At 53.2% G+C, this 56,986-nt stretch carries 62 protein-coding genes, 1 rRNA gene and 1 other annotated feature (2 of these 64 only partly in view); of the genes, 61 read left to right on the top strand and 2 right to left on the bottom strand.

The genetic code is table 11. The features are described from left to right. From rrf to pssA, 8 genes are all read left to right on the top strand, one after another. A 5S ribosomal RNA gene (gene rrf / locus EHV15_RS03845) occupies nt 1–92 on the top strand (it extends 25 nt beyond the left edge of the window). Between the two features lie 637 nt (nt 93–729). Then, the gene (locus EHV15_RS03840) at nt 730–1,188 is read left to right on the top strand and encodes a CtsR family transcriptional regulator (protein WP_128630072.1); all 459 of its coding nucleotides are present in this window, start codon (nt 730–732) and stop codon (nt 1,186–1,188) included. 93 nt (nt 1,189–1,281) lie between these two features. Continuing rightward, complete coding sequence (mcsA, locus tag EHV15_RS03835) at nt 1,282–1,806, top strand: protein-arginine kinase activator protein McsA (RefSeq protein WP_128630071.1); 525 nt, start codon at nt 1,282–1,284, stop codon at nt 1,804–1,806. A gap of 12 nt (nt 1,807–1,818) precedes the next feature. Further along, on the top strand, nt 1,819–2,877 hold the full coding sequence (gene mcsB / locus EHV15_RS03830; RefSeq protein ID WP_128630070.1) for a protein-arginine kinase McsB: 1,059 nt from the start codon (nt 1,819–1,821) through the stop codon (nt 2,875–2,877). Between the two features lie 32 nt (nt 2,878–2,909). Continuing rightward, a complete protein-coding gene (gene clpC / locus EHV15_RS03825; protein WP_128630069.1) occupies nt 2,910–5,354 on the top strand; it encodes an ATP-dependent protease ATP-binding subunit ClpC in 2,445 nt (814 codons plus the stop codon). 248 nt (nt 5,355–5,602) lie between these two features. Beyond that, entirely contained in the window at nt 5,603–6,970 is a 1,368-nt protein-coding gene (radA, locus tag EHV15_RS03820; protein WP_128630068.1) for a DNA repair protein RadA, read from the top strand. A gap of 13 nt (nt 6,971–6,983) precedes the next feature. Beyond that, on the top strand, nt 6,984–8,060 hold the full coding sequence (gene disA, locus EHV15_RS03815; protein WP_128635160.1) for a DNA integrity scanning diadenylate cyclase DisA: 1,077 nt from the start codon (nt 6,984–6,986) through the stop codon (nt 8,058–8,060). Between the two features lie 51 nt (nt 8,061–8,111). Then, complete coding sequence (pssA, locus tag EHV15_RS03810) at nt 8,112–8,840, top strand: CDP-diacylglycerol--serine O-phosphatidyltransferase (RefSeq protein ID WP_128630067.1); 729 nt, start codon at nt 8,112–8,114, stop codon at nt 8,838–8,840. Nucleotides 8,841–8,955: 115 nt separating this feature from the next. Here pssA and EHV15_RS03805 read toward each other — a convergent pair whose 3' ends face one another. Next, nucleotides 8,956–9,351 carry a nucleoside triphosphate pyrophosphohydrolase family protein gene (locus EHV15_RS03805; protein ID WP_128630066.1) on the bottom strand — a complete coding sequence of 132 codons (396 nt, stop codon included), beginning with the start codon at nt 9,349–9,351 and terminating at the stop codon, nt 8,956–8,958. Between the two features lie 206 nt (nt 9,352–9,557). On the opposite strand from EHV15_RS03805, the gene EHV15_RS03800 reads away from it, so the two are divergent. The 32 genes from EHV15_RS03800 (at nt 9,558) to EHV15_RS03650 (ending at nt 45,048) form a co-directional block, all read left to right on the top strand. Next, on the top strand, nt 9,558–10,646 hold the full coding sequence (locus EHV15_RS03800) for a PIN/TRAM domain-containing protein (RefSeq protein ID WP_128630065.1): 1,089 nt from the start codon (nt 9,558–9,560) through the stop codon (nt 10,644–10,646). Between the two features lie 73 nt (nt 10,647–10,719). After that, nucleotides 10,720–11,418, top strand: a complete 699-nt coding sequence (gene ispD, locus EHV15_RS03795) for a 2-C-methyl-D-erythritol 4-phosphate cytidylyltransferase (protein ID WP_128630064.1) — start codon at nt 10,720–10,722, stop codon at nt 11,416–11,418. A 624-nt stretch (nt 11,419–12,042) separates the two neighbouring features. Next, nucleotides 12,043–12,531 (top strand): 2-C-methyl-D-erythritol 2,4-cyclodiphosphate synthase, encoded by a 489-nt coding sequence (gene ispF, locus EHV15_RS03790; protein ID WP_128630063.1) that lies wholly within the window; start codon nt 12,043–12,045, stop codon nt 12,529–12,531. Nucleotides 12,532–12,653: 122 nt separating this feature from the next. Further along, nucleotides 12,654–14,117 (top strand): glutamate--tRNA ligase, encoded by a 1,464-nt coding sequence (gene gltX, locus EHV15_RS03785; RefSeq protein ID WP_178075754.1) that lies wholly within the window; start codon nt 12,654–12,656, stop codon nt 14,115–14,117. A gap of 387 nt (nt 14,118–14,504) precedes the next feature. Beyond that, nucleotides 14,505–14,630 carry a hypothetical protein gene (locus EHV15_RS37845; protein WP_281281595.1) on the top strand — a complete coding sequence of 42 codons (126 nt, stop codon included), beginning with the start codon at nt 14,505–14,507 and terminating at the stop codon, nt 14,628–14,630. A gap of 380 nt (nt 14,631–15,010) precedes the next feature. Then, nucleotides 15,011–15,670 carry a serine O-acetyltransferase gene (cysE, locus tag EHV15_RS03780; protein ID WP_128630061.1) on the top strand — a complete coding sequence of 220 codons (660 nt, stop codon included), beginning with the start codon at nt 15,011–15,013 and terminating at the stop codon, nt 15,668–15,670. A gap of 115 nt (nt 15,671–15,785) precedes the next feature. Next, entirely contained in the window at nt 15,786–17,195 is a 1,410-nt protein-coding gene (gene cysS, locus EHV15_RS03775) for a cysteine--tRNA ligase (protein WP_128630060.1), read from the top strand. Nucleotides 17,196–17,428: 233 nt separating this feature from the next. Further along, nucleotides 17,429–17,842 (top strand): Mini-ribonuclease 3, encoded by a 414-nt coding sequence (locus tag EHV15_RS03770; RefSeq protein ID WP_128635159.1) that lies wholly within the window; start codon nt 17,429–17,431, stop codon nt 17,840–17,842. A 57-nt stretch (nt 17,843–17,899) separates the two neighbouring features. Further along, nucleotides 17,900–18,652 carry a 23S rRNA (guanosine(2251)-2'-O)-methyltransferase RlmB gene (gene rlmB / locus EHV15_RS03765; protein WP_128630059.1) on the top strand — a complete coding sequence of 251 codons (753 nt, stop codon included), beginning with the start codon at nt 17,900–17,902 and terminating at the stop codon, nt 18,650–18,652. A 5-nt stretch (nt 18,653–18,657) separates the two neighbouring features. Next, nucleotides 18,658–19,179, top strand: coding sequence for an NYN domain-containing protein (locus tag EHV15_RS03760; protein WP_128630058.1), 522 nt, complete (start codon nt 18,658–18,660; stop codon nt 19,177–19,179). Nucleotides 19,180–19,337: 158 nt separating this feature from the next. Further along, complete coding sequence (gene sigH, locus EHV15_RS03755) at nt 19,338–19,991, top strand: RNA polymerase sporulation sigma factor SigH (protein WP_397334190.1); 654 nt, start codon at nt 19,338–19,340, stop codon at nt 19,989–19,991. A 392-nt stretch (nt 19,992–20,383) separates the two neighbouring features. Beyond that, nucleotides 20,384–20,533: a 50S ribosomal protein L33 gene (gene rpmG, locus EHV15_RS03750; RefSeq protein ID WP_128630056.1), complete on the top strand. Its 150-nt coding sequence runs from the start codon at nt 20,384–20,386 to the stop codon at nt 20,531–20,533. Nucleotides 20,534–20,554: 21 nt separating this feature from the next. Then, the gene (gene secE / locus EHV15_RS03745) at nt 20,555–20,746 is read left to right on the top strand and encodes a preprotein translocase subunit SecE (protein ID WP_036619486.1); all 192 of its coding nucleotides are present in this window, start codon (nt 20,555–20,557) and stop codon (nt 20,744–20,746) included. 23 nt (nt 20,747–20,769) lie between these two features. Then, nucleotides 20,770–21,303: a transcription termination/antitermination protein NusG gene (gene nusG / locus EHV15_RS03740; RefSeq protein ID WP_036619487.1), complete on the top strand. Its 534-nt coding sequence runs from the start codon at nt 20,770–20,772 to the stop codon at nt 21,301–21,303. Nucleotides 21,304–21,412: 109 nt separating this feature from the next. Next, entirely contained in the window at nt 21,413–21,838 is a 426-nt protein-coding gene (rplK, locus tag EHV15_RS03735; protein WP_016310704.1) for a 50S ribosomal protein L11, read from the top strand. A gap of 150 nt (nt 21,839–21,988) precedes the next feature. Next, nucleotides 21,989–22,681 (top strand): 50S ribosomal protein L1, encoded by a 693-nt coding sequence (gene rplA / locus EHV15_RS03730; RefSeq protein ID WP_128630055.1) that lies wholly within the window; start codon nt 21,989–21,991, stop codon nt 22,679–22,681. Between the two features lie 82 nt (nt 22,682–22,763). After that, nucleotides 22,764–22,914: a sequence feature (ribosomal protein L10 leader region), on the top strand. A gap of 35 nt (nt 22,915–22,949) precedes the next feature. After that, nucleotides 22,950–23,459, top strand: a complete 510-nt coding sequence (rplJ, locus tag EHV15_RS03725; protein WP_036619489.1) for a 50S ribosomal protein L10 — start codon at nt 22,950–22,952, stop codon at nt 23,457–23,459. A 68-nt stretch (nt 23,460–23,527) separates the two neighbouring features. After that, the gene (rplL, locus tag EHV15_RS03720; RefSeq protein ID WP_128630054.1) at nt 23,528–23,893 is read left to right on the top strand and encodes a 50S ribosomal protein L7/L12; all 366 of its coding nucleotides are present in this window, start codon (nt 23,528–23,530) and stop codon (nt 23,891–23,893) included. Between the two features lie 524 nt (nt 23,894–24,417). Next, nucleotides 24,418–25,017: a class I SAM-dependent methyltransferase gene (locus EHV15_RS03715; protein ID WP_128630053.1), complete on the top strand. Its 600-nt coding sequence runs from the start codon at nt 24,418–24,420 to the stop codon at nt 25,015–25,017. Nucleotides 25,018–25,379: 362 nt separating this feature from the next. Beyond that, entirely contained in the window at nt 25,380–28,925 is a 3,546-nt protein-coding gene (gene rpoB / locus EHV15_RS03710; protein WP_128630052.1) for a DNA-directed RNA polymerase subunit beta, read from the top strand. 45 nt (nt 28,926–28,970) lie between these two features. After that, complete coding sequence (gene rpoC, locus EHV15_RS03705) at nt 28,971–32,585, top strand: DNA-directed RNA polymerase subunit beta' (protein WP_128630051.1); 3,615 nt, start codon at nt 28,971–28,973, stop codon at nt 32,583–32,585. 182 nt (nt 32,586–32,767) lie between these two features. Next, nucleotides 32,768–33,019 (top strand): ribosomal L7Ae/L30e/S12e/Gadd45 family protein, encoded by a 252-nt coding sequence (locus EHV15_RS03700; RefSeq protein ID WP_128630050.1) that lies wholly within the window; start codon nt 32,768–32,770, stop codon nt 33,017–33,019. Between the two features lie 142 nt (nt 33,020–33,161). After that, nucleotides 33,162–33,584: a 30S ribosomal protein S12 gene (gene rpsL / locus EHV15_RS03695; protein ID WP_036619497.1), complete on the top strand. Its 423-nt coding sequence runs from the start codon at nt 33,162–33,164 to the stop codon at nt 33,582–33,584. A 227-nt stretch (nt 33,585–33,811) separates the two neighbouring features. After that, nucleotides 33,812–34,282, top strand: coding sequence for a 30S ribosomal protein S7 (gene rpsG, locus EHV15_RS03690; protein WP_128630049.1), 471 nt, complete (start codon nt 33,812–33,814; stop codon nt 34,280–34,282). 47 nt (nt 34,283–34,329) lie between these two features. Beyond that, nucleotides 34,330–36,408 carry an elongation factor G gene (gene fusA, locus EHV15_RS03685; protein WP_128630048.1) on the top strand — a complete coding sequence of 693 codons (2,079 nt, stop codon included), beginning with the start codon at nt 34,330–34,332 and terminating at the stop codon, nt 36,406–36,408. An 83-nt stretch (nt 36,409–36,491) separates the two neighbouring features. Further along, nucleotides 36,492–37,682, top strand: coding sequence for an elongation factor Tu (gene tuf, locus EHV15_RS03680; RefSeq protein ID WP_128630047.1), 1,191 nt, complete (start codon nt 36,492–36,494; stop codon nt 37,680–37,682). Nucleotides 37,683–37,864: 182 nt separating this feature from the next. After that, nucleotides 37,865–39,184, top strand: a complete 1,320-nt coding sequence (locus EHV15_RS03675) for an ABC transporter substrate-binding protein (protein WP_246061294.1) — start codon at nt 37,865–37,867, stop codon at nt 39,182–39,184. Between the two features lie 35 nt (nt 39,185–39,219). Continuing rightward, nucleotides 39,220–40,101 carry a carbohydrate ABC transporter permease gene (locus EHV15_RS03670; RefSeq protein WP_246061292.1) on the top strand — a complete coding sequence of 294 codons (882 nt, stop codon included), beginning with the start codon at nt 39,220–39,222 and terminating at the stop codon, nt 40,099–40,101. Beyond that, nucleotides 40,101–40,955: a carbohydrate ABC transporter permease gene (locus EHV15_RS03665; RefSeq protein WP_128630046.1), complete on the top strand. Its 855-nt coding sequence runs from the start codon at nt 40,101–40,103 to the stop codon at nt 40,953–40,955. Before EHV15_RS03670 ends, EHV15_RS03665 begins: the two co-directional genes overlap by 1 nt. Before the next feature lie 45 nt (nt 40,956–41,000). Continuing rightward, nucleotides 41,001–42,521 (top strand): DUF4127 family protein, encoded by a 1,521-nt coding sequence (locus tag EHV15_RS03660; RefSeq protein ID WP_128630045.1) that lies wholly within the window; start codon nt 41,001–41,003, stop codon nt 42,519–42,521. Nucleotides 42,522–42,559: 38 nt separating this feature from the next. Further along, entirely contained in the window at nt 42,560–43,438 is an 879-nt protein-coding gene (locus EHV15_RS03655; protein ID WP_246061290.1) for a MurR/RpiR family transcriptional regulator, read from the top strand. 20 nt (nt 43,439–43,458) lie between these two features. Continuing rightward, nucleotides 43,459–45,048 (top strand): FAD-dependent oxidoreductase, encoded by a 1,590-nt coding sequence (locus tag EHV15_RS03650; RefSeq protein ID WP_128630044.1) that lies wholly within the window; start codon nt 43,459–43,461, stop codon nt 45,046–45,048. Between the two features lie 707 nt (nt 45,049–45,755). Here EHV15_RS03650 and EHV15_RS03645 read toward each other — a convergent pair. After that, a complete protein-coding gene (locus tag EHV15_RS03645) occupies nt 45,756–46,658 on the bottom strand; it encodes a transposase (protein ID WP_128630043.1) in 903 nt (300 codons plus the stop codon). A gap of 1,146 nt (nt 46,659–47,804) precedes the next feature. Between EHV15_RS03645 and rpsJ the strand changes: the two genes are divergently transcribed. The 21 genes from rpsJ to rplO all read left to right on the top strand — a co-directional run. Beyond that, nucleotides 47,805–48,113: a 30S ribosomal protein S10 gene (gene rpsJ / locus EHV15_RS03635; RefSeq protein WP_006676490.1), complete on the top strand. Its 309-nt coding sequence runs from the start codon at nt 47,805–47,807 to the stop codon at nt 48,111–48,113. Between the two features lie 47 nt (nt 48,114–48,160). Beyond that, nucleotides 48,161–48,784: a 50S ribosomal protein L3 gene (gene rplC, locus EHV15_RS03630; protein ID WP_036619511.1), complete on the top strand. Its 624-nt coding sequence runs from the start codon at nt 48,161–48,163 to the stop codon at nt 48,782–48,784. A gap of 27 nt (nt 48,785–48,811) precedes the next feature. Further along, on the top strand, nt 48,812–49,435 hold the full coding sequence (gene rplD / locus EHV15_RS03625; RefSeq protein WP_128630042.1) for a 50S ribosomal protein L4: 624 nt from the start codon (nt 48,812–48,814) through the stop codon (nt 49,433–49,435). Continuing rightward, nucleotides 49,435–49,725, top strand: coding sequence for a 50S ribosomal protein L23 (gene rplW / locus EHV15_RS03620; RefSeq protein ID WP_128630041.1), 291 nt, complete (start codon nt 49,435–49,437; stop codon nt 49,723–49,725). Before rplD ends, rplW begins: the two co-directional genes overlap by 1 nt. A 28-nt stretch (nt 49,726–49,753) precedes the next feature. Continuing rightward, on the top strand, nt 49,754–50,584 hold the full coding sequence (rplB, locus tag EHV15_RS03615; protein WP_068783687.1) for a 50S ribosomal protein L2: 831 nt from the start codon (nt 49,754–49,756) through the stop codon (nt 50,582–50,584). A 77-nt stretch (nt 50,585–50,661) separates the two neighbouring features. Next, nucleotides 50,662–50,940, top strand: coding sequence for a 30S ribosomal protein S19 (rpsS, locus tag EHV15_RS03610; RefSeq protein ID WP_128630040.1), 279 nt, complete (start codon nt 50,662–50,664; stop codon nt 50,938–50,940). A 38-nt stretch (nt 50,941–50,978) separates the two neighbouring features. Beyond that, the gene (gene rplV, locus EHV15_RS03605; protein ID WP_009226643.1) at nt 50,979–51,311 is read left to right on the top strand and encodes a 50S ribosomal protein L22; all 333 of its coding nucleotides are present in this window, start codon (nt 50,979–50,981) and stop codon (nt 51,309–51,311) included. 13 nt (nt 51,312–51,324) lie between these two features. After that, complete coding sequence (gene rpsC / locus EHV15_RS03600; RefSeq protein ID WP_036619517.1) at nt 51,325–51,993, top strand: 30S ribosomal protein S3; 669 nt, start codon at nt 51,325–51,327, stop codon at nt 51,991–51,993. Nucleotides 51,994–51,995: 2 nt separating this feature from the next. After that, entirely contained in the window at nt 51,996–52,430 is a 435-nt protein-coding gene (rplP, locus tag EHV15_RS03595; RefSeq protein WP_059040326.1) for a 50S ribosomal protein L16, read from the top strand. After that, nucleotides 52,420–52,620 carry a 50S ribosomal protein L29 gene (gene rpmC, locus EHV15_RS03590; protein WP_018759704.1) on the top strand — a complete coding sequence of 67 codons (201 nt, stop codon included), beginning with the start codon at nt 52,420–52,422 and terminating at the stop codon, nt 52,618–52,620. Before rplP ends, rpmC begins: the two co-directional genes overlap by 11 nt. Before the next feature lie 50 nt (nt 52,621–52,670). After that, entirely contained in the window at nt 52,671–52,934 is a 264-nt protein-coding gene (rpsQ, locus tag EHV15_RS03585; protein WP_009226647.1) for a 30S ribosomal protein S17, read from the top strand. Between the two features lie 37 nt (nt 52,935–52,971). Then, nucleotides 52,972–53,340, top strand: coding sequence for a 50S ribosomal protein L14 (gene rplN, locus EHV15_RS03580; protein ID WP_036619525.1), 369 nt, complete (start codon nt 52,972–52,974; stop codon nt 53,338–53,340). A 52-nt stretch (nt 53,341–53,392) separates the two neighbouring features. Further along, nucleotides 53,393–53,746, top strand: coding sequence for a 50S ribosomal protein L24 (gene rplX / locus EHV15_RS03575; protein WP_082207655.1), 354 nt, complete (start codon nt 53,393–53,395; stop codon nt 53,744–53,746). Between the two features lie 32 nt (nt 53,747–53,778). Continuing rightward, nucleotides 53,779–54,321, top strand: coding sequence for a 50S ribosomal protein L5 (gene rplE / locus EHV15_RS03570; RefSeq protein WP_128630039.1), 543 nt, complete (start codon nt 53,779–53,781; stop codon nt 54,319–54,321). Between the two features lie 45 nt (nt 54,322–54,366). Further along, nucleotides 54,367–54,552, top strand: a complete 186-nt coding sequence (locus EHV15_RS03565; protein ID WP_010348808.1) for a type Z 30S ribosomal protein S14 — start codon at nt 54,367–54,369, stop codon at nt 54,550–54,552. 31 nt (nt 54,553–54,583) lie between these two features. After that, nucleotides 54,584–54,982 carry a 30S ribosomal protein S8 gene (gene rpsH, locus EHV15_RS03560; RefSeq protein ID WP_128630038.1) on the top strand — a complete coding sequence of 133 codons (399 nt, stop codon included), beginning with the start codon at nt 54,584–54,586 and terminating at the stop codon, nt 54,980–54,982. 31 nt (nt 54,983–55,013) lie between these two features. Further along, complete coding sequence (rplF, locus tag EHV15_RS03555; protein WP_128630037.1) at nt 55,014–55,556, top strand: 50S ribosomal protein L6; 543 nt, start codon at nt 55,014–55,016, stop codon at nt 55,554–55,556. 83 nt (nt 55,557–55,639) lie between these two features. After that, nucleotides 55,640–56,008: a 50S ribosomal protein L18 gene (rplR, locus tag EHV15_RS03550; RefSeq protein ID WP_128630036.1), complete on the top strand. Its 369-nt coding sequence runs from the start codon at nt 55,640–55,642 to the stop codon at nt 56,006–56,008. Between the two features lie 27 nt (nt 56,009–56,035). Then, nucleotides 56,036–56,533, top strand: coding sequence for a 30S ribosomal protein S5 (gene rpsE, locus EHV15_RS03545; protein WP_128630035.1), 498 nt, complete (start codon nt 56,036–56,038; stop codon nt 56,531–56,533). A gap of 12 nt (nt 56,534–56,545) precedes the next feature. Next, the gene (gene rpmD / locus EHV15_RS03540) at nt 56,546–56,731 is read left to right on the top strand and encodes a 50S ribosomal protein L30 (RefSeq protein ID WP_036619536.1); all 186 of its coding nucleotides are present in this window, start codon (nt 56,546–56,548) and stop codon (nt 56,729–56,731) included. Between the two features lie 53 nt (nt 56,732–56,784). Then, nucleotides 56,785–56,986, top strand: the beginning of a protein-coding gene (gene rplO, locus EHV15_RS03535) for a 50S ribosomal protein L15 (RefSeq protein WP_036619537.1). The gene runs 239 nt beyond the window's last position; 202 of the gene's 441 nt are visible here — the first part of the coding sequence; the start codon lies at nt 56,785–56,787; its stop codon lies off the right edge, out of view.

The following is a 56,986-nucleotide window of genomic DNA, read 5'->3' as shown; positions in this document are numbered from 1 at the left end:
CACGCGTACCCATCCCGAACACGGCCGTTAAGCCCTCCAGCGCCGATGGTACTTGGACCGAAGGGTCCTGGGAGAGTAGGACGCCGCCAAGCAAGATAGAAGAGCACCGCCGATAACTCGGCGGTGTTTTTTTAATATCCGGCATGGTAGAGGGCAAATCGTAGGTAGAGAGGGGAGGAGAAGAAGGACCTGGCGGCTAAGGGACACCAGAGCCGTTATTTGAGGGAAAACGGAGGTTTGCAAAATGTAACGGACACAGATGACCTTATTTATCTCAAATCGGCCTGGATGAACGGGTTTAGAGCGAAATAGGGTCGCCTGTGTCCGTTAGAACGGGAAATACCCGGGAAATGAGCGGATAAGGTCATTTCAGTCCGTTAGGCGGGGTTACAGGGGGCCGGGAGGGCGAAGGGGGAGGCCTCGTGTCGCTAAAATGTCGAAAAAGCACGATTACAAGGCTGACAGGCCGTAAATCGTGCTTTTTGCTGTTTTGATACCTCCTGCAGCACGAATATTTTTGCCTCCGGTCGATCACACTGAAATTGATTGGGGAAGCCCTCTTGGCAAATCATTAAAATATGGTATAATGTGAATAAAGTCAAAGAAAGTCAAAGTCAACAGGGGCCCGGCGGCGCCATATGCTGCTGGTAGCTGGTATACAGTACAGTACAGTACAGCACAGCACGAGTTTTTAGGAGCTTCACGTTTGGAACAATGGAGGATGAGTGAATGCGTAATATCTCAGATATCATTGAAAAATATCTCAAGAGTATTTTGCATGAAAGTCCTGAAGGAACGATAGAAATTCAGCGTAACGATCTTGCCGACCAGTTTTCCTGCGTGCCGTCGCAGATCAATTACGTGATCAGCACACGGTTTACGCTGGAGAAAGGGTACCTGGTCGAAAGCAAGCGCGGTGGCGGCGGTTACGTGCGAATTCGGCGGATTGAACTGCCGGGTCCGACTTCGCTGCACACCCACCTGCAGCACACGATCGGGGACGAGATCGGGCAGACCGCGGCCGAAGGGCTTATTTATCAACTGGAAGAAGCCCGGTTTTTAAGCCGCCGGGAAGCGGCGCTGATGCGTTCCGCCATCTCCCGTGATGTCCTGGCGATCAAACTGCCGTACCGCGACCAGATTCGGGCAAAACTAATGAAAGCGATGCTGATTGCTTTGTTGAGTTAGGGGCAGCGTTAGGATTAAGCGCATGTTCAAAAAGGTCGGTTTTCAGCACCGAGAAGGTTGGATAGCAGTCTATCCCATAAAGGAGGGACACCTATGCAATGTCAAGAATGCGGCAAGCGCCCGGCAACCCTGCATTTCACCAAAATCGTGAACGGGGAAAAAACGGAGTTTCACATATGTGAAGCCTGTGCCCGTGAAAAGGGAGAAATGCTCCCGGGAACCTCGGGCGGTTTTTCGATCCACAACCTGCTGTCGGGTTTTCTTGATTTGAGCCCGTCAAGCAAAGGCCAGGTTTCCGGAACCAAAAGTCCCGAAACCGCGCGCTGTGAAGAGTGCGGCATGACCTATTCCCAGTTCAGCAAAATCGGCCGTTTCGGCTGCAGCTCTTGCTACAAATATTTCAACGACCGCCTGGACCCGCTTTTCAAAAGAGTACACGGCAACACGGTCCATGTCGGGAAGGTGCCGAAACGGACCGGCGGACGCATTCAAGTGAAGCGCAAGCTCGACGATCTTCGCCGCGAGCTGCAGTACCGGATTCTGCAGGAAGAATTCGAGGAAGCCGCAGCGCTTCGGGACCAGATCCGCGAGCTTGAGAAGAACATTTCCGCAGAGTAGGAGGGATGCAGGGTGTCAAAACTCCGTTTTACTGAACAGCCGCTAAGCGAGTGGATGAAGCGGGAAGGCAAACAGTCGGATATCGTGATCAGCAGCCGGGTAAGAATCGCCCGCAACCTGCAGCATCAGCCGTTCCCGATGCTGTCCACCAACCAGCAGTCCGAAGAGGTGCTGGAGCAGCTTCAAACCGTGCTGTCCGACGAGCGATTGAAGCCTTTCGGCAAGCTGCATCCAGTACTGCTTGCGGACCTCGACGATCTCGACAAGCGGGTATTGGTGGAGAAGCATCTGATCAGTCCCAACCTGGCGAACGAATCCAGAAACGGGGCGGTGTTCATCAGCGAAGACGAAAGTCTCAGCATTATGGTGAACGAAGAGGACCATTTGCGAATCCAATGTTTGTATCCGGGATTCCAGGTGCAGGAGGCTTGGGAAAAGGCGACGGCGATCGACGATATTTTTGAAGCCCATGTCGATTACGCCTTTGACGACCGCCGCGGCTTCTTGACCAGCTGCCCGACGAATGTCGGCACCGGCCTGCGGGCTTCGGTGATGATGCATCTCCCGGCATTGGTGCTGACGCAGCAGATCAACCGGATTTTGTCGGCGGTGTCGCAAGTGGGACTGACGGTGCGCGGCATCTACGGCGAGGGCAGCGAAGCGACGGGGAACTTGTTTCAAATCTCAAATCAGATTACACTAGGACAAAGCGAAGCGGAGATTATAGAAAATTTATACGGGGTTGTCCTGCAGATCATTCAGCATGAGAAAACAGCCAGAGAGAAGCTGATCGGGGAATCTCGGCTTCGGATGATGGACCGGGTGATGCGCTCCTACGGGATTTTGTCGCACGCCGCCATCATCGATTCTAAGGAAGCGGCGCAGCGGCTGTCCGATGTTCGGCTCGGCGTGGATCTCGGACTGATCGATTCGGTCCCCACGGAGGTGCTGAATGAATTGAACGTGCTCACGCAGCCCGGTTTTTTGCAAAAGAAATTCAGCGGCAGCATGTCCCCGGCAGAACGGGATATGTACCGCGCCAAACTCATTCGCGAACGAGTGGGTAAATAAAGGGTAGATTAACTATGGAGGTGTAGGAGAAGATGATGTTTGGAAGATTTACGGAACGCGCTCAGAAAGTGCTGGCCTTAGCCCAGGAAGAAGCCGTAAGGCTGGGACATAACAATATCGGCACGGAACATGTGCTGCTCGGCCTCATTCGCGAAGGCGAAGGCATTGCCGCCAAGGCTTTGATCGGGCTCGGACTGGGCCTGGAGAAAATCCAGGACGAAGTTGAAACCTTGATCGGCCGCGGACAAGAGCAGCCAACCAATATCGCCTATACGCCGCGCGCCAAAAAAGTAATCGAACTGTCGATGGATGAAGCGCGCAAGCTTGGCCATACTTACGTCGGCACGGAGCATATTTTGCTCGGACTGATTCGTGAAGGTGAGGGCGTCGCCGCGCGCGTGCTGAACAACCTCGGCATCAGCCTGAACAAGGCGCGTCAGCAAGTGCTGCAATTGCTCGGCAGCAGCGAAGCCGTCTCCAGTCACCACGGTGCGCCGACCAACGTAAACACGCCGACCCTGGACAGTTTGGCTCGCGATTTGACGGCTTCCGCCAAGGAAGGCAACCTGGATCCGGTGATCGGCCGCAGCAAGGAAATCGAGCGGGTCATTCAGGTGCTCAGCCGCCGGACGAAAAACAATCCGGTCCTGATCGGGGAACCGGGGGTTGGTAAAACGGCGATAGCCGAAGGTTTGGCGCAGAAAATCATCAACAACGAAATTCCCGAAACCCTGCGCGACAAACGCGTGATGACGCTCGATATGGGCTCCGTCGTAGCGGGAACCAAATACCGCGGTGAATTTGAAGACCGCCTGAAAAAAATCATGGACGAAATCCGCCAGGCCGGCAACATTATTCTGTTCATCGACGAATTGCATACCTTGATCGGGGCTGGCGGCGCGGAAGGCGCGATCGACGCTTCGAACATCCTGAAGCCGGCGCTGGCCCGCGGCGAGCTGCAGTGCATCGGGGCGACGACGCTCGACGAGTACCGCAAGTACATCGAAAAAGACGCCGCGCTGGAACGGCGCTTCCAGCCGATCACGGTCGACCAGCCGTCGGTGGAAGAAGCGATCCAAATCCTGCACGGGCTGCGCGACCGCTACGAAGCGCATCACCGCGTGAAAATCACCGATGAGGCGATCGATCAGGCCGTCAAGCTGTCCGACCGCTATATCCAGGACCGCTTCCTGCCGGACAAAGCGATTGACTTGATCGATGAAGCGGGGTCCAGAGTAAGGCTCAACACCTATACGGTACCGCCGAATCTGAAGCAGCTGGAAAGCCGGCTCGAGGATATCCGCAAGGAGAAGGACGCGGCCGTGCAAAGCCAGGAATTCGAAAAAGCGGCGGCGCTTCGCGACACCGAACAGAAAATCCGCGAAGAGCTTGAATTGACGAAAAACCAATGGAAAGAAAAACAGGGCCGTACCGATTCCGAAGTAACGCCTGAGGATATCGCCCAGGTCGTGGCCAGCTGGACGGGAATCCCCGTCAACAAACTGAAGGAAGAGGAAACGGAACGCCTGCTCAACATGGAGAATATTTTGCATGAACGGGTGATCGGCCAGGATGAAGCGGTGAAAGCCGTCAGCCGGGCGATCCGCCGGGCTCGCGCAGGCCTGAAGGACCCGAAACGGCCGATGGGTTCGTTCATCTTCCTCGGTCCGACGGGCGTCGGTAAAACCGAGCTGGCCCGGGCGCTGGCCGAAGCGATGTTCGGCGACGAAAATGCGGTGATCCGCATCGATATGTCGGAGTACATGGAGAAACACTCCACCGCCCGTCTCGTCGGGGCGCCTCCGGGATACGTCGGCTATGAAGAAGGCGGCCAGTTGACCGAGAAGGTGCGCCGCAAACCGTATTCCGTCGTATTGCTCGATGAAATCGAGAAAGCCCATCCGGAAGTGTTCAACATCCTGCTGCAGGTGCTGGAGGACGGCCGTTTGACCGACTCCAAAGGCCGGGTTGTCGACTTCCGCAACACGCTGATCATCCTGACTTCGAACGTGGGCGCCGAAGCGATCAAGCGCAATACGCGCCTTGGCTTCACGGCGGTGCAGGATGCGGGAGCGGATTACGATAACATGAAGGGCAAAGTGATGGAAGAGCTGAAGAAGAGCTTCCGTCCGGAGTTCCTGAACCGGATCGACGAGATCATCGTGTTCCATTCGCTGGAGCAAGAGCATATCGGCCAAATCGTCTCGCTTATGTCCGATGAGCTGCGCAAGCGGCTGCGCGAATATGACGTTGACTTTACGCTGACCGACAAAGCGAAGGAGTTCCTGGCCAAAGAGGGCTACGATCCCGCTTACGGGGCGCGACCGCTGCGCCGGGCGATCCAGAAGCACATCGAGGACCGCCTGTCCGAAGAGCTCTTAACCGGCAACGTCAAGAAAGGCGACTCGCTGACGATCGACGAAGAGAACGGCGAATTGACCGTTAAACGTACAGGAACTTTTGTCAAAAATGCGTAAATCTAGGCTGAAAAGTCCTTGACTTTTGCGTACGGCCTAAAAAAGAACCATGTTAAAGCCGATGAAATATATAAAAGGCAGCTTCCAAGCGGTGCTTTGGAGCTGCTTTTTTTCATCCAGTTTCTTTTTTTGCAAAGGCCTTAAAAACTTTACGCGAATTCTCAAAGAATGGTAAAATTTGAATATACATCAGCGGAACCGGATTTGCAAGATTTGTCATATTTTGCGTAGATGAGAAGGAGAGATAAATGGTTAAAGTAAAAACAAAGTTTTTTTGCGGCGAATGCGGTTACGAATCGCCCAAGTGGTACGGCAAGTGCCCGGGGTGCGGCGCGTGGAATTCGATGGTGGAGGAAACGGTGAAGACCGTTAGAACGCAAGGGCTGAATTCCGGGTTATTTCATGCGAAAGAAAAGCCGCTTTCGATCATAAATATAGAGAGCGGCAAGGAACCCCGGATTCAAACCGGAATCGGGGAATTAAACCGCGTGCTTGGCGGGGGAGTTGTCCCGGGATCGCTGGTGCTCGTCGGCGGAGACCCCGGAATCGGCAAATCGACGCTGCTGCTGCAAACGTCGCATGAATTGGCCCGGTCCGGGCTTAAAGTATTGTATATCTCGGGGGAGGAATCCGTACGCCAGACCAAGCTACGGGCGGAGCGCCTCGGCGCGCTTTGTCCCGAACTGTTCGTTTTGTGCGAAAGCAGCATGGACGGTATCGAAGAGGCGATCGAAAGCGTTGCGCCGGATTTTCTCGTCATCGACTCGATTCAGACGGTGTACCTGCCGGAGGTGACCAGCGCGCCGGGCAGCGTGTCGCAGGTGCGGGAATGTACGGCCCGGTTCATGCGCATCGCCAAAGGGCAGGGGATCGCCACCGTGTTGGTTGGCCATGTGACCAAGGAAGGCGCGATCGCCGGCCCGAGACTGCTTGAGCATATGGTCGACTGCGTGCTTTATTTTGAAGGGGAACGGCATCACTCTTACCGCCTGCTGCGGGCGGTCAAAAACCGCTTTGGCTCCACCAACGAAATCGGCATTTTCGAGATGAATGAATCCGGTCTGTCCGAGGTCGCCAACCCGTCGGAGTTGTTTCTGTCGGAACGGCCGCTTGGGGTGGCCGGCTCCACGGTCGTGGCCAGCATGGAGGGGACGCGGCCGATGCTGGTGGAACTGCAGGCTTTGATCGCGGCCACGCATTTTCCTTCCCCGCGCAGGATGGCGACCGGTGTGGATCATCAGCGCATGAACCTGATCCTCGCCGTGCTTGAGAAAAGAATGGGTATGTTCCTGCAAAATCAGGATGCTTACGTCAATCTGGCCGGCGGCGCCAAGCTGGATGAACCGGCGGTGGATCTGGCGATCGCGGTCAGCGTGGCGTCCAGTTTCCGCGATATACCGACCAAGCCGTACGACGTCATTTTCGGGGAGGTGGGCTTGACCGGCGAGGTAAGAGCGGTGTCCCGGGCCGAGCAGCGGGTCAAGGAAGCGGCCAAGCTGGGCTTTAAACGGGTGATTTTGCCGGAGAAGAGCATGAAAGGATGGAAAGGACCGCAAGGAATCGAGTTGATTGGCGTAAATACCGTTGCAGATGCGCTAGCTGTTGCGTTAGATTAGGGGGCATTGAATGATGAAAGAAACTACCCAAACGGAAAAAATGAATGAATTGCTGAGGCTCGTTGCTCCGGGAACGGCCTTTCGCGACGGGCTCGAAAACGTACTTCGGGCCAAAACCGGGGGACTGATCGTCGTCGGCTACAGCCCGGAGGTGATGGAGGTCGTGGAGGGGGGCTTCTCCATCAACTGCGATTTCTCGCCGAACTATCTTTACGAACTCGCCAAAATGGACGGGGCGATCATCCTCAGCGAAGATTTAAAGCGGATCCTGTACGCGAACACACAGCTGATACCGGATTCCTCCATTTCGTCTGCGGAAACGGGAATCCGCCACCGCACCGCCGAACGGGTGGCCAAACAGACCGGCAAGCTTGTTGTTTCCATCTCCCAGCGCCGCAACATCATTACGTTGTACCAGGGAAACATCCGGTACGCACTTAAGGAAATCGGCGTTATTTTGACTAAAGCGAATCAGGCGATTCAAACCTTGGAAAAATACAGAGCGGTGCTCAATCAGGCCTTGACCAATTTGACCGCCTCCGAATTCGAGGAGCTGGTCTCTTTGCCCGAAGTGGTGAACGTGATTCAGCGGGTGGAGATGGTGATCCGCATCAAGATGGAGATCAAGCGGTTCATTAACGAACTGGGGACGGAGGGGCGCCTGATCAGCATGCAAATGGAGGAGCTCGTCAGCAATATGGAGGAGGAAGCCTGGCTGCTGTACAAGGACTACGCCAAAGAAGAGAGCGATGAGGCGATCCGCGAAATTATTTTGGGCCTCAAGCGTTCGACCGATGACGAGTTGCTCGATGACAATCATATTACGCGGCTGCTCGGTTATCCCGCTACGGCGGCGACGTCCGAGGAACTCATTTCCCCGCGCGGCTACCGCGTGCTGAATAAAATTCCGCGGCTGCCGAACGTGATCATTCACAATTTGGTGGAACGGTTCCACGAGCTGCCAAACATCATGATGGCCAGCATCGAAGAGCTCGACGAGGTGGACGGCATCGGCGAAGTCCGGGCACGGGCGATCAAGGAAGGACTAAAGCGTCTCCAGGAACAGGTATTCATTGACAGACAAATTTAAATCCCTATCATCAATGAATGATGTTCAGGAATATCTATTCGAGGTGAAGAGATGATTACGAAATCGATTCCGAACATGTTCACTTTGGGGAACATGCTGCTCGGAATGCTGGCGATCATAATGGCGCTGGAAGGGCGTTATAGCTTAGCCGCCATTATGGTGATCGTCGCCATGCTGCTCGATGGATTGGACGGACGGGTCGCGCGGGCGCTGGGCGCCCAAAGCGAATTCGGCAAAGAGCTCGATTCTTTATCGGACATTATTTCATTCGGCGTTGCTCCGGCATTGATTATGTATTTGATCTCTTTTCAGGAACTTCAGCCCGGTTTGGCGTGGGTGGTGACGGCTCTTTTTCCGATGTGCGGGGCCTTGAGATTAGCGAGATTCAACGTTCAAAAGGGGGCGTCGGGATATTTTGTCGGATTGCCGATCCCGGCGGCGGGCGGAGTGCTGGCCACCCTGTCGTTGTTTTATGAAGATGTCTCGGCGACTTATTGCGCAGCGGTTATGATCTTGTTGTCTTATTTGATGGTCAGCACCGTCAGATATCCCAATTTCAAAAAAATCGGCCTGCCGAAAAAAGCGGTCGCTTATACGCCCATTGTCGTCGTCATCGCCGTTGTGCTGGCCGTGGTTTTTCCGGATCAGCTTTCCAAGCTGATTTTCATTCCGCTCCTGCTGTACGCCGCCTACGGTCTGCGGCAAAATGTCGGCAGAGTGCTCCGCCGCAAACGGAGAAACGAAGACGAAACGGAAGAAATATACCGGCCGAAACACTGAATACGAAAAAAAAGGCATGGATCTCCGCCGGGCGGAAGGATCGGTGCCTTTTTAAGTTGGCCTGCACTTTTGCATTTCGTAGATCGTTTAGCGGCACATTTTCATCAACAGCCCCTTACGATAAATTAAAAAGTCCCAACGTGGCGCATTTCTGGGATTCCCGCTCGACGATCTCGTCCATTTGAATCCCGAGTAAATTGCAAAGGGCGGACATATAGAAAAGGTTGCGTCCGAGCTCATTGATGATGGATTCCTTGCAGTTTTCGCATAACTCGCCATGGACATGCTTCGCAATCGTTTCTTTCGCATGCTGCAAATCCATGCCCGGCTCGAAATCCTGCTTGGTGGCATGCAGCTCGATGCAGCCGCATTCGGTAACGGACTTGGTCACGGAACGTACGGCGGCGGCGTTGGTTTGTCCCATTTTTGACAAAACATCCAGCAAACTGCGGTGACGGAGCAACAGATCGGATACTTGTTCTTGAAAAGACTGAAGGCTTGGTGCGCTCATTTTCCATCCACCTCAATATTTATGAATTGAATTCATTATATGCCACAATTTCCCCACTTATCAACCAGAAATCCCATAGCGATGGGCTTTCTCCTTTATACCGGCCGTTTTCGTTTTCCAAAAAAAGTTATCCTCAACCGATTACGTCTCCAAAATTTGGATCATACTGGATAACGAAGATAGTTATTCAGGAGGTGAAGAGAGACGTGCTGAAAAAATACTTACGAATCGCAGCCGGCCTGTGCGGCGCTTGGTTCGGGTACACCGAGGGCGGATTGCTGGGCGTAATGCCGGAGCCGGTTCGTTCCTGGTTCGATGGCATGAGCCCGCTGGGGGGGAGCTTGATCATGGCGGCGGTTGGAGCCGTGCTGTTCTTGTTCTTGTTTTCGCTGGCTGCAAATGTCGTATCCGCGAGGATTAAATCGTGGATCGCCGCGTTGACCCGGATTCCGATGAATGACATGGCTGCCGGCGCGACCGGATTGACTGCGGGACTTCTTCTTTCTTTAATGGTCTATCCGCTTGCGACCTGGCTTGGATCTCTGGAGAGCTTCGCCCGGTTCGCCGTATCGGCGTTGTTTGGGTACATGGGGCTTTACGTAGGTCTTGCCAAAAAGGAAGAATTGTCATCATTCTGGAAATCGGGAAAATGGGGGGGCACCGTCCCCGAGGATGAACACGGGTCCAAGGAACATAAAATTTTGGACACGAGCGTGATTATCGACGGGAGAATCGCGGATATTTGCAAAACCGGGTTCATTGAGGGCACCATCGTGATTCCCGAATTTGTGCTGGAGGAGCTGCAGCATATCGCCGACTCCTCGGATTTGCTCAAACGCAACCGGGGGCGCCGCGGACTCGACATTTTGAACAAAATCCAAAAAGAGCTGGACGTTAAAGTCATGATTTATGAAGGGGATTTTGAAGAGATTTCCGAGGTCGACAGCAAGCTGGTCAAATTGGCCAAGGTGCTGCAGGGCAAAGTCGTCACCAACGATTTTAACCTTAACAAGGTATGCGAGCTGCAGGGTGTGTCGGTGCTGAATATCAACGATCTTGCCAATGCCGTGAAACCGGTCGTGCTGCCGGGCGAGGAAATTATGGTACAAGTCATCAAGGACGGCAAGGAGCATGGACAGGGCGTGGCTTATTTGGACGACGGCACGATGATCGTTGTTGAAGGCGGGCGCGATTACATCGGGATGATTACGGAGGTTCTGGTGACCAGCGTGCTGCAGACTTCGGCGGGACGGATGATTTTTGCCAAGCCAAAACTGTTGGAAAAAGCCCAGTAATTCGGTATGATGGGAATAAAAGCGCCGGGGACGTCCCCGCGTTTTATTCTGGGCTAAGGTGAGGCAGATAACGATGGCGGCTGAGCAAAAAGGCAATTTCGGAGCGGTTGTGGTGGCGGCGGGACGAGGGAGCCGGATGGGAACGCGGGAAAGCAAGCAGTATTTGATGCTTGAGGACAAGCCTATCTTCATCCATACCCTTGAGGCGTTCGACCGCCATCCCGAGGTCGCCGAAATGGTGCTCGTCACCGGCGGGCAGGATGTGGACCGCTGCCGGTCCTGGATTGCCGAATTCGGCATGACCAAACAAGTGCAAGTGATTCCGGGCGGCGCCGAGCGTCAGCAATCGGTATACCAGGGACTGCTGCAGATCAGCGCGCCCTGGGTGCTGGTGCATGACGGCGTCCGCCCTTTTGTTACGCGGGAACAAATCAGCGCCTGCTGCGAGGCGGCCATGGAGCACGGAGCGTCCGTGCTGGCCGTTCCGGTGAAGGATACGATCAAGCAGGCCGACGGCCGGGGCTGGGTCGCGTCGACGCTGGACCGCCGCGCGTTATGGGCGATCCAGACGCCGCAGGCTTTTCGGCGGGACGATCTGCTGGCCGCGCATGAACGGGCCGAGCGGGAGGGCTTCACGGGCACGGACGATTCGATGCTGGTAGAGCGGCTAGGCATGCCGGTCAAGCTGGTCGAAGGCGCGTACAGCAATATCAAGATTACGACGCCGGAAGATTTGGACTATGCGGAGTTTATCCGCAGGAAGCAGCCCTAACACTTTCGCGATTTTCCGCAGAAGTACAGGTTTTCGAAGTGGCGCCGGAGGCACCGGAAATCTAACGGTTGCAGCAGCCGCTATTTTGCGAATAATGACCTTTTTTAGATTCTAACGGTTGTCAGCGCCGCTATTTACCCTTAATCTGGGCAAAAAAGCCGGGTTTAAGCGAAATAAGCGCCGTGGCATCCGTTAGAGTTTGAAATCAACGTTTTTGGAACAAATAGCGCTTATGGCAACCGTTAGAAAGTTTTGTCGCTAATAAAAGTTGAACTAAAGGAATACGAGAGTTAGGCAAGAGTGTTCAATATTCTAAAGAATACAATTTTAGAATATGGAACCTAAGTGAAATGATTTTGAAGAAACTGAAAGCTTTCTGGAAGAAAGCTGCTTAGGAAGCATACGCTTGGTCGCCTTTGTGACCGGATTTCTACCATTTATGAATCAACTTAATCATAGAAATCTGGGACGGGCAGCGATCGTAAGATCATTTCACACGGCTGCCCTGATCCGTACAATCACTAGTTCAACTTATACGGAAACGCATCTTGTCAGATTTGTAGCAGCGCGCTAGTGCGTCGACAGACGTGTTTCGTACAAATTCGCAGGGAGAGGGATTCATACATGTTTATCGTGGGACAAGGTTTTGACGTGCATCAGCTCGTGGAGGGCAGGCCGTGCATTATCGGCGGGGTAACGATTCCCTACGAAAAAGGGCTGCTTGGACATTCGGACGCCGACGTGCTGCTGCATGCGGTAAGCGACGCGATTTTGGGGGCGCTGGGGCTTGGGGACATCGGGCGCCATTTCCCGGACACCGATCCGGCCTTTAAGGATGCGGACAGCCTCAAGCTGCTCGAACGCGTCTGGGAAATGGCCGTGGAGAAAGGATACCGGCTGGGGAATCTGGACGCCACCATCATTGCCCAGAAGCCTAAAATGGCGCCGTATATTCCGCAAATGGTGGAAATTATCGCCCGGGCGGCCGGGGCCGACCTGCAGCGAGTCAACGTGAAGGCCACGACGACGGAGCAGCTCGGCTTTACCGGGCGGGGCGAAGGGATTGCGGCCCAATGCATCGTTTCTCTTGTCTCCGACGGGGCATCATTTTAAGATTATTGAGTTTCGATATTTAATACGTGTTCAAAAAGATGACTTTTTGAACAACCTTTTATAGAGTTTTTTGGCGGGACTGTTTATAATCGTATACATCGTGTATTTATAGGGAGGGGATTGTGATGACAGAGGTTCGCGTGCGTTATGCGCCGAGTCCGACCGGTCATTTACATATCGGAAACGCCAGAACGGCGTTGTTTAATTATTTGTTTGCCAGACACCACGGCGGGAAGTTCATTATCCGGATCGAAGATACCGACGTGAAGCGCAATGTGGCCGGCGGGGAGGAAAACCAGCTGACCTATCTGAAATGGCTTGGCATGGATTGGGACGAAAGCGTCGATGTCGGCGGGGAATACGGGCCTTACCGTCAGACGGAGCGGCTTGATTTGTACCGTCCGCATGTGCAGGATTTGCTTGACCGGGGACTGGCTTACCGCTGCTATTGTACGGAAGAGGAGCTGGAAAAAGAGCGCGAAGAGCAGATGGCACGGGGCGAAACGCCGCGTTATTCCGGGAAATGCCGGCACCTGACGACGGAGCAGATCGCCGCCTACGATGCGGAAGGACGGCCCTACAGCATCCGTTTCCGCGTCCCGGAAGGGCGCACTTTCGCGTTTGACGATTTGGTCAAAGGTACGATTTCGTTCGAGTCGGACATCAGCGGGGATTTCGTCATTGTAAAAAAAGACGGCATCCCAACCTACAACTTTGCCGTTGTGCTGGACGACCATCTGATGAAGATCAGCCACGTCCTGCGCGGGGAGGATCACGTATCCAACACGCCGCGCCAGCTGATGATTTACGATGCTTTCGGCTGGGAGCCCCCGGTGTTCGGCCATATGACGCTGATCGTCGGAGAGAACCATAAAAAGCTGAGCAAACGCGACGAATCGGTCATTCAATTTATCGAGCAGTACGATCAGCTCGGTTATTTGCCGGAGGCGCTGTTTAACTTTATCGCCCTGCTGGGCTGGTCGCCGGAAGGCGAAGAGGAGTTCTTCACGAAGGACGAGCTTATTTCGATCTTCGACGCAGGCCGTTTGTCCCGCAGCCCGGCGGTTTTCGACACGAACAAGCTGGCGCATCTCAACAACCACTACATTAAAAACGCCGATCCGGACCGGATCGCCCGCCTGGCTATTCCGCATCTGCAGAAGGCGGGCCGGCTGCCGGCGGAACTGACGCCGGAGCAGGAGGCTTGGTCCCAAGCGCTGGTCGCCTTATACCAGGAGCAGATGACGGCGGCTTCCGATATCGTGGCGTTGGCGGATCTGTTTTTCCGCAGCGATTTGGAGCTTGAGGAAGAGGCGGCCGCCGTGCTGGCGGAACCGCAGGTGCCGGCCGTGCTGAGCGCCTTCCTCGCCAAGGTGGAAGGGCTAAGCGAATACACCGTGGAAAATATCGCCGCCGCGATCAAAGAGGTGCAGAAAGAAACGGGCAGCAAGGGAAAAGGCTTGTTTATGCCGATCCGCGTGGCGTTAACCGGACAAATGCACGGCCGCGACTTGAACCGGACGATTTTCTTGCTGGGCCAATCGAAGGTCTTGGATCGTCTTAAGGCGCGAATCGCCAGCCTATAGCCTGCCGGGCGGGTGTTTCTCCCGGCGGGGGGCGTGCTGTACGTTAGTGCCGGCAGCCCAACGTTTTCATTCTTGTCAGTTCCTGAGCCTTTAGGTAATATAAAGGCAGACATACAACATCATTTAAGGCGGGCCGAGCAACGAAAGAGGAGTTTGGCGGCCGCCTTAATTTCCACCGGCATAGATCGGGAGAAGTACGTTTGGAAGCCGTATTCACCAGAGAGGATAACCGGGACCCTTCATGCGGACCGCGCACAGAAGAATCCAGGCTGGAAGTTATCCGGATACGCCCGGCGGAAATGCACCCGGGAGCTGCGGATGCGAGCACGCCTGAACGAGGCGAGGTAGCTTCCGCCGTTTCGTCCGCGTTAAGGACGACGAAGAGGGATGGGGTTCGCTGCACTGCTTGGCAGTTTAATGGCGGTCGCGCCGTGCGAAGATCGGCTTCGCTTGGGCGAAACGTTGGCGAACGGACGAACGGACCGCACCTGGGCGCCTGTAGAGGCGGCCTAGTGGCGTCTACGCGCCTGCAGGCTGGCGAAACCTTTACGGCCGCCCCATCCGAAGCAGAGTGGAACCGCGCGCAAAGCGCCTCTGCAGCGAAAAGCTGCAGGGGCGCTTTTTCGTGTCTGTGCGGCGGTTGTCATTGGAAATATCCAATAGAAATGGAAATTTAGTGGCAAATACGGCCGCATGATTGGATATTTCCAATAGATCAGACTTGTTAGATCGCAAAATGGGCGGTTTGCGCAAAATCTATTGGATATTTTCCAATCAAAGTCCCCGATTGCGTTCGATTTCCGTAAATCTATTGGAGTTTTTCCAATCGGCTCTCGCGCTTGGGGCACCCATTGTGGATGATCGCCATAGCAAAAAGAAGGTGGGGGGAAGCTATGTTCAAAAGAATCAGATCCGATATCCAGGCGGTGTTTGATAACGACCCGGCGGCAAGAAGCTGGTTTGAAGTGATTTTTACGTATTCCGGCCTGCATGCGATTTGGAGCTACCGGATCGCCCACTTCTTCTACCGCCGCCGCTGGTTTACGATTGCGCGCATCATCTCGCAGGTCGGCCGGTTTTTCACCGGCATTGAAATCCACCCGGGAGCCCGGATCGGCAATCGGCTGTTTATCGACCATGGCATGGGCGTCGTCATCGGGGAAACTTGCGAAATCGGGGACGATGTGGTTATCTATCAGGGAGTCACCTTGGGCGGAAGCGGCAAAGAAAAAGGCAAACGCCACCCGACGATCGGCAATAACGTCGTGATCGGGTCAGGCGCGAAAGTCCTCGGCTCGTTTAAAGTCGGAGACCAAGTGAACATCGGAGCGAACTCCGTCGTCCTGAGGGAGATTCCTCCGGGCAGCACCGTCGTGGGCATCCCGGGGAAGGTGGTCCGCCTGGACGGCAAACGGCTCGACCGCCTCAGCCATCAGTTGCCCGACCCGATGGTCGATGCGATGCGGGAAATGCAGCGGGAGATCGAATCGCTGCGGGACGAGGTGCGCGATTTGAAGCAGCGGATGCGCGAAGAGCAGCCCACGGAGCTTTAAGCGCCGCGTGAAGCGCGGGCCGAGCCGCAGGGAGCACCGCTGGTCCGGGGCGTCTCATACGCTCCGAACCGAGTAAGATTTTGTCGAATAACCTTCAGTCGAAAGGAAAGTGAGTATGGCACTGCAGATATTTAATACGTTAACCCGGAAAAAAGAAGAGTTCGTCAGCATCACCCCGGGTAAAGTGAAAATGTATGTTTGCGGACCGACCGTTTATGGTTATATCCATATTGGGAACGCGCGGCCGATGATTTTTTTTGACGTCGTTCGCAGCTATTTGGAAAACCAGAATTACGACGTGAACTATGTCGTCAACTTCACCGATGTGGATGACAAGCTGATCCGCAAAGCCGAGGAGATGGGCAAGACGGTTCCCGAAGTGGCCGAGATGTTCATCCAGGCCTATTACGAAGATTTGGAAGGGCTTGGCATTCGGCGGGCCACGGCGAATCCGAGGGTAACGGACAATATGGACGTGATCATCGGGTTCATCCGGGATCTGGAGCAGAAAGGTTTTGCTTACGAAAATGGCGGGGACGTTTTCTTCCGCACCCGCAAGTTTCCGGAATACGGCAAGCTGTCCGGCCAAAACCTCGACGAGCTGCAATTCGGGATTCGGATCGATGTGGATGAACGCAAGGAACAGCCGGAGGATTTCGTGCTGTGGAAAGCGGCCAAACCAGGCGAAATCCATTGGAGCAGCCCATGGGGCGAAGGGCGTCCGGGCTGGCATATCGAATGCTCGGCGATGTCCCGGCACCTGCTTGGCGATACACTGGACATTCACGGCGGGGGCCAGGACCTGCAGTTTCCGCACCACGAATGCGAGGTCGCGCAGTCGGAAGCGGCTACCGGCAAACCGCTGGCAAATTATTGGATGCATAACGGTTATATTAATATCGGCGGCGAAAAAATGTCGAAATCGCTCGGCAACGGGGTTCTCATCAAAGATTTGCGCGAGAAATACAAGCCTGAGGCGTTCCGTTATTTTATGCTGTCGGCTCATTACCGCAATCCGCTGAACTTTACCGAAGAGACGATGGTTCAGGCGGAGCGCAGCGTGGAACGGATCAGCAACGCGGCGAACAATCTCCGCCATCGTCTGCAAGCGGCGGCGGAAGGCGGCGGCGATGCGGTGACGCCGGCTTGGGAAAGCAAGCTGGAGCAGATCCGAGGCGCCTTCCATGCGAAAATGCAGGATGACTTCAATACGCCGGATGCAATCACGGCGGTGTTCGAGTGGGTCAGCGAAGTCAATGCCTTGCTGCAGCAGCCGGAAGTCGGGCGGGGCGATCTGGAAGCGGCGGTACGGCTGTTCGACGAGATGAACGGCGTGTTGCGGATCGCGCTGGCGACGGCCGAAGCTGAACTGTTGGATGCCGACATCGAGGCCCTCATCGCGGAGCGGGCGGAAGCGCGAAAGGCCAAAAACTGGGCGCGTGCGGACGAAATCCGCGACCTCTTGGACGCGCAGGGCATCTTGCTCGAAGATACGCCGCAGGGCATGAGATGGCGCCGCAAATGATGGGGCCGGGCCAAGCGGACAAGGACCGCCCGGCCGGCGAGGTGGCTGCGGCTGGCAGTGCGGGTGCCGGCACGGAGGCTTCCGTCGGCGATGCGGCTGAACAGGCCGGCGTCGGCGCTTCCGGCCGCGCAGGCGCCACAGCGGCCTCTGGCGACGCTACGGCCGCAGCTGTTTCGGCCGGCACAGCCGGCGGAGCCGCCAACGTCGCCGCTGGCGCTCTTTCCGCGGCGCCCCTGTGGTTCCCCGACGCGCCGTCCAAACCGGCGCGCCTGCTGCCGCCGCTGGCGCTCGCCTACATCGGGGACGCCGTCTTCGAGGTCGCCGTCCGCCAGCATGTGATGTCCCGCTCCAACCTGCGGCCGCATCATCTGCACCGGGAGTCGACGAAGTACGTCTCGGCCAAAGCGCAGGCGCAGCTGCTCGCCTTGCTGGAGCCGCAGCTGACCGAGGACGAAAAGACAATCGTTCGCCAGGGCCGCAACGCCAAGTCGGGGACGACTCCGAAAAACGCCGACGTGCTGGAATACCGGCACGCCACCGCCTTCGAAAGCCTGGTCGGCTACCTGTACTATACAGGCGCCCATGACCGGCTTCGCCAACTGGTGGCTCAAGGCTTTGCGCATTTGGAAAGCGAACGGCGCGCTTAACAACAAGGATTATTTTCATAACAATGGGAGACTTATGCGCTCCCTGGGAGGAATACGATGGAGGATCAAGAATGGATCGGCGGCAAACATTCGCTGCTTGAGGCCCTGAATGCCGGCCGCACGATCAACAAAATCTGGGTGGCCGAGGGGGCCCAAAAACACCTCACCCAGCCGATTTTGGCCGAGGCCAAAAACCGCGGCATCGTCGTCCAGTTCGTGGACAAAAGAAAGCTGGATCAAATGGTGCCGGGGCTGCAGCATCAGGGCGTGGTCGCGCAGGTTGCCCCTTATGCTTACGCGGAGGTCGACGATTTGCTGGCCGCTGCCGCAGAGCGGGGAGAAGCGCCTTTTTTGCTGATCCTCGACGAAATCGAAGACCCGCATAACCTGGGTTCCATATTGCGGACCGCCGAGTGCACGGGCGTGCATGGCGTCATTATCCCCAAGCGCCGGTCGGCCGCCGTGACGGCTACGGTATCGAAAACTTCGGCCGGGGCGGTGGAATACGTTCCCGTCGCGCGGGTGACGAACCTGGTGCAAACCATGGAGCAGCTGAAGCAAGCGGGGATTTGGATCGTCGGCACCGATGTGAACGCCAAGGAAGATATGTATCAAGGCGGCGGCGTGCTGAACGGTCCGGTGGCGGTCGTCATCGGCAATGAAAACAAAGGGATGGGGCGCCTCGTTCGCGAAACCTGCGATGTGCTGCTGAAGCTGCCGATGAACGGGAGGCTGAACTCCCTGAACGCTTCGGTGGCCGCGGGAGTCATGATGTACGAAGCGCTGCGCAGACGACGCGCCGAAGGTTAACGGCAATGCGCGATCTGCGCGATGTGCTGCTGGTTGACGGTTACAACATGATCGGCGGGTGGCCCGAGCTCTCCGAGCTGTCCAAGCGGGATCTGCAGGAAGCCCGCGACAGGCTGCTTGAGCGGCTCGCCGATTACCAGGCTTTTTCCGGAAGGAAAGTGATCGTCGTATTCGATGCTTACCGCGTGCCGGGACTTGGCAAATCCTACGCCCAAAATAAAGTGGACATGTACTTTACGAAGGAGAAGGAAACGGCCGATGAATGCATCGAGCGGCTGGTCGGCGAATTCAGTCACCGGCGGCGGCAAATTTATGTGGCAACAAGCGACATGGTGGAGCAGCATGTGATTTTCGGCCAGGGGGCGCTGCGCATTTCGGCCCGGGAATTGTTGACTCAGGTGGAGCAAAGCGAAAAGGAAATCCAGCGCAAAATCGCCGAACGAAGCGAGAGCTTGAGCCGGAATACGCTGGATGCCAAGCTGAGTCCGGAAATGCGCCAGCTGTTTGAAAAATGGCGCAGGGAATAAAAGGGCATTCTTTTATTCTCCTCCCAAATACCCTTGACAAAGTTCGACTTTACATCTTTTGGTACTTTTGCTGTTGACGCTTTTATGGACCTTCATATATACTGTTCGTATTACTTGACTGAGTGACGGAGTACCGTGCGTTGCAGCCGGAGGGATTTGTGGTGAGTGTCAAACTCGAATCATGGGTTAGGTTTGACTATGAGATCCAAAATGACGAAGACATTGTCGAGGCGGTCCGCGAAGGCGACAGCGACGCGCTTGAGTACTTGATCAACAAGTACCGGAGTTTCGTGCGCGCCAAAGCCAGGTCCTATTTTCTGATCGGGGCCGATCGCGAGGACATCATTCAGGAAGGCATGATCGGACTTTACAAATCGATCCGGGACTTTCGGGGGGATAAGCTGGCTTCGTTCAAAGCGTTCGCCGAACTGTGCATTACGAGGCAGATTATTACGGCGATCAAGACGGCGACCCGGCAGAAGCATATCCCGCTAAATTCTTATGTCTCCTTGGACAAGCCGATCTATGACGAGGAATCCGACCGCACTTTGCTTGACGTGATTTGCGGTTCTCAGGTGAGCGATCCGGAGGAACTGATCATTAACCAGGAAGAGTTCAGCGGACTGGAGGACAAGATGTCCGAAATTCTCAGCGACTTGGAGCGGAAGGTGCTGATGTTGTACCTGGACGGACGTTCTTACCAAGAGATCGCCGTGGACCTGAACCGTCACGTCAAATCGATCGACAACGCGTTGCAGCGCGTCAAGCGTAAGCTGGAACGATATTTGGAAGTTCGCGACGGAACTATTTGAAAACGGGAACTGATTATTTTTCATATAAAAGTGAATAGAGAAGGGCGCCTGTTTATGTTTATATCGGGAGGCCCTTTTTTTGGAAAAGCCCGTCCGTTCGCAGATCTTACGCTTAGCGGGGAGCGGACCGAAACGCCGGGATTAAGCGGTTTTTCTTCATGGCGCAGCGCCTGGAGGGAGCTGACCGATTTACCGGTGCAGGGTTTATCTTCCAAAATCGTAACCAATACTATAAATATTCGCCGGGGTTGGCTTGTTGTCTCGTTGACACGACTATAGCCATGTGATAAAGTGTTTTAGGTAGGCCTAAATTTGTGCTTGCATTTTTTTGAATGCCGAATTTTAGGTCAATATAGAGACGCTCATAAGAATGTCTTCGGGAGGTGCACATCATGCGGGTAATAATTACGATGGCTTGTACGAACTGTAAACAGAGAAACTACACGACAACGAAAAACAAGCGTAACCACCCCGACCGCATGGAGATGAAGAAATATTGTAAGTTTTGCAACGAGCAAGTTCTTCATCGCGAAACCAGATAGCCTTTGGAGGTGTAGTCGCGCATGAAACGCAGTTTCAAGTCGTTTTTTTCTTTTTTCTCTGAGAGCTGGGCTGAGCTTAAAAAGGTTCGCTGGCCTAATCGTAAAGAGCTGACTAATTATACGCTGATTGTGCTTGGTACAATTGTCGTTGTGGCGATTTATTTTTGGGTTCTGGACATCGGCATTTCTGCTGTGATCGAAGCGATAATTTAAGAAGGGTCCCTAGGTGGCTTGATATGGAAAAAAGATGGTATGTCGTTCATACCTATTCCGGGTATGAGAACAAAGTCAAAGCCAATTTGGAGAAGCGCGTCGAGTCCATGGGCATGGAAGACAAGATATTCCGCGTACTTGTTCCGATGGAAGAAGAAGTGGTAAACAAAGACGGCAAGAAAAAAACCGTCATGCGCAAAGTTTACCCGGGATATGTCTTGGTGGAAATGATCCAAACCGACGATTCTTGGTACGTTGTCCGCAACACGCCGGGAGTTACGGGATTTGTCGGCTCCACGGGTTCCGGTTCCAAACCTACTCCGCTGCTTCCTGAAGAAGTGGAGCAGATCCTGCATCATATGGGTATGGAAGAGCCGAAGCCGGTGATCGAGTTCGAACTCAAAGAATCCGTACGCATCAAAGTTGGTCCGTTTGCTAATTTTGTCGGCTCGATTGAAGAGATTTTGACGGACAAGAGCAAGCTGAAGGTTCACGTCAACATGTTTGGCAGAGAAACCCCGCTTGAGCTGGATTACACTCAGGTGGAGAAGATATAATAAGTGTTCAAAAGATGTTTTTTTGAACTACTTCTAAAGGTTTCTTAGGGTTTCAAAGTGGGAGGAACTAAGTTCCGTCTACCACTATTAGGGCAAGGAGGTGTTTTACATGGCGAAAAAAGTTATCAAAGTGGTAAAACTGCAAATTCCTGCGGGTAAAGCGAACCCTGCACCTCCGGTAGGTCCGGCGTTGGGTCAAGCGGGTGTCAACATCATGGCATTCTGTAAGGAATTTAACGCACGTACCGCCGATCAAGCAGGTTTGATCATTCCGGTTGAAATTTCGGTGTTTGAAGACCGTTCTTTTACTTTCATCACCAAAACTCCTCCGGCAGCCGTTCTGCTTCGTGTCGCAGCGAAGATCGAGAAGGGTTCCGGCGAACCGAACAAGAAGAAAGTGGCTACCGTGAAGCGCGACACCGTTCGTCAAATCGCGGAGCAAAAAATGCCTGACCTGAACGCAGCGTCCGTTGAAGCGGCTATGCGCATGGTTGAAGGTACCGCCCGCAGCATGGGCATCACGATCCAAGACTAAGACTTGGAACGGATGAATTTCTATATTGCGAAATGCGTTAACATAGAAATTTCATCCCCGGATGGAGTTTTATAAATGATCGAAGCATATTTATAAAATCCATCCTAAGTGGGAGGATATTCCGCTAATACCACAAAGGAGGACGAATTCATGGCTAAACACGGTAAGAAATACCTGGAAGCCGCTAAGCTGATCGACAGCGAAGCGACTTACGAGCCTTTGGAAGCCGTTGAACTGGTGAAAAAGGCGGCGACTGCCAAATTCGACGAAACGGTCGAAGCTGCAGTGCGTTTGGGCGTTGACCCTCGTAAACAAGACCAAGCCGTCCGCGGTGTGGTTGTCCTGCCTCACGGCACAGGCAAAACCCAATGCGTACTGGTATTCGCCAAAGGCGACAAAGCGAAGGAAGCGGAAGCGGCCGGAGCTGATTTCGTCGGCGATCAAGACATGATCAACAAAATCCAACAAGGCTGGTTCGAGTTCGATGTCTGCGTAGCTACACCGGACATGATGAGCGAAGTTGGTAAACTCGGCCGTCTGCTCGGCGGTAAAGGCCTTATGCCTAACCCGAAAGCAGGCACCGTTACGTTTGACGTAGCGAAAGCCGTTCAAGAAATCAAAGCAGGTAAAATCGAGTACCGTCTGGATAAAGCAGGCCAAATCCATGCGCCAATCGGAAAGGTTTCTTTCGGTGCTGATCAGCTGAACGAAAACCTGAAAGCTCTTATTGACGCGTTGAACCGGGCTAAACCGGCTGCAGCCAAAGGCGTTTACTTGAAAAATATCGCGATTTCTTCGACCATGGGCCCAAGCGCTCGCGTTAATACAGCAACTTACAGATAATACCTGCGCTCTGATGGGCGACAAGGATTGACATAATAGTGAATCCGCTGGTATACTGTAATGGTTGTTTTGATGTGAGACTGACATGTGAATATGCTTACCGTAGACAGTAGGTGCCGCAAGGCTTAATTTCCTACCGAGGTGTTCTGATAGAACGTGATTTCATGCGGTTTCCCGCGTGAAATGCTTCATTCAAGCCTTCGTGATTCTACGGAGGCTTTTTTAGTGGTGTTAAAGGCTCATGCAATTCTAATAGGAGGTGTACAGTTTGGCAAACGCAAAAGTCATTCAAGCGAAACAAGAAGCGGTTGACGCTTTGACTGCGAAGCTGCGCGAAAGCGCGACGACCGTCGTGGCGGACTATCGCGGATTGAATGTTGCACAAGTTACCGAACTCCGCAAACAGCTTCGCGAAGCCGGCGTGGAATTCCAAGTGCTTAAGAATACGCTCGTTCGCCGTGCAACCGCCGCTGCGGAACTTTCTGAACTGGACGAAGTGTTGACCGGTCCTACGGCCATCGCATTCAGTACGGAAGACGCAGTAGCTCCGGCCAAAATTTTGAGCGATTTCGCCAAAAAGAACGATGCATTGAAAGTGAAAGGTGGCGTGGTTGAAGGCCGTGTAGTTGGCGTCGACCAAATCAAAGCGCTGGCGGATCTTCCGTCCCGCGAAGGTCTCCTTTCCATGCTCCTCAGCGTGCTGCAGGCTCCGATGCGCAACTTCGCGCTCGCGGTCAAAGCCGTTGCCGAGAAAGAAGAGGGCGGCGCAACCGCTTAAGCCTCTTCGGCAGTTCGTGATTTGAATTACCACAACCCATAAACTATTAAAATAATGGAGGTTCAACCATGAGTAAAGAATCCATCTTGGAAGAGATTAAAGGTATGACCGTTCTTGAACTGAACGAACTTGTAAAAGCAATCGAAGAAGAATTCGGCGTAACTGCAGCAGCTCCGGTAGTTGTAGCAGGTGGCGGCGGCGGTGGCGCTGAAGCTGCTGAGCAAACTGAATTCGACGTGATCCTGACTAACGCCGGCGCATCCAAAATCAACGTTATCAAAGTGGTTCGCGAAATCACGGGCCTCGGCTTGAAAGAAGCTAAAGACCTGGTAGACAACGCACCGAAACCGCTGAAAGAAAAAGTGGGCAAAGAAGAAGCCGACGCTGTAAAAGCAAAATTGGAAGAAGCAGGCGCAACTGTAGAAGTAAAATAATTGCTCCTTCTCCTCTGGCAAACCCCTTGAACCTGATTCAAGGGGTTTGCTTTGCTACGAAGATCTGTATTTTTGGAGCCTAACTTAGAAAATCGGTGATTGGCAGCCGGCTACCGGACGGCAAACCGTTGGCCTTCGAAATAGCGGAACTTTATGTATTTATTATCCGGAGCCTAGTATGTTCATCCCCATTAGCGACATTATTTGTCCTTATTTTCCTATGAATGGCCCCAAACGCGGGTATTTCCTGTCGACAGGAGAAAATAGCGACATAAATTTCCCCTATTTTTCTCAAATGAATGGATATCGCCAGAATAACGGCATTTTTTCCCCTTATTTTTGGGGGACTAGAGTTTCTCAGACAGCCTGGTTTTAGAATGTTTGTCAATCGCCGTTTTTGGTTTTGAGGTCATATGTTTCCCAAGATGGACCACGCTGGCTTAACGGCGGGCGGATCGGCTAAAATAGTGGGGTAGGCGTTAACCGCGCAACGAATTAATCGATGTAACGGAGGAACGGTATCTATGTCGGATCACTATTATTCCAGCAATCCAACGGCTGGGCATGACCGCAAAGTGTGGGATGCGACGCTGCGGGGGCAGGCTTTCCGCTTTGTAAGCGACGCGGGGGTGTTCGCCAAGGGCGGCATCGACTTCGGCAGCCGCACCCTGATTGAAGCGATGGAAATTCCGCAGGATGCCAGAGTCCTCGATGTGGGCTGCGGCTATGGACCGATCGGACTTGCGGCGGCGAAGCTGGCCAGCCGGGGGCATGTGACAATGATCGACGTCAATTCCAGAGCGGTGGATTTGGCCAGGGAAAACGCGGAGCTGAACCAGGTGCGCAATGTAACGATTCTGGAAAGCGATTTGTTTGCGGCTTTGGAGGACCAAAAGTTTGATGTGGTGCTGACCAATCCGCCGATTCGTGCCGGCAAAGACATCGTGCACGCGATTTTTGAAGGGGCTCATGAACGGCTTGAGGCGGGCGGTGTTTTGTGGATCGTGATCCAAAAGAAACAGGGCGCCCCGTCGGCGAAGGCGAAGCTGGAGTCGATTTTTGCGCGGGTAGAGGAAGTTACCAAGGATAAGGGGTATCGAATCTATAAAGCGGTCAAAGCATGAATCTTAGATTGAGGATTGTAAAAAAAACGGATAGTTGACTTGACAATTTCGCTATGTTATTATTATAAAATGTCAGCATTAGGATGCCCTCCGTGGCTTTAGTTGCCGAAAATGTCAATGGTTATGCGTAAACAACGCATAAAAGTCGGCTGTTTTACGTATAATATGCACATTTTGGGTAAACTATTGAATACGGGGTCATCAGGGCAGATAGAACACGGATAAATGATGCTCTTTTTTCGAAAGCATTCGATAAGGGCTTTTCTTTATTTGTGGATGAATCCGTATGGTCCTATTATAAGGGCACAAACACGGGTTCGCAATGAATTTTTAAGTGAGTAGACATGAGGGGTGAGTTTAAGTTGGCAGGACATCTTGTTCAATATGGTCGACGCACTCGGCGCAGTTATGCGCGAATTAACGAGATACTCGAAGTTCCGAACCTGATCGAAATCCAACAGAAATCCTACGAGTGGTTCTTGGAAGAAGGCCTGCGGGAAATGTTCCAGGATATCTCGCCGATCCAGGATTTCACCGGAAATCTGGTGTTGGAGTTCATCGATTACAGCCTGGGCGAACCGAAGTATACGGTGGATGACGCGAAGGAACGCGACGTAACGTATGCGGCGCCGCTTCGGGTTAAAGTCCGGCTCATTAACAAGGAAACCGGGGAAGTCAAAGAGCAGGAAGTATTCATGGGAGATTTCCCGCTGATGACCGAAACCGGCACATTCATTATCAATGGTGCGGAACGGGTTATTGTCAGCCAGTTGGTTCGCTCTCCTAGCGTCTATTTCAGCACAAAAGTGGATAAGAACGGCAAGAAGATGTACACCGCAACCGTTATTCCTAACCGCGGAGCTTGGCTCGAGTTGGAGACGGATGCGAAGGATATTATTTACGTGCGGATCGACCGTACCCGCAAAATCCCCGTTACCGTGCTGCTTCGTGCGCTCGGCTTCGGCACGGATGCCGAAATCCTGGATTTGCTGGGCAACGACGAATACATCCGCAACACCCTTGACAAAGACAATACGGATTCGACGGAAAAAGCGCTGATCGAAATCTACGAACGTCTTCGTCCGGGTGAGCCGCCGACGCTTGAAAACGCAAAAAGCTTGCTCGTGGCGCGCTTCTTTGATCCTAAACGTTACGACCTGGCCAATGTCGGCCGTTACAAAATCAATAAAAAGCTGCACATCAAAAACCGTTTGTTCAACCAGCGTCTCGCCGAAACGCTGATCGATACGGTCACGGGCGAAATTATCGCCGAAGCCGGCCAGATGGTGGACCGCCGTTTGCTGGATGAGATTATTCCTCATCTAGAAGATAGCGTCGGCTTCCGGAATTACCATGTGACGGGCGGCGTGCTGGATTCGGAGGATATTCCTCTGCAAACGATCGATGTGTTCTCGCCGATCGAAGACGGCAAAGTGGTGAAGGTTATCGCTAATCGCAACATCGATAAATCGGTGAAGCATATCACCCCCGCTGATATTATTTCTTCGATCAGCTATTTTATTAATTTGCTGCACGGCATCGGCAGCACGGACGATATCGACCATCTCGGCAACCGCCGTCTGCGCTCGGTAGGCGAGCTGCTGCAAAACCAATTCCGGATCGGCTTGTCCCGGATGGAACGCGTCGTGCGCGAAAGAATGTCGATTCAGGACGCCAACGTGATTACGCCGCAGGCGCTCATCAACATTCGTCCCGTGATCGCTTCGATCAAGGAGTTCTTCGGCAGCTCGCAGCTGTCCCAGTTTATGGACCAGACGAACCCGCTTGCGGAGCTTACGCATAAACGCCGTTTGTCCGCGCTCGGTCCGGGCGGTTTGACCCGGGAACGCGCCGGCATGGAAGTGCGCGACGTTCACCCGTCCCACTACGGCCGGATGTGTCCGATCGAAACGCCGGAAGGTCCGAACATCGGTCTGATCAACTCGTTGTCCACGTTTGCGCGGATCAACGAATACGGCTTTATCGAAGCGCCGTACCGTTGGGTGGATCCGAAGAACGGCACGGTTACGGATCAGGTAGCTTACCTGACGGCCGACGAAGAAGACAACTATGTCATCGCCCAGGCGAACGCGAAGCTGACCGAAGACAACAAGTTTGAGGATGAGTTCGTTATCGTCCGGTACAACAAGCAATCCGACAACATTTTGACGATGCCGAGCAACCGGGTGGATTACATGGACATTTCGCCGAAGCAGGTCGTGTCCGTGGCGACGGCGCTCATTCCGTTCCTGGAGAACGACGACTCCAACCGCGCGCTCATGGGATCGAACATGCAGCGTCAGGCGGTGCCGTTGCTCATTCCGAAGGCTCCGCTTGTCGGAACCGGCATGGAGCACAAATCCGCCAAAGACTCTGGCGTCTGCATTGTCTCGAAATACGACGGCATCATCGAACGTTCGGCCGCCAACGAAATTTGGCTGCGCCGCGTCGAAGTGGTGGACGGCAAGGAAGTCAAAGGCGACATTGTCAAATATAAGCTTCACAAATTCATGCGTTCCAACCAAGGAACCTGCATCAACCAGCGTCCGATCGTCAAACGCGGCGATATCATCAAGAAAGGCGACATCCTCGCCGACGGTCCGTCGACGGAAATGGGCGAATTGGCGCTTGGCCGCAACGTCGTCGTGGCCTTCATGACTTGGGAAGGCTACAACTACGAGGATGCGATCCTGCTGAGCGAGAAGCTGGTTAAGGAAGACGTGTACACCTCCATCCATATCGAGGAATATGAATCCGAAGCCCGCGACACGAAGCTCGGACCGGAAGAAATTACCCGCGATATTCCGAACGTAGGTGAAGAGGCGCTGCGCAATCTCGACGAACGCGGCATTATCCGCGTCGGTGCGGAGATCGCCGCCGGTGACATACTCGTCGGCAAAGTTACGCCGAAGGGCGTAACCGAGTTGACGGCGGAGGAGCGCCTGTTGCATGCGATCTTCGGAGAGAAGGCGCGCGAAGTCCGCGATACGTCGCTGCGCGTGCCGCACGGTACGGACGGCATCGTCGTTGACGTCAAGGTGTTCACCCGCGATAACGGCGACGAGTTGCCGCCTGGCGTGAATCAGCTTGTCCGCGTCTATATCGCGCAAAAACGGAAAATTTCCGAAGGCGACAAAATGGCCGGACGCCACGGCAACAAAGGGGTCGTAGCCCGTATTCTGCCGGAAGAGGATATGCCGTTCATGCCGGACGGAACACCGGTACAAGTTGTGCTTAACCCGCTCGGCGTGCCTTCGCGGATGAACATCGGCCAGGTGCTGGAGATCCACCTTGGGATGGCCGCCCTGCAAATGGGCATCCACGTCGCTACGCCGGTATTCGACGGCGCGAACGAAGAAGACGTGTTCGACACGATGGAAGAAGCCGGCATGCAGCGCAACGGTAAAACGATGCTGTACGACGGCCGTACGGGCGAGCCGTTCGAACGGGAAGTTACCGTCGGCGTCATGCACATGATCAAGCTGGCGCACATGGTTGACGATAAAATCCACGCCCGCTCCACCGGACCATACTCGCTCGTTACGCAGCAGCCGCTTGGCGGTAAAGCGCAGTTCGGCGGACAGCGCTTCGGGGAGATGGAAGTGTGGGCGCTGGAAGCTTACGGCGCCGCTTATACGCTGCAGGAAATTCTCACCGTCAAGTCGGACGATGTGGTCGGCCGCGTGAAGACGTACGAATCCATCGTCAAGGGCGAAAACGTGCCTGAACCGGGCGTTCCGGAATCGTTTAAGGTTTTGATCAAAGAGCTGCAAAGCTTGGGGATGGACGTCAAGATCCTGACCGAAAACGAAGAAGAGATCGAGATGAAGGAAATCGACGACGAGGAAGATGCCTCCGGCGATAAACTCAGCCTCAATCTGGAAGGTTCCGAAGTCGGAGTAGAATAGAGCGTAGAAAGTCAATATCAGGACTTGGTTAAGGAGGGATGCTCCTTGTTGGACGTCAACAACTTCGAGTTTATGAAAATTGGGCTTGCTTCCCCAGACAAAATTCGTTCTTGGTCCCGCGGAGAAGTGAAGAAACCGGAAACGATCAACTACCGCACGTTGAAACCGGAAAAGGAAGGGCTGTTCTGCGAGAAGATTTTTGGCCCGACCAAAGACTGGGAATGTCACTGCGGCAAATATAAGAGAGTTCGCTACAAAGGCGTAGTCTGCGACCGCTGCGGCGTTGAAGTCACAAGAGCGAAAGTGCGCCGCGAGCGGATGGGGCATATCGAGCTGGCCGCGCCGGTGTCCCACATTTGGTACTTCAAAGGGATTCCGAGCCGCATGGGCCTTGCGCTTGACATGTCGCCGCGCTCCCTGGAAGAGATCATTTATTTTGCATCTTATGTCGTGACGGACCCGGGTGAAACGCCGTTGGAGAAAAAGCAGCTTTTGTCCGAGAAGGAATACCGCAGCTATCGCGAGAAATACGGCTACGGTTTCCAAGCCGGCATGGGCGCGGAAGCGGTGAAGAAGCTGCTCCAGGATCTCGATATCGACAAAGAGCTCGATTTCCTGAAAGAAGAGCTGCGTACGGCTCAAGGCCAACGCCGCAACCGGGCGATCAAACGCCTTGAAGTGATCGAAGCGTTCAAGAGCTCCGGCAATGAGCCGGACTGGATGATCCTTGACGTGCTTCCGGTTATTCCGCCGGAACTCCGTCCGATGGTTCAGCTCGACGGCGGACGTTTCGCCACGTCGGACCTGAACGACCTGTATCGCCGCGTCATCAACCGGAACAACCGTTTGAAACGGCTGCTTGATCTCGGCGCGCCCGATATCATTGTGCAAAATGAAAAACGGATGCTGCAGGAAGCGGTCGACGCCTTGATCGACAATGGCCGCCGCGGCCGCCCGGTAACGGGCCCAGGCAACCGTCCGCTCAAATCCTTGAGCCATATGCTGAAAGGGAAACAAGGCCGTTTCCGGCAAAACCTGCTCGGGAAACGTGTTGACTACTCCGGCCGTTCCGTTATCGTCGTAGGTCCGTACCTGAAAATGTATCAATGCGGCCTGCCGAAGGAAATGGCGCTGGAGCTGTTTAAGCCTTTCGTGATGAAAGAACTGGTCAACAAAGGCCTGGCGCATAACATCAAAAGCGCGAAGCGCAAAGTCGAACGCGTAAGTCCCGAGGTTTGGGATGTGCTCGAAGAGGTCATTAAGGAACATCCGGTTCTGCTGAACCGTGCTCCTACGCTTCACCGCCTCGGTATCCAGGCGTTTGAACCGATCCTCGTCGAAGGCCGCGCCATCCGTCTTCACCCGCTCGTATGTACGGCTTACAACGCCGACTTCGACGGTGACCAGATGGCCGTGCACGTGCCGCTGTCGGCGGAAGCCCAAGCGGAAGCGCGCATTCTGATGCTGGCTTCCGGCAACATTCTGAATCCGAAGGATGGCAAACCGGTCGTTACGCCTTCTCAGGATATGGTCCTCGGCTCCTACTATCTGACGATGGACAACAATGAAGCCCCAGGCGCAGGTATGATTTTGGGATCGGTCAACGAAGCGGTGTCCGCTTATCAACGGGGGACGGCTTCCCTGCATGCACGGGTGGCTATCCCGGCCAAAGCTTTGGGCAAAACGAGCTTTACGGAAGCGCAGCAAAACGCTTTGCTGATCACCACGGTCGGTAAAATCATTTTCAACGAAATTTTCCCGGCCAGCTTCCCGTACATTAATGAACCGACCCGCGTGAATCTGTTCCAAGGAACGCCGGATAAATATTTTATCCATGAAAAAGGCGAGGACGTCGTGGAGCGGATCATGAATGCGCCGCAAGCGGGCGGGGTCGGCAAAGAATACCTCGGGGAAATTATCGGACGCTGCTTCGAGATCTACCAAACGACGGAAACCTCCGTTATTTTGGACCGAATCAAGCAAACCGGCTTTACTTACTCCACGCGTGCGGGTGTAAGTATTGCGGTGGCGGACGTTATCGTTCCGCAGGAAAAACAAGACATCTTGAGTGAATCCGAGGAAAAGGTACGGGTCGTTACCAATCAATACCGCCGCGGTCTGATCACGAACGAAGAACGTTACGACCGCGTTATCGATATCTGGTCCAAGTGTAAGGATCAAATTACCGACATCCTGATGAAGTCGATGGATCGCTATAACTCCATCATGATGATGGTCGATTCCAAGGCGCGGGGCAACAAGTCGCAGATCACCCAGCTGGGCGGTATGCGGGGCCTCATGGCCAACCCGGCCGGCCGCATCATCGAACTTCCGATCAAATCGAACTTCCGCGAGGGCCTCACGGTCCTGGAATACTTCATCTCGACGCACGGCGCGCGGAAAGGTTTGGCCGATACCGCGCTGCGGACCGCGGACTCCGGTTACTTGACCCGCCGTCTCGTCGACGTGGCTCAGGACGTCATCGTGCGCGAGGAAGATTGCGGAACGGATAAAGGCTTTACCGTCAGCGTCATTCAGGACGGCAAAGAGGTTATCGAAAATCTGTACGACCGGATCGAAGGCCGTTACTCGTTTGAGACGGTCCGCCATCCGGAAACCGGCGAGATCATCATTCATCGCAACGAGCTGATCGATTCCGACAAAGCGCATGAGATCGTGGACGCGGGAATTACGAAGCTGCAAATCCGCTCCGTACTCAGCTGCCGCGCCCGTCATGGCGTCTGCAAGAAGTGCTATGGCCGCAACCTGGCCACAGGCAAACACGTGGAGATCGGCGAAGCTGTCGGCATTATCGCCGCGCAGTCGATCGGCGAACCGGGAACCCAGCTCACCATGCGTACGTTCCACACCGGGGGCGTTGCGGGCGACGACATTACCCAAGGTTTGCCGCGGATTCAGGAGCTGTTTGAAGCCCGGAATCCGAAAGGTCAGGCTACCATCAGTGAAATCGACGGCGTGATCAAGGAAATTCGCGAAGCGAAGGACCGCCGCGAAATCGAGGTGCAAGGCGAAGCGGAAACGAAGGTGTATTCCGTAACCTACGGTTCCCGCCTGCGCGTAAGCGAAGGCGATCAGATCGAAGCCGGCGACGAGCTGACCGACGGTTCGATCGACCCGAAAGAAATTTTGCGCATCAAAGGGATTCGCGGCGTGCAGAACTACATTTTGCAGGAAGTTCAGCGCGTATACCGCAACCAGGGCGTAGAAATCAACGATAAGCATGTCGAGGTTATGATCCGCCAGATGCTGCGCAAAATCCGGATCGTCGATTCCGGCGATACGCCGCTTCTGCCGGGCTCGTTCGTCGATCTGCACGAGTATGAAACGGCGAACAAGGAAGCCATCTTGTCCGGTCAAGAGCCAGCTGTGGCCAAACCGGTTCTGCTCGGGATTACGAAAGCGTCGCTCGAAACGGATTCCTTCTTGTCGGCCGCTTCCTTCCAGGAGACAACGCGCGTGCTTACCGACGCTGCCATCAAAGGCAAAGTGGATAAGCTGCTCGGCCTGAAGGAAAACGTCATTATCGGGAAGCTGATTCCGGCCGGTACCGGCATGAACCGTTACCGCAGCCTCCAATTCGAGGAGTCTGAGCTGGACGAGACGAGCGAGGAAAGCCTTGAGCCTGTTTCCGTTGAATAAGTGATATGAAGTGCAGCGCCGATGCGGTCCCTATGGTATGGTAGATTAACCTGACGGGCGTATCGGCGTTTGTTTTTTTAGCTGCGGAACGATAAATAATATGCTTGACATCGCCTATTGCGGAGTGCTACTATATCATAGTGCGTGAGTACGGATACCCTGTGCTTTGGAGGACGTTTAGGATGTCTAATGATAAAGGACTACGGGACGCACCTGTGAAAATCGGCACCAAACAAACCATGCGAATGGTAGAGCTTGGACGTGCCGTGGAAGTTTATGTGGCTGAAAATGCAGATCCACGTCTTACATCGAAAATCATCGCCTTATGCAATGAGCGCGGCGTCAAGGTCACACTGGTGGACACGATGGCGGGGCTCGGCAAAGCCTGCGGAATCGAAGTGGGAGCGGCGATGGCTGCGATTGTAAAACCATAGTTGATTGAAATGTTTTTGCACTCGAGCGGAAGCTCGCCGGCAAAAACTTTTCCTTTGTTCTTTTATGAACCGCCTGGATCTGTGGGCTTAAGTAAACGGTTTGTAAAGAAACATGAATTCTGAGGAAGGGGGTGGCAACAACATGCCAACAATTAACCAATTAGTACGCAAAGGACGCCAGGAGAAGGTGTACAAATCCAAATCGCCAGCGCTGCAAAGAGGGTTTAACGCTCTGAAACGCGAAGCTACGGATTTGAGCTCTCCGCAAAAACGCGGCGTCTGCACTCGTGTAGGTACGATGACTCCGAAAAAACCGAACTCCGCGCTTCGTAAATATGCCCGTGTTCGCTTGACGAACCGTGTAGAGGTGACGGCTTACATTCCGGGTATCGGACATAACCTGCAAGAGCACAGCGTTGTGCTGATCCGCGGCGGCCGGGTCAAAGACCTCCCAGGTGTACGTTACCATATCGTACGCGGAGCTTTGGATACCGCCGGCGTTAACAACCGGATGCAAGCCCGTTCCAAATACGGCGCAAAACGTCCGAAAGCGAAAAAGTCTTAAGATGATTTAGATGAGTGTTCAAAAAGTCAGGTTTTCAGCACCGAGAAGGTTGGATGAAGCTAGGGACTGAGTAGCGGAGCGTACGTATTGGGTACGTGAGCAACGGAAGGCCCGGCTGAATTCAAGATTCGATGTCGAGTCTACTTCATGACCTGCTTCGTGATCAAAAGATGACTTTTTGAACAACCTCTAAAGGTTTGAATTATTGCTGAAAGGGGGATAACTAAATGCCACGCAAAGGTCCAGTTGCCAAAAGAGACGTGTTGCCGGATCCGGTGTATAACAGCAAGCTGGTTACTCGCTTGATCAACCGCATCATGATCGACGGTAAACGCGGTGTTGCTCAAAGCATTCTTTACAACGCGTTCAACCTCATTCAAGAACGCACGGGGAACGACCCGATGGAAGTATTTGAAGCAGCGCTCAAAAATATCATGCCTGTACTGGAAGTTAAAGCTCGCCGTGTCGGCGGTGCGAACTACCAGGTTCCGATCGAAGTTAAGCCGGAAAGACGTACATCCCTGGGATTACGTTGGCTCGTAAACTACTCCCGCAACCGCGGTGAGAAAACGATGGAAGAGCGTTTGGCTGCCGAGATTATCGACGCATCCAACAACACAGGCGCTTCCGTGAAGAAACGCGAAGACACGCACAAGATGGCGGAAGCGAACAAAGCGTTCGCACACTACCGCTGGTAGGATTTCGCCCGCAATTCAAAACTTCTATTTTGAAGGGAGACAGATTCATGGCAAGAGAGTTCTCCTTGAAAAATACACGTAACATCGGGATCATGGCGCATATTGACGCCGGTAAGACAACCACGACGGAACGGATCTTGTTCTACACAGGCCGTACGCACAAAATCGGGGAAGTTCACGAGGGTGCTGCGACGATGGACTGGATGGAGCAGGAGCAGGAGCGCGGAATCACGATTACGTCCGCTGCGACCACCGCTCAATGGAAAGGTCACCGCGTAAATATCATTGATACCCCGGGACACGTCGATTTCACCGTTGAAGTCGAACGTTCCCTTCGTGTATTGGACGGGGCTGTAGGGGTATTCAGTGCAAAAGAAGGCGTTGAGCCTCAGTCCGAAACCGTCTGGAGACAAGCTGACCGTTATGGCGTTCCGCGGATCGCCTACGTCAACAAAATGGATATTATCGGTGCGGACTACCTGAACGTTGTAAATGATATGCGCGATCGTCTGCAAGCGAACGCAGTTGCTATTCAACTGCCGATCGGTGCGGAAAATGATTTTGTCGGCATCATCGACATTGTTACGAAGAAGGCCTTCATTTACAAAGACGATTTGGGTCAAAACATCGAAGAGGCCGAGATCCCTGCGGATCTTGCCGATAAGGTAGAAGAGCTTCGCGCGGAACTGGTCGAGAAAGTTGCCGAGCTGGATGAAGACTTGACGATGAAATACCTCGAAGGCGAGGAAATCACCGTTGAAGAACTGAAAGCCGCACTGCGCAAAGGCGTTTGTGAAGTGAAAATTTTCCCGGTCGTTTGCGGTTCTTCCTATCGCAATAAAGGGATTCAGCTGATGCTGGATGCCGTCATCGATTATCTGCCTGCACCGGTTGATGTACCGAACATCCAAGGTCACCTGGAAGACGGTACGGAAGTTGAACGCCATTCTTCCGACGAAGAACCGTTCGCGGCGCTGGCATTTAAAATCATGACTGACCCGTACGTTGGTAAGCTGACGTTCTTCCGCGTATACTCCGGTATTTTGCAATCCGGTTCTTACGTGCTGAACGCAACCAAAGGCAAACGCGAACGGATCGGCCGTATCCTGCAAATGCACGCAAACCACCGTCAAGAGATCAACGAAGTATATGCTGGTGACATTGCGGCGGCTGTAGGTTTGAAAGATACGGGCACGGGTGATACACTGTGTGATGAGAAGAATCCGGTTATTCTCGAATCGATGAACTTCCCGGATCCGGTTATCGAAATCGCCGTTGAACCTAAGACGAAAGCCGACCAGGACAAATTGGGCGTTGCGCTCGGCAAGCTGACGGAAGAAGACCCAACGCTTCGCGCTTATACGGATGAAGAAACCGGCCAAACGATCCTTAAAGGTATGGGTGAACTTCACCTCGATATCATTATCGACCGGATGCGCCGTGAATTCAAAGTTGAGACGAACGTAGGTAAACCGCAGGTTGCTTACCGCGAAACGTTCAAAGCGCCTGCGCGCGTTGAAGGTAAATTCGTACGTCAATCCGGCGGCCGCGGTCAATACGGTCACGTCTGGGTTGAGTTCGAACCGCTGGAGCCAGGTACAGGCAACCAATTCGACAGCAAAATCGTCGGTGGCGCGGTACCGAGAGAATATATCGGTCCTGCACAACAAGGTATCGAAGAAGCAATGCAGAACGGTGTTCTTGCGGGCTTCCCGGTAGTGGACGTGAAGGCGACGATCGTCGATGGTTCCTACCACGATGTCGACTCCAGTGAAATGGCGTTTAAAATCGCCGGTTCCATGGCCCTTAAAGCGGCTAAGGAAAAATGTCAGCCGGTTCTGCTTGAGCCGATTATGAAAGTCGAAGTAACAGTACCGGAAGAGTACATGGGTGACGTTATGGGTATGCTGAACTCCCGTCGCGGACGTATCGAAGGTATGGATTCCCGTGGCGGCGCGCAAATTATCCGTGCGAAAGTGCCTCTCTCCGAAATGTTCGGTTACTCGACCACGCTTCGCTCCGGTACGCAAGGACGCGGCGTATTCTCGATGGAACTTTCCCACTACGAAGAAGTTCCTAGAAATATCGCTGAAGAAATCGTGTCCAAGAACAAAGGCGGAGAATAATTAGTTGTACTTGCTGATCGGAAGAATTATTCTTCCGGTCGGTCAAACATAACAATCCATATTTTAAGGAGGAACTGTTTAAAATGGCAAAGGCTAAATACGAACGTACAAAACCGCACGTTAATATCGGTACGATTGGTCACGTCGACCATGGTAAAACAACTCTGACTGCAGCCATCACGACTGTATTGTCCAAAAAATACGGCGGTGCTGCCGTAGCTTTCGACCAAATCGACAAAGCTCCGGAAGAACGCGAACGCGGTATCACAATCTCGACGGCACACGTTGAGTATGAAACTCCGAACCGCCACTATGCACACGTTGACTGCCCAGGGCACGCCGACTATGTTAAAAACATGATCACCGGCGCAGCTCAAATGGACGGCGCGATCCTGGTTGTATCCGCAGCTGACGGCCCAATGCCGCAAACTCGCGAACACATCCTGCTGTCCCGTAACGTAGGCGTTCCTTACATCGTCGTATTCCTGAACAAATGCGACATGGTTGAAGACGAAGAGTTGCTTGAACTGGTTGAAATGGAAGTTCGCGACCTGCTGAACGAATACGAGTTCCCGGGCGACGACACTCCGATCATCCGCGGTTCCGCTCGTGAAGCTCTGCAAAATCCTGATGGAGACTGGGCTCAAAAAATCGTTGAAATGTTCGAAGTTATCGACGAGTACATTCCGCTTCCGGAACGTCCGATCGACAAACCGTTCTTGATGCCTGTCGAGGACGTATTCTCGATCACTGGCCGCGGTACGGTTGCTACTGGCCGTGTAGAACGCGGTACGGTTAAAGTCGGCGACGAAATTGAAATCGTGGGTATCCAAGAAGAAACTAAGAAATCCGTCGTTACCGGCGTTGAAATGTTCCGTAAATTGCTGGATTCCGCTGAAGCGGGCGACAACATCGGCGCATTGCTTCGCGGTGTTGACCGTAAAGAAATCGAACGCGGTCAAGTATTGGCTAAACCGGCTTCCGTTAACCCGCATACTGAGTTTACCGCTCAAGTATACGTATTGACGAAAGAAGAAGGTGGACGTCACAAGCCTTTCTTCACTGGCTACCGTCCGCAATTCTATTTCCGTACAACGGACGTAACAGGTGTTATCAACCTGCCGGAAGGTACTGAAATGGTTATGCCTGGCGACAACATCGAAGTTACGGTTCAACTGATCTCCCCGATCGCTATCGAAGAAGGAACTCGCTTCTCCATTCGCGAAGGCGGCCGTACAGTTGGATCCGGCGCGGTAGTATCCATCAGCAAATAATAAGGCGCTTTTAGCAGCCTTAACCCAAAAGGGCTTCTTCCCGGTTTACCGGGGAGGGGCCCTTTTTTTGTGCCATCACTTGTAAGGAAGCAGAAATTATCCACCGGAATTTCCAAGCATTGCGGAAATAGTTTTCGAGCTGCTGAATATATATGGTTCAAAAGCTTGAAAGGATGTTGTCCATGACAAAAACGATGCTGAAAGCTCCGCTTCTCCTGCTGCTTACGGCATGGATCGCCGGTTTGCTCGCCGGGTGCGGCGGCGGGCCCGCGCCCAGTCAAGGGGCTACAGCGAACACACCTCAGAATACCGCCGGTTCCCAAGGAGGACAAACCAAAGAAGCTATTACACTCCAGTTTTGGACCATCGCTTTGCAGCCCACGTTTAGTGATTACTTCAACGAATTGATCGCACGTTACGAAAAAGAAAACCCCCACGTAAGCATCGATTGGCAGGACTACCCGTTTGACACCGTATCGCAAAAGCTGTTGACCAGCATTGCCAGCGGCAAAAGCCCGGACGTGGTGAACCTGAATACCGAATTCGCCAGCCAGGTCGGCAGCAAAGGGGCGCTCGTCGATTTGGAGCAGTACCTCACTCCGGAGGAGAAAGCCGCTTATTTTGAGGGGATCTTTAGTTCCACCATTCTCGACGGTCACGCTTATGCCCTGCCATGGTATACCGGGACCGAAGTGCTGTTTATGAACACGAAGTTGCTGAAGGAAGCCGGCTTAGATTCGAGCAAGCCGCCGCAAAGCCGTGAGGAGCTGGCCGATTGGGCGCGGCAAATCAAAGCGAAAACCGGTAAAAACGGCTACGCGATCCAGCTGATTTCCAAGCTGTTTGCGATTGATGGTATTCCGTTCGTCAACGAAGACAAGACGGCCGCCGCCTTTAATACGCCGGAGGCGGAAGCGATGCTGCAAAATTTGCGGCAGCTGATGGAGGAAGGCGTGATCATCAAGGATGATGCGAAGTTTGATAAGCAGATTCAGTATTATTCCGCGGAGCAGGTGGCTTTTGAGCTGGCCGGTCCTACTTTTATCAACTTCTTGAAAACATCCGCCCCGGATGTGTACAAAAATACGGTAGCCGTCCCGCTCCCCACGGGCAAAGCCAACCTGCGGCTGTCCAACTCGATGAACGTGGTGGTGCCGAAGGCTTCCAAACATGCGGAAGAAGCCGTCAAGTTTGCGGTTTTCGTGACCAATGCCGAAAATCAAACCTCTTTTGCCAAATTGGCCAATACACTGCCCTCCACCAAAGCATCGATCAAAGATCCCTTTTTCACCGAATCGGACAACACGCTGGAGGCGCAGGCCAAAATCGCTTCCGCGCAAAGCCTGGATAAAGCGACCGACTTTATGGTCGGCGTGCCCAGCGCGGCGGACATCAATGCCGCATTGGGGAGGGGGCTGCAGGAAGTGCTTCTGAATGGTAAGGATATCAAGAAAACGCTGGATGCCGTAGAAAAGGAAGTCAACGAAATCTTAAAAAAGTAGCGCTTAACGGTTTTGCGGGATAGGGAGTGAACATCTTGAAGAAATGGTGCCATTTGGAAACCTGGGCCGCCTGGGTGTTTATGACGCCCGGACTGCTCCTGATCGGAATATTCGTGTTTTGGCCGATCCTCTACGGGATACCGCTGTCCTTTACCGATTATTCCATCATTGCCGAAACGAAGTACGTGGGGCTGGACAATTATGCGGCCGCTTTTCAAGACCGGAATTTTCTGATCTCGCTGTGGAATTCGGTGAAATACGTGTTGATCGTTCCTTTCATCCAGATTGCGTCGATTCTGATGGCCGTGCTGGTGAACAGCCGCCTTCCCGGGGTGAAGGCTTTTCGGACTGCGTACTATATCCCGGTCGTCACCTCGATGGTGGCCGTGGCGCTGATTTGGAGCTGGCTGCTCAGCAACAACGGAGTCGTCAATTACCTTCTGATCCGGGTCGGGATCATTAGCGAACAGATTTCCTGGCTGGCGGACAGCAGCACGGCGCTGTATGTGCTCATGTTTATTACAATGTGGAAAGGCTTAGGATATTACATGGTGCTGTACCTCGCCGGTCTGCAGGGGATTCCCGCGGAACTAAACGAGGCGGCCAAAGTCGATGGAGCCGGCGTGTTCCGGACCATCTATCGGATTACATTGCCGCTGCTCCGGCCGCATATTCTGTTTTGCAGCTTGATTTCTCTGATGGCCGCAATCCGTGTGTTCGACGAGGTGTATATTCTGACCAAAGGCGGACCCGGAACGGCAACCTTGACCTCGAGCGTTTATATTTTTCAAAAGGGTCTGGAACAGTTTAACTTCGGTTATGCTTCGGCGCTGGGGCTTGTCGTTAGCGTCATCATCGGAGCCCTCAGCGTCCTGATCTTCTATGTCAACCGGAAGGGAGGCGTCAATCCTTACTGATGATCAAGCCTTCTAACCCAAAAAGGACGTTTCGGCCGGGAACGGTCATCCGGTATGGAATCATCTACGTCCTGCTGACGGCGCTGGCGTTGTTTATGATGGGACCGTTTCTCTGGCTGCTCAGCGTGTCGCTGATGCCCGGGAAAAACGTGTTTTCGGTGCCGCCGGCGATTTTTCCGAGCTTTATCGACTTTGCCAATTACGCGGGTGTTTGGAGATTTATGGACTTCCCCAAATATATTTTGAATACGGTTGTCATTACCGCGCTAGGGATTGCCGCCAACGTCGTCTTGTCCAGCATGACCGCCTATCCGCTGGCCGCCTTCCGCTTCAAAGGGCGAAATCTGGTGTTCGGCTTGCTGATCTCGACGATGATCATTCCTTCCTCGACAGCGATGATCGTGCATTATTTGACGATTCAGGCTTTCCGCCTGGGCGACACCTACATTGGCGTCGTATTGCCCGCGGCGGTATCGGTGTTCAACATTTTTCTGATGCGGCAAACCTTTATGTCCGTTCCGGCAGATATGCGGGATTCCGGGAAAATGGACGGCGCCTCCGAGTTCCGGATTTTTTGGCAGCTGATGCTGCCCCTGGTGAAGCCCGGCCTCGCGGTCATCGCTTTGCTGGAGATGATGGCGTTCTGGAACAACTTCCTGTGGCCGATCGTCATTCTGAACGATCCGTCCAAATATCCGTTGGCGGCGGCTTTAACCTATCTCAACGGGCAATTCGCTTACAACTTCGGCTGGATTGCCGCCGGCACGATGATTTCCGTGCTTCCGATCATCGCCGTTTTTCTGCTGACTCAACGTTATTTCATCGAGGGAATGTCGGGAGCGCTTAAAGGATAGAAGGATTCCTTGCCTTCAAACCATGGCTGGAGGAGATGCCTGATCATGATCAAAATCATTTATGTGCCTTTGGACGAACGGCCGTGCAATCTGCTGTTTCCCCCGGCGCTGGCGGCCGGGACGGAGTTCAAGGTGGTGACGCCTCCCGTAGAGCTCCTGGGCAACAAGAAACGGCCGGCCGATACCGGGGGTTTATGGGAATGGCTAATGCTGGAGTCGCGAGGGGCGGACGGTGCCATTTTGTCATTGGACACTCTGGTGTACGGGGGAATCGTGCCTTCCCGGCTGCACCGGCTGCCGTTCGAAGAATGCAAACACCGGCTCGATCAATTAAGAAAATTGAAGCAAGATGTTCCCGGGCTGCAGGTTTATGCCATGAATCTGATCATGCGCTGCCCGCAGTATTCCAGCAATGACGAAGAACCGGACTATTACGGGGAATGGGGCCGGGAAATTTTCCGCCAGGGATACATTCACCACCGGTTGCAGCTCGGCATCGCCGCGGAGGCCGAGATGTTGGAGAAAAAGCACATCGACGCGCAGTTGCCCGCCGGCGTGCTGAACGATTATTTGCAGCGGCGGGCGGTTAACGCCGAGGTCAACCGCTGCGCTGTAGAGTTGGCGAAGGAGGGCGTCATCGATTTCCTCGTCATTCCGCAGGACGACGCCGCCCCGTTCGGATGGACCGCTTTGGACCAGCAAAAGGTCCGGGATACTGTCAAAGAGCTCGGCGCTTCCCTGAAAGTATACATGTATCCGGGCGCCGACGAGGCGGGCTGTACGCTGCTTGCCCGAATGATCAACAAATCCAGAAACTCCGTCCCCCTCGTGTATCCGCGGTTTTCCAGCGTTCAAGGGCCGTTTGTGACTCCTTTGTACGAGGATCGCATGTTGTTCGAAAGTGAAAAGTACCATGTGTTGGCGGCCGGCGGGTTGCTGTGCTCCAGCATAAGCGAAGCGGATATCGTTCTGCTGATCAACGCTCCGGGGGAAACGATGATGGAGAGCGCGTCGCAGCACCATCCTAACGTGGGTTACAATGTGATGCGAAACATGGCCGAGCTGATCGAAACCGCGGATTATCTCGTCGGCCGATTAAGAAAACCGTGCGTGATCGCGGACGTGGCTTTTGCCAACGGGGCGGATCTTGAACTGATCCGGTCGCTTCGGGAGAAGAGGCTGCTGTTTCAATTGGCGGGGTATGCGGGCTGGAACACCAGCTCCAATACGCTGGGCACCTGCATTGCCCAGGGCATGATTTACTATCATTACGGATCAAGCCGGGCCCATCTTGATTTCCTGTCCCTGCGGTATACCGAGGATGCCGGCTATTGCGCCTTTGTACGGCAGTACGTCAAGGAGCATAAGCTGCCCGGGCTTGGGATGGATTATTTCTCGGTCGACGGGCCGCGCGGCCTGGCCGCCAGCCTAGTCCGGGAAGAGCTGGAGCGTTTCGTGGAACGGTATATTAATGATGAAACATATCGCGTCAGTATTGAGGATGTTTTTTTGCCATGGAGCCGGATGTTTGAAGTAGGGCTGAAAACGCATTTGATATCGTCATAGAGATCCCGGGGAGCCATCTGTTAAATAGGAGAATGATCATGACGGATACGAATAAAAACGCGCTGTTTGCCAAAACCAGAAACCCCGTGGATTTGATCGCGGAAATCGGCAGCTATTACCCTTCACTGACGAAGTCGGAGCAGAAAGTCGCCAGGCGGGTGCTGGAGCATGCGGATGAAGTGCTTTATTCCTCCATAACCGAGTTTGCGGAAGCTTCGGGCGTTGGCGAGACGACGGTGATCCGCTTTTGCCGCAAAATCAACTTCAAAGGCTATCAGGAGTTCCGGCTGGCGCTGGCCCAGAGTCAAACCCTTCGTAAAATCGAGGAAAACAGACTCGAAGAGCGCGAGGTTCACTATATCGAGCGGGTATGCAGCAATGCGGTGAAAGTGCTTCAGATGAGCCTCAGCCTGCTGGACCGGGGCACGCTGGAGGCAGCCGTCGATTTGATCGATAAAGCCCGGCATATTCAGTTCATCGGCGTCGGCTCCTCCGGCATTGCGGCGCTGGATGCCAAAAACCGTTTATTGCGGCTTGGCAGACGTTCCGAAGCGGCCTTTGACAGCCATATGCAGGCGATGAGCGCCGTGCTGCTGGAGGAGGGCGACGTGGCCGTCGGTTTCAGCGTTTCCGGGAGCAGCAAAGACACGAACGACATTTTGGCGAAAGCCAAAAGCGGCGGAGCCAAGGTCATCGCCGTGACGAACTACGCCAAATCGCCGATTACAAGCATTGCGGACCTCGTGCTGCTGACGGCGGGGAAGGAATCGCCGCTTGAAGGAGGCTCCATGAGCGCGAAAATATCGCAGCTGTTTGTCATCGATCTGCTGTGCGAAGGATTATCCTTAAAGAATCTTGAACGAGCCAAGCAAATGAAAGAAAAGACGGCCCGCGCCGTCATCGATAAAATCTACTGAAGGCGGAGGGATGCAGGGGCATGGAGAGGGAAAGAATAGCGGACGTTATCGTACTGGGCGGAGGGCTTGGCGGCTGTATGGCCGCTTTGGCCGTCGCCAAGTCGGGTTATTCCGTCATCCTGACCGAAGAAACGGACTGGCTGGGCGGGCAGCTGACGAGCCAGGCGGTTCCGCCCGATGAGCACAAGTGGATCGAAAGCTTCGGCTGCACCGGAACGTACCGCGAATTCCGAAACCGGGTAAGGGAGTACTACCGGCAAAATTATACGCTGACCGAACAAGCGCTGAACGATCCGCTGTTAAATCCGGGCAACGGCTGGGTCAGCCGGCTGTGCCACGAGCCGAAAGTGGCGCTGCGGGTGCTGCAGGATATGCTGGCCCCCTATATGAATAGCGGCAGAATATCGGTGATGTACTATGTTCGCGCTGTCCGGGCGGAGACGCATGGGGATACGGTGAAATCCGTTACCGTCAGAAGGCTGCGCCGGGATGAGGAATGGACGCTTCGGGGAGCGTATTTTCTCGACGCCACCGAATGCGGGGACATTTTGCCCCTGGCCGGAGCCGAGTATGTAACCGGAGCGGAATCCAAGGCGGAAACCGGGGAGCCGCATGCATTAAATGAAGCGAGGCCGCTAGACGTTCAATCGTTTACGCATGTGTTTGCGCTTGATTATGTTCCCGGCGGGGACTATACGATACCGAAACCGGAAAGCTATGATTTTTGGAGATGTTATGTGCCCACGAATTCACATCTGCCGAAGCTGGGCTGGATCGTAAACGACGGGGTGGACCCGGATAACGACCGCGAATTTACGCTGTTTCCGGGTGTCACTAGGCTGCCGCCCCTCTGGACGTACCGCCGCGTCATCGATCGAAGCCTGTTCTGCGGAGGGCTTTATCCAAGCGATATATCGCTGATCAACTGGGCGCAGAACGATTACGGCTTGGGCATGATCTATGAAGTTTCCGAAGCGGAACGCCGGCGGCATTTGGAAGGAGCGCGGCAGCTGAGCTTGTCCCTGCTTTACTGGCTGCAGACGGAGTCGCCCCGGCGAGGCGGCGGGAAGGGGTACCCGGGCCTGCGGCTGCGCGGGGACGTGCTCGGAACGGAAGACGGCCTGGCCAAGTATCCTTACATTCGCGAATCCCGGCGCATTAAAGCCCTCTATACGATTTCGGAGCATGACGTCAGCAAGGAACTGCGCGGGGAGCTCGGCATCAAGCGGTATGAAGACAGCGTTGGAATAGGCAGCTACCCGCTCGATTTGCATGCGACGACCCAGTCGCGCCGCAGCTTCTATATTCCGAATTACCCGTTTGAGATTCCGCTGGGGGCGCTGCTGCCGGTGCGGGTCCGCAATTTGCTGCCTGCCTGCAAAAATATCGGGACGACGCAAATTACGAACGGTTGCTACCGGCTGCATCCGATCGAATGGAACATCGGCGAGGCGGCCGGGTATATGGCGGCGTACGCCTTGAAGCATGGCCTCAGGCCCCGGGAGATCCGGGAGCAAAGACACCATTTGAAAGCCTTTCAGGCATGGATCGAAACTCAGGGAATTCAGCTTCACTGGCCCCCGGAAATCAACGGCGAAGTCTTAATCTGACTGGCGCGATACTACCGCCGAAACCACTTGTCCTCACGGGAATCAGTGGTTTTATGTTTTAAGCGCGTGTTCAAAAAGGTCGGTTTTCAGCACCGAAGCGTATGCTAGGCCCGGCTGAATTCAAGATTCGATGCCGAGTTACTTCCTGATTCACTTCGTGATAAGAAAAATATCTATCGATGTACATTCTAGGGAGCCAGACCGCGTTTAGCGGTTGTTTTATAACTCAACTTTCGCAGAGCAAAAATCAGCTTGAGTCCTTGAGCTGAAGGTTTTCAAAGAATTAAAATAGGCGGCTTGCAAAATAGAAAGACACCGCTTCGTTTGGTAAAGCGAGAGTGACGAGCTTCTACGATCAGACAGAAGAGGTGTCTTTCATTGTTTTAGACCATCAGTCCGACCTAAATCAACTGCCAAACGATTTAAAGTATTCTTTTCTTGGGGTTGGTGGCAGATCAACACTCACTGTCCGGAGACTTTGCACGATTATCCCGTTTGATCAGGGTAGCAGAGAAACAGACCGGACAAGAGATCAAGACAGGAAATCAAGACAGGAGATCAAGGACAAGAAGCGAGGGAAACGAAAAGACCGTAATTTTGCTGTAGCCTGAACCCTTCCATTTACAGCAACGCCCGGACTGTTCATGCTAACCCCTACCCATTAAATTGATCTGCGTCAAACTCCCCCCGCCGTTCCAGCGCCACGATCAGGCCGCAGCCGCAAGGGGCTGGTTCGGTTGGCGTGCGATCAGCCGGCGGTAAGGGATCGCCGGAATCGCCACACACATGCGCAGCAACTTCTGCCGCATCGTTTCTTTCGCCCCGGGCCGGCGCAGCGAGCGGCGTACGGTGTACTCGTTTAGGTACGCCTGCAGATGCTTCAGTCCCAAGGCTACATACGTACTCTTCAGCGATTCCCACGCCTCTCTCACCACTTTCCGCAAGGGCGTATACAGCCGAAAGGCTAGAGGGAACAACTGTACCGCCGATGTACGGACATCCACATGCCCGTTGATGAACGCGGTTAGATCGTGACGGTTTGCCCTTTTTTCGTTTCCCCGTTTATGCGGTACTAGGCGGATTTTGACCTGCTCCGGCTCGCCCGACTCCGTGACCGTGCATCCAGCTACGACCGCCGAGGCATACGGATGCGAAAACTGAAACCGGGACGGATTACGCCCATACAGATCGCTGTTCACCTTCACGTCTCCGCAGAGTAGCTCTCGGGCATCGAATTCCCCAACGGAATGGCGTATTTTATGCAGCATCAACCAGGCGGTTTTGTAGGTGACTTGGATCACCTTGCTCAGCCGCATCGCCGAAATGCCGCCCTCAAGCAGGAACAACTCCAGCGCTTTGAACCACTTGAGCAGGGGCAGATGCGTTCGTTCAAAAATCGTGCCGACCAAAGCCGAGGTTTGATGCTTGCACTTTCCGCACTCGAACAAGAGGATATGCCGGGAAGTCAGACGACTGCACCGGGTGTGAGCGCAGCGCGGGCAGACAAAGCCGTTCGGCCACTTCATCGCGATCAGCGCCTCCATGCAGGCCTGCTCGCTGTTATAACGGCTGTTGAATGATTGAAGTTCCGTTCCCGTATTGACCTCCATGTTCACTCGCCCCCGAATCAAGAATTTACGAACACACGTTCTATTTATTTCATTATACCAAACATACGTTCCCTAATCAAGCCGAACATTTCACCTGAACCGCCTCATTTTTCCCCATCTCTTTTTCTTCTCTCTTTTGGAACCCTTGCTCTAGCCCCCACCCCCGCTCTCTGAACGAAAGGGATAATCGTGCAAAGGCTGTAGGCAGGGGCACCAAGACACCAAGACACCAAGACACCAAGACACCAAGACACGAACCCTTTAGGCAGCCCCCTCACCTGGCGTCGATTTGTGACAATGCTCGAAACGGCTACGGGCAAAAGGTAGATGCGCTGACCTCGGCGGATCGTGGCGCCCTCTTCATCGTTGACGCTTCCATGCTTGCATGTTTGAGCGGAATCGCAGCAAAGTGGTCGAGTTGCTTGCCCGATTTAGAGATCATGCCACCGGCACGTTTTACAAGGGAACTCCTATGCTCACGATGGGCTGGTCGAACGGCTAGCGACGAAGTCGGCACTCTCGATTGGCTGGTTGCCCTACAACAGTTCTCGACTTAATCAACGAAGTACTGCGAAAGTTGAGTTATAAAATTCCGGTCGTGGTAGCGGGCGATGCGCCGGTAAAGAGGGGAGGGGAAGAGTCTGGGAGGAGCTAAGGGACACCAGAGCCGCTATTTGCGAAAAAACGGAGGTTTGCAAAATGTAACGGACACAGATGACGTTATTTACCACAAATCGTCCCGGATGAACTGGTTTGGAGCGAAATAGGGGCGTTGGTGTCCGTTAGGCTGGGAAATACCGGGGAAATTGGCGGATAAGGTCGCTGGTGTCCCTTAGAGTAGCAACGCCCAAAGTAGAAGTCAGAGCCACTAAAGGACGCCGACGGACGTTTTTCTTGCGATATAGGAAAGCCGATGCTTTGTAGTCCACTCTTCCTTATATCTTCAAAAGCGGACTTTTTGAACTACCTTAAAATAATTTCTTGCATTCCGCCTACCGTTTCTATATAATAGTGAATGTTGTTCTGTGACGTTGCGATGATGTGAGAGGTTACTGACACACCCGGCCCCTTTGCCATGGGAGGGCGTCAGAAAATTTTCACGGAGTATGTCCGATACCAAATTGGGCGATAGAAGGAGGGACTAAAATGGCAAAGCAAAAAATTCGTATTCGTTTGAAAGCTTACGACCACAGAATTCTTGATCAATCCGCAGAGAAAATCGTTGAAACGGCAAAACGTTCGGGTGCTGGCGTATCCGGGCCGATTCCGCTTCCTACGGAAAAACAAGTCATTACCATTCTCCGTGCGGTGCACAAGTACAAGGATTCCCGGGAGCAATTCGAAATGCGGACGCACAAACGTCTGATCGACATTGTGAACCCGACTCCGCAAACCGTGGACGCCTTGATGCGCTTGGACCTGCCGTCCGGTGTAGATATCGAAATCAAATTGTAATACCCACATTATCGTAAGGTAATCAGGAAAGGAAAAGAGGTGTCAACATGAAAGGTATCTTAGGAAAAAAACTCGGAATGACTCAAGTATTTACCGCTGAAGGGAATGTCATTCCCGTAACGGTAATCGAGGCGGGCTCCAACGTGGTTCTGCAAAAGAAAGACGTGGAGAACGACGGTTATGAAGCCATTCAGCTCGGCTACTCCGATAAGAAGGAAGCTAGAGCCAACAAGCCGGAAGTTGGGCATGCGAAGAAAGCAGGTGCAACGCCTAAGCGCTACGTTCGCGAAATTCGCGGTGTTGATTTGGCAGGATACGAAGTTGGCCAGGAGGTCAAAGTTGATATTTTTGCTGAAGGCGAATTTGTTGACGTAACCGGGATTTCGAAAGGTAAAGGGTTCCAAGGCGTGATCAAACGCTGGGGACAAAGCCGCGGCCCGATGGCGCACGGTTCCCGTTACCATCGCAGACCGGGTTCCATGGGTTCGATCGCGGCCAACCGCGTATTCAAAGGCAAAAACCTGCCAGGACATATGGGCCATGAAACCGTAACGATTCAAAATCTCGAAGTTATCCGCGTCGATGCAGAACGCAATGTACTGCTCGTAAAAGGCTCCATTCCGGGCCCGAAAAACAGCTTTGTAAAAATTAAACAAACCATTAAGAAATAATAGCCCTCAAGAAAGGAGGAACAACAAATGCCAAAAGTAGCACTTTTCAATATTAGCGGTAGCCAAGTGGGCGAAGTGGAATTGAATGACGCGGTATTCGGGATCGAGCCGAACACGCACGTTCTTCATGAAGCTGTAGTCATGCAGCGCGCTTCCCTGCGTTTCGGCACCCACAAAGTCAAAGGACGCTCCGAAGTTCGCGGCGGCGGCCGTAAACCTTGGAAACAAAAAGGTACGGGCCGTGCGCGCCAGGGTTCCATCCGCGCACCTCAATGGGTAGGCGGCGGTACCGTGTTTGGTCCGACTCCGCGCAGCTATTCTTACAAACTGCCGAAGAAGGTTCGCCGTTTGGCGATCAAATCGGCCTTGTCTTCGAAAGTGATCGATCAAGACATCATCGTGCTGGACGCGTTGAGCTTGAACGCTCCGAAGACGAAAGAGTTCGCGGCGATTTTGAACAACCTGAAAGTGGATCGCAAAGCTTTGGTTGTAGCTCTTAGCTACGACGACAATGTGGCGCTTTCCGCACGCAACATCCCAGGCGTTAAATTCGTGGCGGCAGACGGCATTAATGTTCTTGACGTGCTGACGCACGACAAACTGATCATTACGAAAGAAGCAGTTCAGAAGGTAGAGGAGGTGCTCGCGTAATGAAAGATCCTCGCGATATTATCAAACGCCCGGTGATTACGGAACGTTCGACCGAATATATGAATGACCTGAAATACGTTTTCGAGGTTGATATTCGCGCCAACAAAACCGAAATCAAGCAAGCTGTAGAAGCGATCTTCGGTGTGAAGGTTAAGAACGTAAACACCTTGCGCGTACCAGGGAAGTTGAAACGTTACGGACGCTACTCCGGATATACTCCTGAATGGAAAAAAGCGTTTGTTACATTGACCGCTGACAGCAAGCCGCTCCAATTTTTTGAATCGGTATAAAATCGTTTAAAGTAAGGAGGGAAATCTCGTGCCTATCAAAAAGTACAAACCGACATCCCCGGCAAGACGCGCGATGAGCGTGTCGACATTCGAAGAAATTACGACGGATCAGCCGGAGAAATCTTTGCTTGCGCCGCTGAGCAAAACGGCCGGCCGCAACAACCAAGGTAAAATTACCGTTCGTCACCATGGCGGCGGACATAAGCGCAAATACCGCATCATCGACTTCAAGCGGAACAAAGATGGAATTCCAGGCCGCGTTGCTACGATCGAATATGATCCGAACCGCACCTCGAACATCGCTTTGATCCACTACGCTGATGGCGAGAAGCGTTATATCATCGCTCCTAAGGGCCTGAAAGTAGGCGACGTGATCGAATCCGGCGCAGGTTCCGACATCAAAATCGGGAACGCAATGCCGCTCGAGAACATCCCGGTAGGTACCGTAATCCACAACATTGAGTTGAAGCCTGGCAAAGGCGGACAATTGGTTCGCGCAGCCGGCACGGAAGCCCAATTGCTCGGTAAAGAGGACAAATACGTAACGATCCGCCTTTCTTCGGGCGAAGTTCGTAAAGTCTTGAAAGTTTGCCGCGCAACGATCGGTTCCGTAGGCAACGGCGACCATGAACTTGTTAAAATCGGTAAAGCGGGACGCAGCCGCTGGCTCGGCCAACGTCCGGAAGTGCGCGGTGTCGTCATGAACCCGAACGATCACCCTCACGGTGGTGGTGAAGGTCGCGCTCCGATCGGCCGCAAATCTCCGTTGTCGCCTTGGGGCAAACCGACCCTGGGTTACAAAACGCGTAAAAAAGGCAAAGCTTCTGATAAATATATCGTTCGCCGCCGTACGAAGTAATCCGCATCACGCGGATCACTTCGCGGCTTGTGGATAAACCGGCGGATTTTGCAGTCAGACGAAGGGAGGATAAATGAATGGGTCGCAGTCTGAAAAAGGGGCCTTTTGTTGATGGTTACCTGTTGAAGAAAGTGGAGGAAGTGGACGCGTCGAGCAAAAAAGTCGTGATCAAAACCTGGTCCCGCCGCTCCACGATCTTCCCGCAATTCATTGGTCATACGTTTGGTGTATACGACGGACGTAAGCACGTTCCGGTATACGTTACCGAGGATATGGTCGGACACAAACTGGGTGAATTCGCGCCAACCCGTACCTACAAAGGTCATACGGATGACGATAAGAAAACGAGACGCTAATATCGATAAGTTCTTCGTTTGAGAGGAGGTCATTACACATGGAAGCTAAAGCACATGCAAGATCAATCCGTATTGCTCCGCGCAAGGCTCAGCTCGTAGTCGATCTGATCCGCGGCAAGCAAGTCGGCGATGCGATCGCGATTCTGCGCCATACGCCAAAGGCGGCTTCCCCGATCGTGGAGAAGCTTTTGAATTCGGCGATTGCCAATGCTGAACACAACTATTCTATGGACGTTAATAAATTGGTGATTACGCAAGCGTACGTCAACCAAGGCCCGACGATGAAACGTTTCCGTCCGCGGGCAATGGGTCGCGCTAGCCGGATCAACAAACGCACCAGCCACATTACATTGGTGGTATCCGAAAAATAAGGAGGGAAAACGTGTGGGCCAAAAGGTAAATCCGGTCGGATTACGAGTAGGGATTATCCGTGATTGGGAATCCAAATGGTACGCTGGCAAAGATTTTGGTGATCTTTTGCTGGAAGACGTTAAAATTCGTGAACACCTGAAAAATAAACTGAAAGACTCCGCGGTATCTCGGATTGAAATCGAGAGAGCGGCAAATCGTGTGAACGTAACGATCCACACAGCCAAGCCGGGCATGGTTATCGGTAAAGGCGGTTCGGAAGTGGAAATCCTGCGGGGCGAAATTACGAAAATCGCAGGCGGCAAAAAGGTTCACATCAACATTTCTGAAATCAAACACCCTGATCTTGACGCGATTCTGGTCGCAGAAAGCATCGCACAACAACTGGAACGCCGCGTTTCTTTCCGTCGTGCGCTGAAACAAGCGATTCAAAGAACGATGCGTTCGGGAGCGAAAGGGATTAAAACGGCAGTCAGCGGTCGTCTCGGCGGTGCTGAAATTGCCCGTACGGAAGGCTACAGTGAAGGAACTGTTCCACTTCATACGCTCCGCGCCGACATCGATTACGGTACGGCAGAAGCGCATACGACTTACGGCCGCATCGGCGTAAAAGTATGGATCTATCGTGGAGAGGTTCTTCCTACGGCTAAGAAACAACAAGCTGCTCAGGAAGGAGGCAACTAATCATGTTGGTACCAAAACGCGTAAAACACCGCAAGCAACAACGCGGTAATATGAGAGGCCAAGCCAAAGGCGGCACCGAGCTGAACTTCGGTGAATACGGCCTGCAGGCTCTTGAGCCGACTTGGATCACCAACCGCCAAATCGAAGCTGCGCGTATTGCAATGACGCGTTACATCAAACGGGGCGGTAAAGTATGGATTAAAATTTTCCCTGACAAGCCGATTACTCAAAAGCCTCTTGAAGTCCGGATGGGTAGCGGTAAAGGTAACGTAGAAAAATGGGTCGCAGTTGTGAAACCGGGCAAAATCATGTTTGAGCTTGCCGGTGTATCGGAGGAAATCGCACGCGAAGCTATGCGTCTTGCCGCCCACAAACTGCCGATCAAAACGAAGTTTGTGAAACGTGAAGAATTGGGTGGTGAAGCAAATGAAAGCTAATGAACTTCGCAACTTAACCACTGCAGAAATCGAACAAAAAATCGCCGGGTTTAAAGAAGAACTCTTTAACCTCCGTTTTCAGTTGGCTACCGGCCAACTCGATAACCCGACTCGGATCCGTGACGTGCGCAAGGAAATAGCTCGTGCTAAAACCGTATTACGTGAAAGAGAACTCGGGATCATCAGTTAAGAAGCGCCTAAGCGTTAAATGAAACGCCAAGTCCAGGAAGGAGGCTAACCATGAGCGAACGTAACAGCCGTAAAGTGCAAATTGGTAAAGTCGTCAGCGACAAGATGGACAAAACGATCGTTGTTGCTGTAGAAACCTACAAGAAGCATGATCTGTACCACAAGCGCATTAAATACACGAAAAAATTTAAAGCGCATGATGAGAACAATACCGCGAAAATCGGAGATATCGTAAAAATCGCCGAAACTCGCCCGCTGTCCAAAGACAAACGCTGGAGACTCGTTGAAGTCGTAGAAGAAGCGGTTATTATCTGATAGCGTTAAGGCTACAGGCTGAAAGGAGGAAATATCGATGATTCAACCATTTACACGTTTGCAGGTTGCCGACAACTCCGGCGCGAAGGAATTGATGTGCATTCGCGTTCTGGGCGGTACCGGTCGTCGTACGGCACAAATCGGAGATTTGATCGTTTGTTCCGTCAAACAAGCAACACCAGGCGGCGTTGTCAAAAAAGGGGACGTAGTCAGAGCGGTTGTCGTTCGCACGAAACGTGCGGTTCGCCGTAAAGACGGTTCCTACATCGCATTCGACGAAAACGCAGCGGTTGTTGTTAAAGAAGACAAGAGCCCGCGCGGAACGCGTATCTTCGGACCGGTTGCTCGTGAACTTCGCGACAAGGACTTCATGAAGATCGTTTCCTTGGCTCCGGAAGTTATCTAAGAACACCCCAAAAGCGAACGGGGACCCCGATTTAACAGGAGGTGTAAACCAAGTGCCTAGACTGAAAAAGATCCTTGAATCTCATAACAATAAGCTTCACGTTAAGAAAGACGACACGGTCATCGTAATCTCCGGTAAAGACAAAGGGAAGAAAGGCCGCGTCATCGCCGCTTATCCTCGTGAGAACCGCGTGCTTGTGGAAGGTGTGAACATGATCAAGAAACACCAAAAGCCTAACCAGCTGAATCCGCAAGGCGGCATCATCGAGAAAGAAGCTCCGATTCACGTTTCGAACGTTATGCATGTTGATCCGAAGAGCGGAAAAGTAACCCGTATCGGTTACAAAGTATTGGACAACGGCAAAAAGGTTCGCGTAGCTAAGAGATCCGGAGAAGTAATCGACTAATCCAGGAATGTAAGAAAGGAGGTCCATGATTCATGGCAGCAAGATTAAAAGAACGTTTTTTGAGCGAAGTGACGCCTGCTTTGGTTCAAAAATTCAACTATACAACCGTAATGCAAGTGCCTAAAATCGAGAAAGTCGTTATCAATATGGGTGTCGGCGAAGCCGTAGCCAACTCGAAGGTGCTCGATTCCGCAGTGAACGACATGCAGCTGATCGCTGGCCAAAAGCCGGTTATCACGCGTGCGAAGAAATCGATCGCCGGTTTCAAACTTCGTGAGAACATGCCGATCGGTGTGAAAGTAACGCTTCGCGGCGACCGCATGTACTACTTCCTCGACAAATTGTTTAACATTGCGCTTCCTCGCGTGCGCGACTTCCACGGCGTATCGACGAAAGCTTTCGACGGACGCGGCAACTATACGCTTGGCCTCAAGGAACAATTGATCTTCCCTGAGATCGTATACGACCAAGTCGACAAAGTGCGCGGTATGGATATCGTTATCGTGACGACGGCAAAAACCGACGAAGAAGCTCGTGAGCTGTTGACGCAGCTGGGCATGCCTTTTGCAAAGTAACCAAGTCGTTATTCTCCGAAACTATCTGGGAGGTGTCAGGCTAAAGTGGCAAAAACTTCGATGAAAGTTAAACAACAACGTGCACCGAAATTCAAAGTGCGGGCGTACACCCGCTGTGAACGTTGTGGTCGTCCACACTCGGTATTGCAAAAATTCAAAATTTGCAGAATTTGTTTCCGTGAATTAGCTTATAAAGGCCAGATTCCTGGCGTGAAAAAAGCAAGCTGGTAATTTATCAACAACGGGAAGGAGGTTTACACGTATGACTATGTCAGATCCAATTGCAGATATGCTTACACGTATTCGCAACGCGAACACAGTGCGTCACGAAACGGTAGAACTGCCTGCTTCGACGATCAAGAAACAAATCGCTGAAATCCTGAAGCGTGAAGGTTTCATCCGCGATGCAGAATATATCGATGATAACAAGCAAGGGATCATCCGTATTTTCCTGAAATACGGCCCTAACAACGAACGGGTTATCTCCGGTTTGAAGAGAATCAGTAAGCCAGGCCTTCGCGTGTACACGAAAAGCAACGAAGTTCCTCGTGTCCTCGGCGGTTTGGGTATTGCGATCATCTCCACATCCAAAGGAGTCATGACCGACAAGGAAGCTCGTCAGTCCAAAGCCGGCGGCGAAGTTGTTTGCTACGTTTGGTAATTAACGTCTTATAACAAGGAGGTGCAACTACATGTCTCGTATTGGTCGCAAACCAATTACAGTACCAAGTGGTGTGAACGTCACACTCGACAACACCGTGATTACGGTAAAAGGACCGAAAGGTTCTTTGTCTCGTGAGCTGCATAAGGACATCAAGGTAACGGTTCAAGACAACGTGATTACCATTGAACGTCCTTCTGATAATAAATTACATCGTTCTCTGCACGGCACGACCCGTTCGGTAGTGAACAACATGGTCAGCGGGGTAACGGAAGGCTTCTCGAAGTCGCTTGAACTGGTCGGCGTCGGATACCGCGCAAGCTTGTCCGGCAAAAAACTCGTTCTGAACGTAGGTTACTCTCACCCGGTTGAAATCACTCCGGAAGAGGGCATCGAATTTGAAGTACCTTCGAATACGAAGATCATCGTTAAAGGGATCAATAAGGAGCGCGTAGGCGAATACGCCGCTAAAATCCGCTCCGTCCGCGAGCCTGAGCCTTACAAAGGCAAAGGGATCAAGTATGAAGGTGAACGCATCATTCGTAAGGAAGGTAAAGCCGGTAAGAAGAAATAAGTTTCTGCTTAGCGGCCCCGTCCTTCTGGCGTCTTGAAATGAAATGCCTGTAACGGTAAACCGAAGGGAGTGAAAGGAAAGTCATGATTACAAAAGGCGATAAGAACAAAGCTCGTCTGAAAAGACATCTGCGCGTGCGGACGAAAGTTCAAGGTACGGCTGAACGTCCAAGACTGAACGTATACCGTTCTTCCAAGCATATCTATGCCCAACTGATCGACGATGTGGCAGGCGTAACGCTGGCCAGCGCTTCGACTGTGGACAAAGAGCTGAGCGGTTCGATCGGCAACGGCGGCAACGTCGAATCCGCCCGTAAAGTTGGCGAACTGATCGCAAAACGCGCTGTAGATAAAGGCTACAAGAGCATTGTGTTTGACCGTGGGGGATACCTGTACCATGGACGGATTCAGGCGCTGGCTGACGCAGCCCGCGAAGCAGGCCTGGAATTCTAAAATATTCACTAAAAGGAGGTTAACGACTTGCGTGTAGATCCGAACACTTTAGAACTGACTGAAAGAGTTGTAAATATTAACCGCGTAGCTAAAGTAGTTAAAGGCGGACGTCGTTTTAGCTTCAGTGCGCTCGTGGTTGTCGGCGATGGCAAAGGTTGGGTTGGCGCCGGCATCGGTAAAGCGGGCGAAGTCCCTGATGCCATTCGCAAAGGGATTGACGATGCGAAGAAAAACCTGATTCACGTTCCGCTCGTAGGCACGACGATTCCTCACCTGGTAACCGGACATTTCGGTGCTGGCCGTGTGCTCCTGAAACCGGCGTCCGAAGGTACCGGGGTTATCGCCGGCGGTCCGGTTCGCGCCGTGCTTGAGCTGGCAGGCGTGGGCGACATTTTGACAAAATCTTTAGGTTCTTCGAATTCCATCAACATGGTCAATGCGACTTTGGAGGGCTTGTCCCGTCTGAAACGCGCTGAGGATGTTGCGAAATTACGCGGTAAAACCGTCGAAGAACTTCTCGGTTAAGGAGGGAATCTCATGGCTAAACTGCAAATTACCCTCGTGCGTAGTTTGATCGGTCGTCCGGAGAACCAACGTACTACCGTGAAAACCTTGGGTCTTCGCAAAATCAACCAAACCGTGGTTCACAATGACAATCCGGCCATCCGCGGCATGGTGAATCAAGTAAGCCACCTGGTTTCAGTTAAAGAAATCGAAGCCTAACAGGTTTTGAGTATTTTATAAGTGCCAACAATAAATAAGGAGGTGCAACGAAGATGAAGTTACATGAGCTTTCTCCAGCTCCTGGATCCCGCCACGAGCGCAAGCGCGTTGGCCGCGGTACAGGTAGCGGTATGGGTAAAACGTCTACCCGTGGTCACAAAGGTCAAAACGCTCGTTCCGGCGGCGGTGTCCGTCCGGGATTTGAAGGCGGTCAAAACCCGTTGTATCGTCGCTTGCCGAAACGCGGATTTATTA

Source organism: Paenibacillus oralis (genome assembly GCF_003863965.1).
Lineage (GTDB): Bacteria > Bacillota > Bacilli > Paenibacillales > Paenibacillaceae > Fontibacillus > Fontibacillus oralis.
Note: the sequence above shows the minus strand (reverse complement) of the source record. Positions and strands in the feature narration are given on the sequence as shown.

Bases quoted from the DNA above. Each gene is read 5' to 3' on its own strand.
- EHV15_RS03840 (WP_128630072.1), top strand. From the start codon at position 730: ATGCGTAATATCTCAGATATCATTGAAAAATATCTCAAGAGTATTTTG.
- mcsA (WP_128630071.1), top strand. From the start codon at position 1,282: ATGCAATGTCAAGAATGCGGCAAGCGCCCGGCAACCCTGCATTTCACC.
- clpC (WP_128630069.1), top strand. From the start codon at position 2,910: ATGATGTTTGGAAGATTTACGGAACGCGCTCAGAAAGTGCTGGCCTTA.
- radA (WP_128630068.1), top strand. From the start codon at position 5,603: ATGGTTAAAGTAAAAACAAAGTTTTTTTGCGGCGAATGCGGTTACGAA.
- disA (WP_128635160.1), top strand. From the start codon at position 6,984: ATGAAAGAAACTACCCAAACGGAAAAAATGAATGAATTGCTGAGGCTC.
- pssA (WP_128630067.1), top strand. From the start codon at position 8,112: ATGATTACGAAATCGATTCCGAACATGTTCACTTTGGGGAACATGCTG.
- EHV15_RS03805 (WP_128630066.1), bottom strand. From the start codon at position 9,351: ATGAGCGCACCAAGCCTTCAGTCTTTTCAAGAACAAGTATCCGATCTG.
- ispD (WP_128630064.1), top strand. From the start codon at position 10,720: ATGGCGGCTGAGCAAAAAGGCAATTTCGGAGCGGTTGTGGTGGCGGCG.
- ispF (WP_128630063.1), top strand. From the start codon at position 12,043: ATGTTTATCGTGGGACAAGGTTTTGACGTGCATCAGCTCGTGGAGGGC.
- EHV15_RS37845 (WP_281281595.1), top strand. From the start codon at position 14,505: ATGGGGTTCGCTGCACTGCTTGGCAGTTTAATGGCGGTCGCGCCGTGC.
- cysE (WP_128630061.1), top strand. From the start codon at position 15,011: ATGTTCAAAAGAATCAGATCCGATATCCAGGCGGTGTTTGATAACGAC.
- cysS (WP_128630060.1), top strand. From the start codon at position 15,786: ATGGCACTGCAGATATTTAATACGTTAACCCGGAAAAAAGAAGAGTTC.
- rlmB (WP_128630059.1), top strand. From the start codon at position 17,900: ATGGAGGATCAAGAATGGATCGGCGGCAAACATTCGCTGCTTGAGGCC.
- EHV15_RS03760 (WP_128630058.1), top strand. From the start codon at position 18,658: ATGCGCGATCTGCGCGATGTGCTGCTGGTTGACGGTTACAACATGATC.
- rpmG (WP_128630056.1), top strand. From the start codon at position 20,384: ATGCGGGTAATAATTACGATGGCTTGTACGAACTGTAAACAGAGAAAC.
- secE (WP_036619486.1), top strand. From the start codon at position 20,555: ATGAAACGCAGTTTCAAGTCGTTTTTTTCTTTTTTCTCTGAGAGCTGG.
- nusG (WP_036619487.1), top strand. From the start codon at position 20,770: ATGGAAAAAAGATGGTATGTCGTTCATACCTATTCCGGGTATGAGAAC.
- rplK (WP_016310704.1), top strand. From the start codon at position 21,413: ATGGCGAAAAAAGTTATCAAAGTGGTAAAACTGCAAATTCCTGCGGGT.
- rplA (WP_128630055.1), top strand. From the start codon at position 21,989: ATGGCTAAACACGGTAAGAAATACCTGGAAGCCGCTAAGCTGATCGAC.
- rplL (WP_128630054.1), top strand. From the start codon at position 23,528: ATGAGTAAAGAATCCATCTTGGAAGAGATTAAAGGTATGACCGTTCTT.
- EHV15_RS03715 (WP_128630053.1), top strand. From the start codon at position 24,418: ATGTCGGATCACTATTATTCCAGCAATCCAACGGCTGGGCATGACCGC.
- EHV15_RS03700 (WP_128630050.1), top strand. From the start codon at position 32,768: ATGTCTAATGATAAAGGACTACGGGACGCACCTGTGAAAATCGGCACC.
- rpsL (WP_036619497.1), top strand. From the start codon at position 33,162: ATGCCAACAATTAACCAATTAGTACGCAAAGGACGCCAGGAGAAGGTG.
- rpsG (WP_128630049.1), top strand. From the start codon at position 33,812: ATGCCACGCAAAGGTCCAGTTGCCAAAAGAGACGTGTTGCCGGATCCG.
- fusA (WP_128630048.1), top strand. From the start codon at position 34,330: ATGGCAAGAGAGTTCTCCTTGAAAAATACACGTAACATCGGGATCATG.
- tuf (WP_128630047.1), top strand. From the start codon at position 36,492: ATGGCAAAGGCTAAATACGAACGTACAAAACCGCACGTTAATATCGGT.
- EHV15_RS03675 (WP_246061294.1), top strand. From the start codon at position 37,865: ATGACAAAAACGATGCTGAAAGCTCCGCTTCTCCTGCTGCTTACGGCA.
- EHV15_RS03665 (WP_128630046.1), top strand. From the start codon at position 40,101: ATGATCAAGCCTTCTAACCCAAAAAGGACGTTTCGGCCGGGAACGGTC.
- EHV15_RS03660 (WP_128630045.1), top strand. From the start codon at position 41,001: ATGATCAAAATCATTTATGTGCCTTTGGACGAACGGCCGTGCAATCTG.
- EHV15_RS03655 (WP_246061290.1), top strand. From the start codon at position 42,560: ATGACGGATACGAATAAAAACGCGCTGTTTGCCAAAACCAGAAACCCC.
- EHV15_RS03650 (WP_128630044.1), top strand. From the start codon at position 43,459: ATGGAGAGGGAAAGAATAGCGGACGTTATCGTACTGGGCGGAGGGCTT.
- EHV15_RS03645 (WP_128630043.1), bottom strand. From the start codon at position 46,658: ATGGAGGTCAATACGGGAACGGAACTTCAATCATTCAACAGCCGTTAT.
- rpsJ (WP_006676490.1), top strand. From the start codon at position 47,805: ATGGCAAAGCAAAAAATTCGTATTCGTTTGAAAGCTTACGACCACAGA.
- rplC (WP_036619511.1), top strand. From the start codon at position 48,161: ATGAAAGGTATCTTAGGAAAAAAACTCGGAATGACTCAAGTATTTACC.
- rplD (WP_128630042.1), top strand. From the start codon at position 48,812: ATGCCAAAAGTAGCACTTTTCAATATTAGCGGTAGCCAAGTGGGCGAA.
- rplW (WP_128630041.1), top strand. From the start codon at position 49,435: ATGAAAGATCCTCGCGATATTATCAAACGCCCGGTGATTACGGAACGT.
- rpsS (WP_128630040.1), top strand. From the start codon at position 50,662: ATGGGTCGCAGTCTGAAAAAGGGGCCTTTTGTTGATGGTTACCTGTTG.
- rplV (WP_009226643.1), top strand. From the start codon at position 50,979: ATGGAAGCTAAAGCACATGCAAGATCAATCCGTATTGCTCCGCGCAAG.
- rplP (WP_059040326.1), top strand. From the start codon at position 51,996: ATGTTGGTACCAAAACGCGTAAAACACCGCAAGCAACAACGCGGTAAT.
- rpmC (WP_018759704.1), top strand. From the start codon at position 52,420: ATGAAAGCTAATGAACTTCGCAACTTAACCACTGCAGAAATCGAACAA.
- rpsQ (WP_009226647.1), top strand. From the start codon at position 52,671: ATGAGCGAACGTAACAGCCGTAAAGTGCAAATTGGTAAAGTCGTCAGC.
- rplN (WP_036619525.1), top strand. From the start codon at position 52,972: ATGATTCAACCATTTACACGTTTGCAGGTTGCCGACAACTCCGGCGCG.
- rplE (WP_128630039.1), top strand. From the start codon at position 53,779: ATGGCAGCAAGATTAAAAGAACGTTTTTTGAGCGAAGTGACGCCTGCT.
- rpsH (WP_128630038.1), top strand. From the start codon at position 54,584: ATGACTATGTCAGATCCAATTGCAGATATGCTTACACGTATTCGCAAC.
- rplF (WP_128630037.1), top strand. From the start codon at position 55,014: ATGTCTCGTATTGGTCGCAAACCAATTACAGTACCAAGTGGTGTGAAC.
- rplR (WP_128630036.1), top strand. From the start codon at position 55,640: ATGATTACAAAAGGCGATAAGAACAAAGCTCGTCTGAAAAGACATCTG.
- rpmD (WP_036619536.1), top strand. From the start codon at position 56,546: ATGGCTAAACTGCAAATTACCCTCGTGCGTAGTTTGATCGGTCGTCCG.